55 protein-coding genes and 1 pseudogene (1 of these 56 running past the window's edge) are annotated in these 57293 nt (G+C 66.2%); 22 read left to right on the top strand and 34 right to left on the bottom strand.

Annotated elements, in window-relative coordinates; all coding sequences use genetic code 11:
• On the bottom strand, nt 1-530 hold the start of the coding sequence (locus tag BST40_RS07325; RefSeq protein WP_089025048.1) for an ATP-dependent DNA helicase UvrD2. It extends 1570 nt beyond the left edge of the window; 530 of the gene's 2100 nt are visible here — the first part of the coding sequence; it begins with the start codon at nt 528-530; its stop codon lies beyond the left edge, outside the window.
• Nucleotides 531-709: 179 nt separating this feature from the next.
• On the opposite strand from BST40_RS07325, the gene mrx1 reads away from it, so the two are divergent.
• Both mrx1 and BST40_RS07315 read left to right on the top strand, forming a co-directional pair.
• Nucleotides 710-964: a mycoredoxin Mrx1 gene (gene mrx1, locus BST40_RS07320; RefSeq protein ID WP_075548910.1), complete on the top strand. Its 255-nt coding sequence runs from the start codon at nt 710-712 to the stop codon at nt 962-964.
• A gap of 257 nt (nt 965-1221) precedes the next feature.
• Nucleotides 1222-1881 (top strand): sensor domain-containing protein, encoded by a 660-nt coding sequence (locus tag BST40_RS07315; protein WP_075548933.1) that lies wholly within the window; start codon nt 1222-1224, stop codon nt 1879-1881.
• Between the two features lie 15 nt (nt 1882-1896).
• On the opposite strand, the gene nudC is transcribed toward BST40_RS07315, so the two are convergent.
• The 6 genes from nudC to BST40_RS07285 all read right to left on the bottom strand — a co-directional run bounded on the left by nudC (nt 1897) and on the right by BST40_RS07285 (nt 11534).
• A complete protein-coding gene (gene nudC, locus BST40_RS07310; protein WP_075548911.1) occupies nt 1897-2829 on the bottom strand; it encodes an NAD(+) diphosphatase in 933 nt (310 codons plus the stop codon).
• A complete protein-coding gene (locus BST40_RS07305; protein WP_083153877.1) occupies nt 2829-3899 on the bottom strand; it encodes a potassium channel family protein in 1071 nt (356 codons plus the stop codon). Before BST40_RS07305 ends, nudC begins: the two co-directional genes overlap by 1 nt.
• Nucleotides 3900-3960: 61 nt before the next feature.
• Nucleotides 3961-7239 (bottom strand): ATP-dependent helicase, encoded by a 3279-nt coding sequence (locus BST40_RS07300; RefSeq protein ID WP_240316595.1) that lies wholly within the window; start codon nt 7237-7239, stop codon nt 3961-3963.
• Nucleotides 7236-10391, bottom strand: coding sequence for an ATP-dependent helicase (locus BST40_RS07295; RefSeq protein WP_089025042.1), 3156 nt, complete (start codon nt 10389-10391; stop codon nt 7236-7238). Before BST40_RS07295 ends, BST40_RS07300 begins: the two co-directional genes overlap by 4 nt.
• Nucleotides 10392-10525: 134 nt before the next feature.
• Entirely contained in the window at nt 10526-10843 is a 318-nt protein-coding gene (locus tag BST40_RS07290; protein ID WP_075548914.1) for a J domain-containing protein, read from the bottom strand.
• A gap of 268 nt (nt 10844-11111) precedes the next feature.
• A complete protein-coding gene (locus BST40_RS07285) occupies nt 11112-11534 on the bottom strand; it encodes an Hsp20/alpha crystallin family protein (protein WP_075548297.1) in 423 nt (140 codons plus the stop codon).
• Nucleotides 11535-11946: 412 nt separating this feature from the next.
• Here BST40_RS07285 and BST40_RS07280 point away from each other — a divergent pair, with 412 nt between their 5' ends.
• From BST40_RS07280 to BST40_RS07270, 3 genes are all read left to right on the top strand, one after another.
• Nucleotides 11947-12156 (top strand): hypothetical protein, encoded by a 210-nt coding sequence (locus BST40_RS07280; protein WP_075548298.1) that lies wholly within the window; start codon nt 11947-11949, stop codon nt 12154-12156.
• 71 nt (nt 12157-12227) lie between these two features.
• On the top strand, nt 12228-13028 hold the full coding sequence (locus BST40_RS07275; RefSeq protein ID WP_075548299.1) for an alpha/beta fold hydrolase: 801 nt from the start codon (nt 12228-12230) through the stop codon (nt 13026-13028).
• Nucleotides 13016-13333: an MGMT family protein gene (locus BST40_RS07270; protein ID WP_075548300.1), complete on the top strand. Its 318-nt coding sequence runs from the start codon at nt 13016-13018 to the stop codon at nt 13331-13333. The genes BST40_RS07275 and BST40_RS07270 overlap by 13 nt, the downstream gene beginning before the upstream one ends.
• On the opposite strand, the gene BST40_RS07265 is transcribed toward BST40_RS07270, so the two are convergent.
• The 3 genes from BST40_RS07265 to BST40_RS07255 form a co-directional block, all read right to left on the bottom strand.
• Nucleotides 13322-14176, bottom strand: coding sequence for a TIGR02569 family protein (locus BST40_RS07265; protein ID WP_023371734.1), 855 nt, complete (start codon nt 14174-14176; stop codon nt 13322-13324). The two genes, BST40_RS07270 and BST40_RS07265, sit on opposite strands and share 12 nt — an antisense overlap.
• A 103-nt stretch (nt 14177-14279) precedes the next feature.
• Nucleotides 14280-15458: an adenylyltransferase/sulfurtransferase MoeZ gene (gene moeZ / locus BST40_RS07260; RefSeq protein ID WP_075548301.1), complete on the bottom strand. Its 1179-nt coding sequence runs from the start codon at nt 15456-15458 to the stop codon at nt 14280-14282.
• 130 nt (nt 15459-15588) lie between these two features.
• Nucleotides 15589-16623 carry a DUF3152 domain-containing protein gene (locus BST40_RS07255; protein ID WP_083153873.1) on the bottom strand — a complete coding sequence of 345 codons (1035 nt, stop codon included), beginning with the start codon at nt 16621-16623 and terminating at the stop codon, nt 15589-15591.
• 194 nt (nt 16624-16817) lie between these two features.
• Between BST40_RS07255 and fasR the strand changes: the two genes are divergently transcribed.
• On the top strand, nt 16818-17501 hold the full coding sequence (gene fasR, locus BST40_RS07250) for an HTH-type transcriptional activator FasR (RefSeq protein ID WP_075548303.1): 684 nt from the start codon (nt 16818-16820) through the stop codon (nt 17499-17501).
• Here the strand turns inward: fasR and BST40_RS07245 are convergent.
• Nucleotides 17498-17743, bottom strand: a complete 246-nt coding sequence (locus BST40_RS07245; protein ID WP_075548304.1) for a DUF3107 domain-containing protein — start codon at nt 17741-17743, stop codon at nt 17498-17500. The genes fasR and BST40_RS07245 overlap by 4 nt on opposite strands.
• A 389-nt stretch (nt 17744-18132) precedes the next feature.
• On the opposite strand from BST40_RS07245, the gene BST40_RS07240 reads away from it, so the two are divergent.
• A complete protein-coding gene (locus BST40_RS07240) occupies nt 18133-18711 on the top strand; it encodes a threonine AND proline RICH protein (RefSeq protein ID WP_089025047.1) in 579 nt (192 codons plus the stop codon).
• 6 nt (nt 18712-18717) lie between these two features.
• On the opposite strand, the gene BST40_RS07235 is transcribed toward BST40_RS07240, so the two are convergent.
• Nucleotides 18718-19413: a ferritin-like fold-containing protein gene (locus BST40_RS07235; RefSeq protein WP_075511060.1), complete on the bottom strand. Its 696-nt coding sequence runs from the start codon at nt 19411-19413 to the stop codon at nt 18718-18720.
• 261 nt (nt 19414-19674) lie between these two features.
• Between BST40_RS07235 and BST40_RS07230 the strand changes: the two genes are divergently transcribed.
• Together BST40_RS07230 and BST40_RS07225 are read left to right on the top strand one after the other, a co-directional pair.
• Nucleotides 19675-21186: a DEAD/DEAH box helicase gene (locus tag BST40_RS07230; protein ID WP_075548306.1), complete on the top strand. Its 1512-nt coding sequence runs from the start codon at nt 19675-19677 to the stop codon at nt 21184-21186.
• Nucleotides 21187-21201: 15 nt separating this feature from the next.
• Entirely contained in the window at nt 21202-22425 is a 1224-nt protein-coding gene (locus BST40_RS07225) for an Rv3212 family protein (RefSeq protein WP_083153871.1), read from the top strand.
• A 91-nt stretch (nt 22426-22516) separates the two neighbouring features.
• Here BST40_RS07225 and BST40_RS07220 read toward each other — a convergent pair whose 3' ends face one another.
• On the bottom strand, nt 22517-23317 hold the full coding sequence (locus BST40_RS07220) for a ParA family protein (protein ID WP_023371712.1): 801 nt from the start codon (nt 23315-23317) through the stop codon (nt 22517-22519).
• A 76-nt stretch (nt 23318-23393) separates the two neighbouring features.
• On the opposite strand from BST40_RS07220, the gene BST40_RS07215 reads away from it, so the two are divergent.
• The 3 genes and pseudogenes from BST40_RS07215 to BST40_RS07205 all read left to right on the top strand — a co-directional run bounded on the left by BST40_RS07215 (nt 23394) and on the right by BST40_RS07205 (nt 25578).
• Entirely contained in the window at nt 23394-23993 is a 600-nt protein-coding gene (locus BST40_RS07215; RefSeq protein ID WP_075548308.1) for an acid phosphatase, read from the top strand.
• Complete coding sequence (locus tag BST40_RS07210) at nt 23990-25090, top strand: isochorismate synthase (RefSeq protein ID WP_083153869.1); 1101 nt, start codon at nt 23990-23992, stop codon at nt 25088-25090. The genes BST40_RS07215 and BST40_RS07210 overlap by 4 nt, the downstream gene beginning before the upstream one ends.
• Nucleotides 25087-25578: pseudogene (locus tag BST40_RS07205) on the top strand (GNAT family N-acetyltransferase). Before BST40_RS07210 ends, BST40_RS07205 begins: the two are co-directional and overlap by 4 nt.
• Here the strand turns inward: BST40_RS07205 and BST40_RS07200 are convergent.
• Nucleotides 25530-25910, bottom strand: coding sequence for a hypothetical protein (locus tag BST40_RS07200; RefSeq protein ID WP_083153889.1), 381 nt, complete (start codon nt 25908-25910; stop codon nt 25530-25532). The pseudogene BST40_RS07205 and the gene BST40_RS07200 sit on opposite strands and share 49 nt — an antisense overlap.
• A 437-nt stretch (nt 25911-26347) precedes the next feature.
• On the opposite strand from BST40_RS07200, the gene BST40_RS07195 reads away from it, so the two are divergent.
• Nucleotides 26348-27334 (top strand): diacylglycerol/lipid kinase family protein, encoded by a 987-nt coding sequence (locus BST40_RS07195; protein ID WP_083153868.1) that lies wholly within the window; start codon nt 26348-26350, stop codon nt 27332-27334.
• Between the two features lie 254 nt (nt 27335-27588).
• The gene (gene whiB1, locus BST40_RS07190; RefSeq protein ID WP_023371700.1) at nt 27589-27843 is read left to right on the top strand and encodes a transcriptional regulator WhiB1; all 255 of its coding nucleotides are present in this window, start codon (nt 27589-27591) and stop codon (nt 27841-27843) included.
• A gap of 58 nt (nt 27844-27901) precedes the next feature.
• Here the strand turns inward: whiB1 and BST40_RS07185 are convergent, their stop codons facing one another.
• Both BST40_RS07185 and BST40_RS07180 read right to left on the bottom strand, forming a co-directional pair.
• Nucleotides 27902-29404 carry a sensor histidine kinase gene (locus BST40_RS07185; protein ID WP_075548311.1) on the bottom strand — a complete coding sequence of 501 codons (1503 nt, stop codon included), beginning with the start codon at nt 29402-29404 and terminating at the stop codon, nt 27902-27904.
• Between the two features lie 46 nt (nt 29405-29450).
• The gene (locus BST40_RS07180) at nt 29451-29666 is read right to left on the bottom strand and encodes a biotin/lipoyl-binding carrier protein (protein ID WP_075548336.1); all 216 of its coding nucleotides are present in this window, start codon (nt 29664-29666) and stop codon (nt 29451-29453) included.
• 199 nt (nt 29667-29865) lie between these two features.
• Here BST40_RS07180 and BST40_RS33150 point away from each other — a divergent pair, with 199 nt between their 5' ends.
• Complete coding sequence (locus BST40_RS33150; RefSeq protein ID WP_089025046.1) at nt 29866-29940, top strand: 50S ribosomal protein bL37; 75 nt, start codon at nt 29866-29868, stop codon at nt 29938-29940.
• Between the two features lie 240 nt (nt 29941-30180).
• Here the strand turns inward: BST40_RS33150 and rsrA are convergent, their stop codons facing one another.
• Together rsrA and BST40_RS07165 are read right to left on the bottom strand one after the other, a co-directional pair.
• Nucleotides 30181-30486 (bottom strand): mycothiol system anti-sigma-R factor, encoded by a 306-nt coding sequence (rsrA, locus tag BST40_RS07170; RefSeq protein WP_075548312.1) that lies wholly within the window; start codon nt 30484-30486, stop codon nt 30181-30183.
• Nucleotides 30483-31133: a sigma-70 family RNA polymerase sigma factor gene (locus BST40_RS07165; protein ID WP_162877407.1), complete on the bottom strand. Its 651-nt coding sequence runs from the start codon at nt 31131-31133 to the stop codon at nt 30483-30485. Before BST40_RS07165 ends, rsrA begins: the two co-directional genes overlap by 4 nt.
• Nucleotides 31134-31480: 347 nt before the next feature.
• On the opposite strand from BST40_RS07165, the gene BST40_RS07160 reads away from it, so the two are divergent.
• Nucleotides 31481-32329, top strand: a complete 849-nt coding sequence (locus tag BST40_RS07160; RefSeq protein ID WP_075548314.1) for an SDR family oxidoreductase — start codon at nt 31481-31483, stop codon at nt 32327-32329.
• Nucleotides 32330-32378: 49 nt separating this feature from the next.
• Here the strand turns inward: BST40_RS07160 and BST40_RS07155 are convergent, their stop codons facing one another.
• From BST40_RS07155 to BST40_RS07145, 3 genes are read right to left on the bottom strand one after another with little or no spacing between them, the layout of a single operon-like run.
• Nucleotides 32379-33191, bottom strand: a complete 813-nt coding sequence (locus tag BST40_RS07155; RefSeq protein WP_075548315.1) for an alpha/beta fold hydrolase — start codon at nt 33189-33191, stop codon at nt 32379-32381.
• 3 nt (nt 33192-33194) lie between these two features.
• Nucleotides 33195-34895 carry a PHA/PHB synthase family protein gene (locus BST40_RS07150; protein ID WP_075548316.1) on the bottom strand — a complete coding sequence of 567 codons (1701 nt, stop codon included), beginning with the start codon at nt 34893-34895 and terminating at the stop codon, nt 33195-33197.
• Between the two features lie 2 nt (nt 34896-34897).
• A complete protein-coding gene (locus BST40_RS07145) occupies nt 34898-36409 on the bottom strand; it encodes a long-chain-fatty-acid--CoA ligase (RefSeq protein WP_083153865.1) in 1512 nt (503 codons plus the stop codon).
• A gap of 143 nt (nt 36410-36552) precedes the next feature.
• On the opposite strand from BST40_RS07145, the gene BST40_RS07140 reads away from it, so the two are divergent.
• Complete coding sequence (locus tag BST40_RS07140) at nt 36553-37776, top strand: PucR family transcriptional regulator (RefSeq protein ID WP_082275536.1); 1224 nt, start codon at nt 36553-36555, stop codon at nt 37774-37776.
• A 302-nt stretch (nt 37777-38078) separates the two neighbouring features.
• On the opposite strand, the gene BST40_RS07135 is transcribed toward BST40_RS07140, so the two are convergent.
• Nucleotides 38079-39359 (bottom strand): PucR family transcriptional regulator, encoded by a 1281-nt coding sequence (locus tag BST40_RS07135; RefSeq protein WP_425270693.1) that lies wholly within the window; start codon nt 39357-39359, stop codon nt 38079-38081.
• A 135-nt stretch (nt 39360-39494) separates the two neighbouring features.
• Between BST40_RS07135 and BST40_RS07130 the strand changes: the two genes are divergently transcribed.
• Together BST40_RS07130 and BST40_RS07125 are read left to right on the top strand one after the other, a co-directional pair.
• The gene (locus BST40_RS07130; protein WP_083153863.1) at nt 39495-41282 is read left to right on the top strand and encodes a DUF3556 domain-containing protein; all 1788 of its coding nucleotides are present in this window, start codon (nt 39495-39497) and stop codon (nt 41280-41282) included.
• Nucleotides 41279-42700 carry a phytoene desaturase family protein gene (locus tag BST40_RS07125; RefSeq protein ID WP_083153862.1) on the top strand — a complete coding sequence of 474 codons (1422 nt, stop codon included), beginning with the start codon at nt 41279-41281 and terminating at the stop codon, nt 42698-42700. The genes BST40_RS07130 and BST40_RS07125 overlap by 4 nt, the downstream gene beginning before the upstream one ends.
• A 170-nt stretch (nt 42701-42870) precedes the next feature.
• Here the strand turns inward: BST40_RS07125 and BST40_RS07120 are convergent, their stop codons facing one another.
• Entirely contained in the window at nt 42871-43740 is an 870-nt protein-coding gene (locus BST40_RS07120) for a 3-hydroxyacyl-CoA dehydrogenase family protein (RefSeq protein WP_083153860.1), read from the bottom strand.
• A gap of 144 nt (nt 43741-43884) precedes the next feature.
• On the bottom strand, nt 43885-44649 hold the full coding sequence (locus BST40_RS07115) for an SOS response-associated peptidase (RefSeq protein ID WP_075548321.1): 765 nt from the start codon (nt 44647-44649) through the stop codon (nt 43885-43887).
• Between the two features lie 72 nt (nt 44650-44721).
• Between BST40_RS07115 and aroA the strand changes: the two genes are divergently transcribed.
• Complete coding sequence (aroA, locus tag BST40_RS07110) at nt 44722-46008, top strand: 3-phosphoshikimate 1-carboxyvinyltransferase (protein ID WP_089025045.1); 1287 nt, start codon at nt 44722-44724, stop codon at nt 46006-46008.
• Nucleotides 46005-46997 (top strand): ribosome small subunit-dependent GTPase A, encoded by a 993-nt coding sequence (gene rsgA / locus BST40_RS07105; protein ID WP_083153886.1) that lies wholly within the window; start codon nt 46005-46007, stop codon nt 46995-46997. The genes aroA and rsgA overlap by 4 nt, the downstream gene beginning before the upstream one ends.
• Nucleotides 46998-47182: 185 nt before the next feature.
• Here rsgA and BST40_RS07100 read toward each other — a convergent pair whose 3' ends face one another.
• The 8 genes from BST40_RS07100 to BST40_RS07065 form a co-directional block, all read right to left on the bottom strand.
• Nucleotides 47183-48463, bottom strand: a complete 1281-nt coding sequence (locus BST40_RS07100) for a fatty acid desaturase family protein (protein ID WP_083153857.1) — start codon at nt 48461-48463, stop codon at nt 47183-47185.
• 90 nt (nt 48464-48553) lie between these two features.
• Nucleotides 48554-49699, bottom strand: a complete 1146-nt coding sequence (locus tag BST40_RS07095) for a ferredoxin reductase (protein ID WP_083153856.1) — start codon at nt 49697-49699, stop codon at nt 48554-48556.
• A gap of 186 nt (nt 49700-49885) precedes the next feature.
• Nucleotides 49886-50248 (bottom strand): thiocyanate hydrolase, encoded by a 363-nt coding sequence (locus BST40_RS07090; protein WP_075548325.1) that lies wholly within the window; start codon nt 50246-50248, stop codon nt 49886-49888.
• 19 nt (nt 50249-50267) lie between these two features.
• The gene (gene scnC, locus BST40_RS07085) at nt 50268-50969 is read right to left on the bottom strand and encodes a thiocyanate hydrolase subunit gamma (protein ID WP_075548326.1); all 702 of its coding nucleotides are present in this window, start codon (nt 50967-50969) and stop codon (nt 50268-50270) included.
• A gap of 10 nt (nt 50970-50979) precedes the next feature.
• Entirely contained in the window at nt 50980-51822 is an 843-nt protein-coding gene (locus tag BST40_RS07080) for a nitrile hydratase subunit beta (RefSeq protein WP_075548327.1), read from the bottom strand.
• Nucleotides 51823-51926: 104 nt separating this feature from the next.
• Nucleotides 51927-52439 carry a DUF6912 family protein gene (locus BST40_RS07075; RefSeq protein ID WP_075548328.1) on the bottom strand — a complete coding sequence of 171 codons (513 nt, stop codon included), beginning with the start codon at nt 52437-52439 and terminating at the stop codon, nt 51927-51929.
• A gap of 33 nt (nt 52440-52472) precedes the next feature.
• Nucleotides 52473-53345, bottom strand: a complete 873-nt coding sequence (gene ppk2 / locus BST40_RS07070) for a polyphosphate kinase 2 (protein ID WP_075548329.1) — start codon at nt 53343-53345, stop codon at nt 52473-52475.
• A 42-nt stretch (nt 53346-53387) separates the two neighbouring features.
• Nucleotides 53388-54797, bottom strand: coding sequence for a WS/DGAT/MGAT family O-acyltransferase (locus BST40_RS07065; RefSeq protein WP_075548330.1), 1410 nt, complete (start codon nt 54795-54797; stop codon nt 53388-53390).
• A 218-nt stretch (nt 54798-55015) separates the two neighbouring features.
• On the opposite strand from BST40_RS07065, the gene BST40_RS07060 reads away from it, so the two are divergent.
• Nucleotides 55016-55540, top strand: coding sequence for an Rv3235 family protein (locus tag BST40_RS07060; RefSeq protein ID WP_075548331.1), 525 nt, complete (start codon nt 55016-55018; stop codon nt 55538-55540).
• 11 nt (nt 55541-55551) lie between these two features.
• On the opposite strand, the gene BST40_RS07055 is transcribed toward BST40_RS07060, so the two are convergent.
• Both BST40_RS07055 and BST40_RS07050 read right to left on the bottom strand, forming a co-directional pair.
• Nucleotides 55552-56697, bottom strand: coding sequence for a cation:proton antiporter (locus tag BST40_RS07055; RefSeq protein WP_075548332.1), 1146 nt, complete (start codon nt 56695-56697; stop codon nt 55552-55554).
• A gap of 4 nt (nt 56698-56701) precedes the next feature.
• A complete protein-coding gene (locus BST40_RS07050; RefSeq protein ID WP_075548333.1) occupies nt 56702-57184 on the bottom strand; it encodes a cation:proton antiporter regulatory subunit in 483 nt (160 codons plus the stop codon).
• Nucleotides 57185-57293: the final 109 nt, after the last annotated feature.

Here is a 57293-nt window from a genome sequence, read left to right as displayed (position 1 = left end):
AACGGGGTGTCCCGGCGCACGGCCGCCACCGCGCTCGGGTAATCCTCGGGGCCGATCAGCGAGGCTTTGGCCCACTCGATCTCGCCGGCGAGATCCCGGACGTCATCGGTGCTGGCCTGAAGCCTGGTGCGGCTGGCCGCGCGGGCCACGACGGCGAACTTGGTGTCCAGCAACTGCCAGCCGATGTCACCGACCACGCGTGGCCAGAAGTACCGCAGCTGGCGATGCGCCGCCGCGTGAAAGGTCAGCGTCTGCACCGCGCCGACGCCCGAACCGACCTGCGCGGCGGCGCCCAGTGTGCGCAACCGGGCGCGCATCTCCCCCGCCGCACGCTGGGTGAACGTCACGGCCAGTACCTGACCGGCAGCCACATGACCACTGCTGACCAGCCGGGCGATCCGGTGCGTGATGGTGCGCGTCTTCCCGGTTCCGGCTCCGGCGAGCACGCAGACCGGTCCGCGTGGAGCCAATACGGCTTGGCGCTGCTGGTCGTCCAGTGCGGCGGTCAGTGCGTCGGCGACCATCGGCATAGCGTCCATCTTGGCAGCGGCGGCCGACAAGCCGGGCGTTTCGACGCGCCGCGGCCTGCGTCGTCGCCGGTGCCGCCTGCCCCCCAAGGCTGCCCGGGTAAACCGGCGATGCCCTCGCTTCTGCCCATCCCACGGCCCCCTCCATGACCCGGATGGCCGCCGGGCTACGTTTACCAGCTATGACCAACGCTGCGCTCACCATCTACACGACGTCATGGTGTGGCTACTGTTTCCGGCTCAAGACGGCGCTCAAGACAGAGGGGATCACGTACGACGAGGTCGACATCGAGCACGACGGCGCGGCCGCGGAGTTTGTCGCCTCGGTCAACGGCGGCAACAGGACGGTCCCGACGGTCAGGTTTGCCGACGGCTCAACGCTGACCAACCCGAGCGCACACGTGGTCAAAGCCAAGCTGGCAGAAGTCGGCGGCTGAGGCGGCCCGGTGTCGGCCGTTCACCCAGGGCCAAGACACGGCCCGTCGCCTGGGCAAAGGTGCCCAACAAGAGGTCCGGTCGCCCGTACGATAAAAGTTACGGCGTCGACCTCCGGGCACAACTCGCCGGCACCATAAGCGCCACCCAACGGCGGACGGCGGTCCGCAGAAAACGGCTATCAACGATGAGGCCAACCGGCTCAACCCGCTCGAGCGTGACATATCTGGCGCTGCGGCTGACGCGGCACGCGGCAGATATTCGCGCCGCCCTTGCCGGCACGGGCAAGTCACTGTTCATCATCTGCACTGCGCTACTCGTGATCACGGCATGCTCGCACAAGGGCACATCAGCGAAGCCGAGCACCGCCACCGCCGCCACGCCGCAATCGGGTGCCGATGCGTTGATCATCAGCATCGAAGAGGTACGGCGTATCGCCAATTACGAGGAACTGACCGCACATTCACACGCGGACTTGCGGCATCCGCCACCAGGCGACCTGAACGCGCCGGGCCCCTGCCGGGCGGCCGGGACCAGTGATCTCACCTTCGCCAGCGGCTGGATAGAGTTCCGGAGTGCCGGCTACAGCGGCGTCACCGACGAAATTCGCCCCGGCGGCATGGCTTTGGTGGATTCGGTCAGTCAAGCCGTTGCCATCTACCCGGACGCGCATGCAGCGCGCGCAGCGCTCGACCAGCTGGAAGCTTCGCTGAACGCGTGCATGGCATTACATGACCCCAAGTACACGTTCAACGTGGACAAGCCGGACCCTGCCACGTTGCGGATCACCGACCAAGGCTGGAGCCATCTGTATCGCGTCAAGAATGCGGTGTTGATGTCTGTCGGCGTATTGGGCATCGAACCGGCTGAACGGATCGCCAATACCGTGCTTGACGCGATCTGCGATCGCGTCACGTAGTTCGATCGCGGCAGTTCAATCGCGCGCCGCCGCCCAGGATTCGATGATGATCCGGGCGATCGAGACGGACCCCGGTAGCCGCAATGCCGACTCCGATGCGGCGGTTGTCCAGTCGCCCGCGTCCAGCGCCGCACGCACTTCGTCGCGGGTGAACCAGCCGGCCTCGGCGATCTCGCCGTCGTGGAATGAGAAATCTTGATCCGGGTCAGCTACGGCATGGAAGCCCACCATCAGCGAGCGCGGGAACGGCCAGGGTTGGCTGCCCAGGTAGCGCACATCACGGACGGTCAGACCGATTTCCTCACGAATCTCGCGGGCCACGCATACCTCGAACGATTCACCCGCCTCGACGAAGCCCGCCAGCAGAGAGAACATCCGCGGCGGCCATGCCGCTTGGCGGGCCAATACCGCGCGATCACCGCCGTCGTGAACCAGGCAGATCACCGCCGCGTCGATACGGGGAAACTCCTCGCGACCGGTGATCAGGCTGACCCGTGACCATCCGGCCCTGGCGGGTTTGGTCGGGGTGCCGTCGACGGGGCTGAATCGCGCGGTGTCATGCCAGTTCAATAACGCCAACGCCGACGACACCAATTGGCTGCTGGTGTCATCGAAGATCTTGCCGAGCCTGCGAAGGTCCACTACATCGACCTCCACCCCCTCGGGGGGCTCCAGTTCGCCCCTGATCGCCCAGACGTGGCGATCGCCCTCGATGCGACCCAGGAACACCGCCTCCGGCGGTGGCTTGTCGCCCAGCGCGGCCGCCGAACCCAGCACCGCTCGGCCATCGGCAACCAGGACCTGGTTGCGCGAATCCACCCGCAGTAGCGCCGCATCGGCCCAGCCGGCAGCCGCGGCGTCGACATCGGTCCGCAAGTGGTCGGCTCGGTCCGCGCCGATACGCGACAGGAATGGAACGTCCCGCAGCCGGAAGTCGACGATCGCCACTAGTGCCCCGTGTTGCGGACGTAGACGAGACGGTCGTCGGCCTCGATGGCGTCCACCTCGGGCATTCCGATACGCAATAGGTGTCCGTTGCGGACGACGCCTAGCACTATGTCTCCCAGATGCCGCGGAGAACCGCCGACTTCGCTCGCCTCCACCTCGCGTTCGGCAATCGCCAGCCCGGTATCCGGCGTCAACAGATCCTCGATCATCTGCACAACGCTGGGAGTGGTGGTGGCAAGGCCAAGCAATCGGCCCGCCGTCTCCGAGGAAACCACCACCGAGTCCGCCCCCGATTGCTCGAGCAGATGCTGGTTTTCGGCCTCCCGGATGGAAGCCACGATCTTGGCCTTGGGCGAGATCTCGCGGGCGGTCAAAGTCACCAGCGCCGCCGTGTCGTCACGGCTCGCGGCAACGATGATCGAGGCCGCATGCTGAGCACCGGCCAACCGCAGCACGTCGGATTTGGTGGCGTCGCCATATACGGTGACCAACCCCGCCGCCGCCGCGCGGTCCAGGGCCGCCCGGTCGGTGTCGACGACGACAATCTCACCTGGGACCACCTCGTCACCGAGCATCGCGGTAATCGCCGTTTTGCCTTTGGTCCCATAGCCGATGACGACGGTGTGGTTGCGCACTCTGTTCCTCCAACGCTGGATCTTCAGTGCTTGCCGGGACGTCTCCGTGACCACCTCGAGCGTCGTCCCGACCAACAGGATCAGGAACGCGATGCGCAGCGGCGTGATGATCAAGACGTTGGTCGCGCGCGCGAATTCGGAAATGGGCGTGATGTCGCCATAACCGGTCGTCGACAACGTCACCGCCGAGTAATACAGGCAATCCAGGAACGTCAGTTCGTCGCCCTGTGAGTCGTGGTATCCGTCCCGATCGACGTAGACGGTAATGGCGCCGACCAACAACGCCGCCAGGGCAATCGCCACTCGGCGGGTAATGATGCGCGCGGGACTGGCCCGACCCGAAGGAATGCGCAACACGCCGACGAGTGCGTAACTCGGCTGGACCGTCAACCTCTCGTCGAGACGCCTCAGCCGCCGCCAACTACCTTTTGCCACGGGAATCCGTCATCGGCTGATCCCAAAGCACGACACAGGCACGAGACACATGTAACCACGATCAGGTGTCGCAAGGGTGAGCGGAGTCAGCCAGCAGCGCAGCCAACGCCGCACCGTCGGGCAACTCATCGGGAACAACGGTGATGCCACTGCGGACGTAGTAGAACGCGGTGCGTACCGATGACTCCGAGCAGCCGAGCAGCGCTGCCCATGCCAGCCGGTAGACGGCCAACTGGACGGCGGCCTGCCGCCTGGCTTCCGGCCCGCGTGGCGGCTCACCGGTCTTCCAGTCAACCACGGTGACGCCGCCGTCGGGGTCGGCGAACACCGCATCAATGCGGCCGCGAACCACGGTGTTGCCGATCGGCATCTCGAACGGCACTTCTACCGCGATCGGGGTGCGAGCAGCCCAGGGCGATGCGGTGAACGCCGCTCGCAGTTTGGCCAACTCCTCGGCGTTGCTTGCGTCGGAGTCGGCGGCACCCGGAAGGTCACCGAGATCGAACAGCAATTCGACTCCGTAGAACTGCTGGACCCAGGAGTGAAAGGCGTTGCCCAGCAATGCCTGCGGATCCGGACGCGACGGCAGACGGTGGGCTAGCCGCTGCCGTGCCTTGGCAGGATCGCGGCCCAGCTCCACCAGACCGCTGACCGACAATTGGCCCGGCAGCTCGCGGGCCGGCGGTTGCACCGTGCGCGCACGTTCGGCCAGTAGCGCATCGACGTCATGGGTCCACCCCTCGGCGTCAGCGTCCCCGGCGCCGACCACTTCGGCCGCTGTCGCCTCAGCCACCAGCCGGGCCCCGCGTTCCACGTCAGAGCGCCGCGCGCCCAGCGGCTCGGCTGGCCAGACTGCTTGGATAACATTGTCCCGCAACGGGTTAGGCTCACCTTCAGCCGGTGCGGGAGCCCACTGGTCGATAGTCCCGCACGGCTCGCCGGCCGTAATCGAGTGATCGATGATGTCTTTGACTTCGCAGAGGAATTCCGACGGCCCGCACGGCTTGACCCCGGTAGCGCCCCAGTGGTGACCCGATATCAGCAGGGTGTCCTCGGCACGAGTGACTCCCACATATAGCAACCGGCGCTCCTCATCGACACGTCGCTGATCGAGCTGATGACGGTGCTCGGAGATCTTGTCCGCCAGCTGTTTTCGATTGGTCACCGCCGAGGTGTCGAGGACCGGGATACCGAGCACCCCGGTCGAGGCGCGGTCGCCGCGCAGCAGTGGCGGTAGCTCACCGGGGTCGGTTAACCAGGTGCTTCGCGACGCGGTTGACGGGAAAACGCCACCCGACAGGTGGGCAACCGCCACGACCTGCCACTCCAAGCCCTTTGCGGCATGCACGGTCAGCACCTGCACCCTGTCGCGGGCAACCGCGGGCTGCGCGGGGGGCAGGCCGTTTTCCACTTCTGCGGCCACGTCCAAGTAGGCCAGCAGACCAGCCACCGACGCGTGTGCCGGCACTTCCGTGGTCGACGGGGTAGCCCGCTCGGCGTATTTCGCTACCACGTCGGCGAAGGCGTCGAGATGCTCGGTGCCGGACCACTGTGCGGCAGCGCCGGATTTGGCGCGGGCTTCGCAATCGACGCCCAGCACGCGGCGCACCTCGGCAACCAGATCCGGTAGGCAATGGCCGAGTTGCGCACGCAGCAGGTTCAGTTCGCCGGCCAGCGCCACGATGCGCCGGTAGCCTGCCACCGAGTAGCAGTCGGCCGGACCCGGGTCGCTGATCGCGTCGGCCAGACAGGGGGTGTCGCTGTCAGGGCCGGCTGCCGCCGCAATCGACTCGGGCGAAGATTCGTTGGGGCCGCCCGCCAGGGCCAGTGCGCGCCGCCACAACGCTGCCAGGTCCCGGCCACCGAGCCGCCAGCGGGGACCGGTCAGCACCTGCATCGCCGCGGCTCCAGCCGTCGGCTCGGCCACCACGCGCAGCATGGCCACCACGTCGGCGACCTCTGGAATGGACAACAGGCCGGCCAGCCCAACCACTTCGACCGGGATCCCGCGAGCACGCAGTGCATCGGCGATGGGTGCCGCGTCAGCGTTGCGGCGCACCAGAACGGCTGAGGTAGGCGGGCCGACCCCATCGACCCGAGCCCGCAAGTAGTGCCGCTGAAGATGGTCGGCAATCCAGTCACGTTCGGCCTGCACATCGGGGAGCAGTGCGCAGCGAACGGTCCCGGGCGGGGCGTCCGGACGTGCCCGCAATGCCCGCACCGCGACCGATCTCCGGCGCGCCTCTGCAGATATGGCGTTTGCCAGGTGCAGCGCTCGCGGCGGGTTACGCCAACTGGTCCGCAGCTCCAGAATCGGCGCTGGTGTGCCGTCGGAGAGGGGGAAGTCGGTGGTGAAGCGTGGCAGGTTCGTCGCCGAGGCACCGCGCCAGCCGTAGATCGACTGGATCGGGTCCCCGACCGCCGTGAGCGCCAGCCCGTCGTCGACTCCGCCGCCGAACAACGACGACAAGGCGACCCGCTGGGAATGGCCGGTGTCTTGGTACTCGTCGAGCAACACCACCCGGAATTGGTTCCGCAGTTCGCGACCGACCTGCGGGAACGACGCCGCCAGCCGCGCGGCAGACGCCATCTGCAACCCGAAGTCCATCACCTTCCCGGCCCGCATGCGTTCGAGCAACGCATCCAGCAATGGCACCAACTCGGCGCGCTCATTCTGGGTGGCCAGCATCCGCAGCAACCACTGGCTGGGGCCGCGGTCGCGCTGATAGGGACCCGCCGGCAGGGTGTGCACCAGTCGTTCCAGCTCAACGTGGGTGTAGCGGAGTTGCCCGGTGTCCACCAGGTGCTCAGCGAGCTGGCTCCATAACCGCAGCACCATCGCCGTGACCGCCGCCGGGGTCTTCTGGGTATGCAACTCACCGCGATATCCGTTGACCACCTCGAACGCCAGCTGCCACAGCTCTGACTCGGTAACCAACCTGGTGTCGGGCTCGACGGGCAGCAGCAATCCGTAGTCACGCAGCAACGACCCGGCGAACGCGTGGTACGTGCTGACCACCGGAGTGGCCGCGGATTCGCACGCCGCCGCGCCGGGTTCCAGCCCGGCCAACCGCGCCAGTCGAGACCGGACGCGGCGCAGCAGTTGGCCGGCGGCCTTACGCGTGAACGTCAGGCCCAACACCTGGCCGGGTTCGGCGTAGCCGTTGGCGATCAACCACACCACCCGCGCCGCCATCGTCTCGGTCTTGCCGGCTCCGGCCCCGGCGATGACCACCAGTGGGCCCGGCGGCGCGGCGATCACGGCCGCCTGCTCCTCCGTGGGCGGGAAAAGCCCCAGCGCACAAGCTAATTCGGCGGGGCTGTAGCGGGCATTTTTCACAGCGGTGACCTGTCGGTGTGTGCCGGGCAAAACGGCCGGATCGGGCAGTTCGTGCAACCGTCGTTGCGTCGGGCGATGAACTGCGGCCCGGCCATCGCCTCGGCGGCCTGCCGCACCAGAGCGCGCCATCGATCACGAATGGCCGGCGTCAACGGATCCTGCTCGCGTTCGGCAGCGCCGGTCGTCCCGCACTTCCCGGGATAGACCAGACGCGCACCACCGGGCTCGTCGCCTGCGGGCACCATCCCTTCGGCGACCGCCAGCTGATACATCGCCAGCTGCGCATGCTGTTGGCCATCGTCCTTGCTCACCGGCGTCTTGCCGGTTTTGACGTCGACGATCACCAGCCGACCCGCACCGTCGCGTTCGAGCCGATCGACGCGGCCGCGCAGCCGGATCTTTCCGCCGTCGTCGCGGCGGGTCCGCAGGACGCCGTCCACCTCGACCTCGACGCCGACCTCGGTCAACTCACCACGGGTACGCGCCCGCCACTCGACAAACGACTGGATCATCGCGCGGTGCCGGGCAAGCTCATTGGACGAATACCAGCTCGCGTCGAAGGGCAACCGCTGCCACACCCGGTCCAACTCGGCCAGTAGTTGAGCTTCACTGCGGCCCGGACCGGCGATCAGCGCGTGCAGCACCGAACCAACGGTGGAGCGCAGCTCACGCGGCTTGGCTCCGCCGTGGCGTTCGGTCAGCCACCGTAACGGGCACTCGCTCAGCGTCTGCAGGCTCGACGGGGTCAACGAGACGACATCCCCACTGCCGTACAGCGGTTCACTGGTGCTCACCGGGATCAGCCCGTGCCACCCTTCCGGGTCGGCCCCTGCCACACCGGCCTTGGCCAACCGCGCCAATTGCGTTGCCGCACATGCCCGTGCAGCGTCATCGACCGTGCCGTCTGGTGCACACACGACAGCCCGTAACCGACCCACCACCGCCGCGGCCGACAGGACACGCGGTGCCGGCTCCGGCTGCGCCGCCGCTGGTTCGCCGCCACAATCAGCCAACCGGGCGATCTCGAAAAAGAATGCCGACGGTAGCGCCGGTTCCCGGCCGCCTCCGTCGGCGTCGTTGTCGACGGCTGTCACCAGCAACCGGCGCCGGGCCCGACCCATGGCGGCCACCAAGAGCCGGCGTTCCTCGGCCAGCAGCGGCGCCCGGGCAGAGGCGTTTTGGGTGACGCCGTCGAGCTCATCAAGCAACCGCTGGGTAGCCAACACGCCACCACGCGGAATTGTGTTGGGCCACAGCCCTTCCTGCAGTCCCGCGATGATAACGAGATCCCATTCGTGCCCCAGGGCGGCGTGCGCGCTGAGCAGCGTCACCTGTTCTGCCTGCGATACCGGCTCGGCGGTGACGGGCGGCAGCTGCAGAGCCGTGACATGCTCGATGAGTCCGCGCAGCGACGCACCCGAGGTTCGGGCGACGTACTGGTCGGTGATGTCGAATAAGGCGGTCACCGCTTCCAGATCCCGCGTGGCCTGGACACCCGCCGAGCCGCCGCGCTCGCTGGCTGCCAGCCAGCGACTTTGAAGACCTGAGCGGTCCCACGCCGCCCACAGCGTGTATCGCGGATCTTGACCCTGACGGTGACACCGTTCGGCCGCGGCGAGCACGGCACGCACTCGCCGCAGTGGGCCGGCCTGCGGACCTGAGAACTGCGGGCGCGATTCGGCTTCGGGGGAAAGTATTTGTGCCAGTACGTCACCGAAATCACCCGATGAATCGCCGGACCGGCCGCGCTGCAGCGTCCGCCGCAGCTGGCGAAGCGAAACCGGGTCGACGCGGCCGATGGGCCCGGTGAGCAGCGCCAATGCCCGCTCTCCGGTGAGCCCGTCGGCGGTCGCGGCCAAAACCGTGAGCAGCGCAGCCGAGGCGGGCTCCGCCGACAACGACCCGCCGATCGCCGGCATGGCCACCGGAACTCCGGCCGCTGCCAGCGCCCGGGGCAGCCGCGCGGCGGCCCGCGGCACCGACCTGACGATCACCGCCATCTGCGACCACGGCACCCCGTCGATCGCATGGGCTCGTCGCAGCGTATCGGCAATCATCGCGGCTTCGGCATGCGCCGAGGCGGCCAGCCGCACGGCAACCGAACCGCCCTGTTCCCCGATGCCGTCGATCTGCTTTCCGGCGCTGCCACCGGGCAACCGTCGGGTGATGCCACTGACGGCACGCGCCACCGCGGGCGCACAGCGATGCGACACCGTCAAGGTCACTAAGCGTCCGTCTTCGACAGCCCCGCCCAATAACCCGGCGGGCTCGCCGCCGCGGAAACCGAATACCGCCTGGTTCGGGTCACCCGCCACCACGGCACGTTCGGTGCCCGCGGCCAGCGCCCGGACCAGCCGGGCTGCCTGCGGATCGAGTTGCTGAGCATCGTCGACCAGCAGCAGCCGGACCCGGGCGCGCTCGGCTGCCAGTAGTCCCGGATCGACCGCGAAGGCTTCCAATGCCGCCCCGACGAGTTCGGCGGCCGCCAATGCCCGTGCCGTCGCTTGTGGCACCGCCATCCCGGCCGCCGAGCGCAGCAACATCACCTGCTCGTATTGGCGGGCGAACCGGCCGGCGGCAATCCATTCCGGGCGGCCGCAGCGCTGGCCGAGCCGCTCCAGCTCCGAGGGGTCTACGCCGCGTTCGAAACAGCGTGCCAACAGATTTCGCAATTCGTTGGCGAATCCCGCGGTGCTCAGCGCCGGCCACAGATGCTGCGGCCAGGCGGATTGGGAGGCCGCTGCGTCCTCGAGGTCGCCGGCTAGCAGCTCGCGGATGATCGCATCCTGTTCGGCACTGGTGAGCAGGCGCGGCGGCCCGTCTCCGGTACGCTCCGCGTTGCGTCGCAATAGCGCATAGGCGTAGCCGTGGACGGTACGCACCAGCGGCTCGCGGACCGCGGACCGGCCGGATCCAATCCTGCTCGACCGCAGCAACGCCGACGTCAACGCGCTACGTGCGCGCATCCCCAGCCGCCCTGAGCCGGTAAGCAGCAGAACCGATTCCGGATCGGCACCCGCGGCGATATGCGCAACCGCGGCCTCGACCAGCAGGCTGCTCTTACCGGTCCCCGGGCCGCCCAGCACGCGCATCGGCCCGCGCATTCCCGGCACCAGCAGCTCGCGCGCCTCGGCACCCCAGCTCAATGACATAGCCGACATAGCCGCATGCAACCACGAGGGTCTGACAATCTCCGGCGGCCAGAGCCGGCGAAGCCCCTCGGGGGGTTCGATCTCAACTGCTCGAGCGGCCCCAACGGCGATCGAACGCGGCCTGCAGCCGGCCGTCACCGATGCCAGCGCACTGGCCCCGCCCACAACGCCGCACCGACGTGGGCAGAGTCATTGCGCCTGACCGCGATTCGAGCCGTCGGCCGGTGTTTGCGGACGCGAGCGACCGCGCGGTCGTAGTCGTTGCGCAGCTGCGGATCGCGCAACACGCGGTAAGCCGACAGGACTTGCCGCAGCCGTTCGTCGGCGCCCGAGTCCGGTTCGCCGGACCGCAAGTCCGGGTGGCACCAGCGCAATAGGCGCCGGTAGGCATGGGTTATCTCGGCCTGCGTCGCCGTGGGCGAAACGCCGAGGACTGCGTACGGGTCAATCATCGAGTAGCACCGCGCCTTTCGTACGTGTGGGGGGGTGGCGGGGGGATGGGGGCGGGCCGGCGGGGGCGCGCCCACTTCTACCGGCACCCTCCGCGCAGCCTCACCTCAACCACGTTGGGTGGCAATGCGCTGCGGTTACGGACTCAGTCGCGCGTCGATTGTGGCGACAGACGGCACGGAGGGCCGCAAGCGTCAAACAGATTTCAATCCGGCGTCATCACCTCCTCGTCGAGATCCGTTGCAACCAAAAGTGGGAAACCGAGCACCGTCAGGCATTGATCGGTGTGCGCTCCCCGTTGTGGCTGATCTCGATGCGGCGTGGCTTGGCCTGTTCCGCGATCGGAATGGTCAGGCGCAACACGCCGTCGTGGTAGCTGGCCCCGATTCTGTCGGTGTCGAGGGTGTCGCCCAGGAACAGCTGCCGGCTGAAGACGCCGCGTGGCCGTTCGGCCGCGACCACATCTCGCTCGCGGTCAAGACCGGGGCGCTCTGCGCGCACCGTGAGCACATTGCGTTCGACGTCGAGGTCGAGCGAGTCAGGGTCCACGCCCGGCAGGTCGAATTCGACGATGAACTGGTCTTCTTCTCGCCAGGCATCCATCGGCATAACGGCCGGGCGCGCCGGAGTGCCCAGCACTTGCTCGGTCCAGCGGTCGAATGCACGGAATGGATCTGAACGCATCAACATCATATTTCGCCTCCTAGCCGCAACGATTATCTATGTTGATGGTCATAGGTTCTATCTACCACCTCGACCGGCCGCGCGCAAGCATCCCAACGGAAATTTTTCCGATTCAGTAGCCGCAGCCGTTATCGATCCTCCTGGCGTACACCGTATTTCAGCGACGCCGCACTCCAATGCGGCGAGCCGCCACCGAGTGGCCCCGCGACAACGACGGGCCCGAAGCGATAGGGCATCACAGCCAACCGATGAGCAGATGGCACAATGCAGGTAACTGGTCGGCACTGTTCCTAATGGTTGATCGGGAAGCTCTGGAAGACTCAGCGAGAAGCCGCCAACACGCAGTGGCCGTGCGACAAACCCGGACTGCGGGCCAACGAGGCCGGCCAGCAGCCGGAGAGCTATAGCAGGAGTATCGATTATGGGCAATGCCGACGGGGTAGGTCCGCAGGATCAGATTCCCGAAGCGGACGCGGCGGAGCAGCACCGCACCGTCGATTTCGACGACGAAGCGGGGTTGGACACCGCCTACCTCAGCGATGCCGCGGATCGCGAAGCCAACGAAGCCGACGTGATCGATCAGGCCTACATCGTTCCGGTATCGGACGACGACGCGGACCTCGACCGCTAGCGCGCAGCCGATCTAGCCGCCCACGAGCCCCTTCGACGGCCCGCGGCGACCTGACCTGGCACCATCGACACGTGACTGCCGACCTCCACGTCCACCGCTACGGGCCGTCCGGCCCTGTCCAGGTACTGACGATTCACGGAGTCACCGAACATGGGCAGTGCTGGGAACTATTGGCCAACCATTTGCCCGAGGCCGCCATCGCCGCGCCTGATCTGTTGGGTCACGGCAGGTCATCGTGGGCGGCCCCGTGGACCATCGATGCCAATGTGTCGGCGCTGGCAGCACTGCTCGATGAACAGGGCGCCGGACCGGTTGTGGTGGTCGGACACTCGTTCGGCGGTGCTGTCGCGTTGTGGCTGTCGGTGGTCCGTCCGGATCTGGTAGCAGCGCTTGTGTTGCTCGATCCGGCCGTCGGTCTGGATGGATCGCGGGTACGCGAGGTGGTCGATGGGATGGTGGCGTTCCCCGATTACCCCCACCCGGCCGCGGCGCGCGCGGAGAAGGCGACCGGAGCCTGGGCCGATGTGGACCCCGCCGTGCTCGACGCCGAACTCGCGGAGCACCTCGTCGCCTTACCGAGCGGACGGTATGGCTGGCGGATGAGTCTGCCGGCAATGGTGTGTTATTGGAGCGAGCTCGCTCGGGACATCGTGCTGCCTGCAGCCGGAATCCCGACAACGCTGGTGCGTGCGGGGCGAGCTGATCCGCGCTATGTCAGCGACGAGCTCGTCGCCGCCCTCCGTCAACGGCTGGGAACCGATCTGGTGCTGCATGAATTCGACTGTGGACACATGGTGCCTCAAGCCAAGCCCGCTGAGGTTGCCGCGCTGATCCGCCAACGCCTGGCAACACCCTCGTCATGGCACCGGTGACCGACGAGCAAATCGAGCGGGTGCGCGCCCTGGTTGCCGCCATACCGCCCGGTAGGGTCGCGACCTACGGTGACATCGCCTCGGTGGCTGGACTTTCCAGTCCGCGCATCGTCGGCTGGATCATGCGGACCGACTCCGCGGATTTGCCCTGGCACCGGGTGATCACCGCCTCCGGACGCCCGGCGCGGCACCTGACCACGCGGCAATTGGAGCTGTTGCGTGCCGAAGGTGTGCTCAGCACCGACGGCAGAGTCCCGCTGGGTCAGGTGCGTTACGAGTTCCCACCTGGGCTGTCAGAGCATTAGCCGGACCAGCGCCGCAGTGCGGGCCAGACCGGGAAACGCCTCCGCCGTGGAACGCGGGTGCAGCGCATGCACCGCTAGCCGAAACATCAACGCGCGCAATAACATCTGTGGCCATTCCGGCAGCGCGCTCCACCGCTCGATGAGTCCGTCATCGGCCTCTCCCCACGACAGCGCATCGACGACGACCACCCCGGCCGCCCACGACGCGGGCCGCCAGTACGGCGTGATATCGGTGATCCCGGGTGCCGCTGCTCCCACGAAAAGCACTGTGCCGTACAGATCCCCGTGCACCACCTGGTTGGGGCTCCTGGTGGGTTTGCGCAGTGTGGCAAGTTGATTGATCAGATCGATCGATCGCTCGGCATCCGCTGTCGGCGAGGACGACCGGGCACCGGGCGGAATGGACTGCAGCGGCCGCTCCTCCCATGCCGCGCGGTCGGCGGCGATGAAGACGTCTACTTCCGCCCACGGCGTCGTGGGCCCCTGGGTCAGGAAGCGCGGCCGTTCCAACTTGCTGGTGGCCTCGTGCAGGCGTACCGCCGCCGAGACGACTTCATCGTGTCGGGCCTCAGGAGTGCCGGCGACGAAAGTGTCTGCCCGCCAGCCGGAAACCACGTACCGGCCGTCGGTCGAGCGAACCGGCCGGGCCAACCGGACCCCGTCGACAAACAACGTTTCGCGCACCCGCGCGGACCAAGCCGCGCGGGCATGGTCGGCCACCATGGACAACACCACTTCGCCACACCGCCAGCCACCTTCCCAGCTGGAACCCAACGAGGCGGGCTGCACACCGGTCAAACCAAACGCCGCCAGTACGTGCTCGGGCGGTGGCTCGACACTCACACGGGTCAGCCTAGTCGGGCGACCCAGCGGGTCGACACGACCCGCTGAGAGCCCGACAAATGGGGTTCACTACCGGCCGTCTGGCCCAGCGGTAGGATCCGGCTCAGTACATCACCATGTCGGGCTGCATTTGCCGGGCCCACGCCACGATTCCGCCCTGCAGGTGGACCGCATCGGAGAAACCCGCCTTCTTCAGCGCGGCCAATGCCTCGGCCGAACGCACACCCGTCTTGCAGTAGAGCACCGGCATCCGGTCCTGGGGCAGCCTGGCCAGACCCTCACCCGATTTGATGGATGACTGCGGGATCAGTGTCGCTCCGTCGATGTGCACGATGTCCCACTCCACACGCTCGCGGACATCGATCAGCGCCAGCTTCTTGCCGGAATCCATCAGCGCACGCAATTCCCGCGGAGTGATCGTCGATCCGCTGGCCGCGTGCGCGGCATCGTCGGAAACCACGCCGCAGAATTGTTCGTAGTCGACCAGCTCGGTGATCTTGGGCGTCGACGGGTCTTTGCGGATCCTGATCGTGCGGTAGGTCATCTCCAGCGCGTCGTAGATCATCAGCCGGCCCAACAGTGTCTCCCCAAGCCCGGTGATCAGCTTGACCGCTTCTGTCCCCATCACCGACGCAATCGAGGCGCAGATGATGCCCAACACGCCGCCTTCTGCACAGGAGGGCACCATGCCGGGCGGCGGCGGCTCCGGGTAAAGGTCACGGTAGTTGAGCCCCAGCCCGTTGGGCGCATCCTCCCAGAACACCGACACCTGGCCCTCGAAGCGGTAGATGGAACCCCAGACGTACGGTTTGCCGGCCAGGATCGCGGCGTCGTTGACCAGATACCGAGTGGCAAAGTTGTCGGTGCCGTCGAGAATCAGGTCGTACTGCCCGAACAGCTCGACGGCGTTGCCGGGCTCGAGCCGGTACTCGTGCAGTTGCACGTCGATCAACGGGTTAATCGCGACGATCGAGTCACGTGCCGACTGGGCCTTGGACCGTCCGATGTCGGCGACGCTATGAATGATCTGGCGCTGCAGGTTGGACTCGTCGACGACGTCAAAGTCGATGATGCCGATGGTGCCGACGCCCGCGGCAGCCAGATAAAGCAGCGCCGGTGAGCCGAGGCCGCCGGCCCCGATTACCAGCACCCGTGCGTTCTTGAGTCTCTTCTGCCCGTCGACACCCAGGTCGGGAATGATGAGATGGCGACTGTAACGGGCCACCTCTTCACGGCTCAGCGCCGGTGCGGGCTCAACTAGGGGCGGCAGCGATGTCGACACCGAACCTCTCCTCTGTGCAGGTTGTCAGGGCACTGTCAGGGCATCGTCTAGGACCCATCACAGCAGCTATCCGAACCGACGGCAATGAGATCAACACCCAGACGGGCGGTGTTGTTTCCCGGGCCCGTGGTCAGGCGATCGGGTATGGCCAGGGATTGAATCGGCAAGTCTTGCCGTCCGCCTTCACCCATTCGGGGTCGAACTTGGCTGCATCGTCGTCGGATGTGGAGAACGTCTGCTGCATCATCACCGGCGCCAGGCCGCCCTGCTTGTCACACGGCTCGTGACGCAGGTACCCGATGGCGTGGCCGACCTCGTGGTTGATCACGTACTGCCGGTAGGACCCGACATCGCCTTCGAACGGGACGGCTCCGCGGACCCAGCGAGCCTCGTTGATGAAAACACGTGCTTGCCGGTCCGCTCCGAAAGACGGGTTGTAACAGGAGGTCTCGAGCCGGAACTCGTAACCGCACCCTTCACGCACCGTCAGCGGTGACACCAGCGAAATGCGGAAGTCGGGCTTTGCCTTGTCGGTTCCATCGATCCGGACGAACGCAAATTGCGGATCGTGGGTCCAGCCTTTGGGATTGGCTAGCGTCTGGTCGATCATCTGGGCGAACGCGTTATCGCCGCCGTACATCGTCGGGTCCAGCCCGTTCTCGATCTCGACGGTGTACTTGAAGACCCTTGCCGTACCCTGCCCAACTTGCGGCCTGGTTCCCGGAACCACCCGCCATGACTTTTCGCCCCCTTCGGTGAACGGGCCACCATCGGGCAGTGTTCCGGCCGGCAGGTTGGCGTCGAATGCGGCCAGACCGCGCGGCGGCGTATCGATGATCGCCGTCCCCACCGACCCGATGGAGGGCGGGTCATGAATGGTGGCCGCCACCGCCGACTTGGGTGATGTCGTCCCCGTCACCGTCTGATAGACCACCACCGCGGTGAGGGCCATCAGGATCGGCAGCGCATACGCCCGCCAGCCGTAGGTCGACACGAACCGCCCGAGCCAGGTTTGTTTGCGCCATTGGCGCGGCCTGTCGCGGTCAACGCGCGGCCGTCCGGCGGCCTGCCCGAGCGGGTCACGCTGGGCCCGCAGCGGTTCACGCCACGGCTCGCGCAGCACCGGCACCCGAGCGGTGCTGCCCGGCGGGCGGGTGGACGTCATTTCCCCAGGATGGCACAGTCGGCCGTGACTGCCACCCCTGGCGCGCCCGAATACGCCCGCTCGACCCCTTCAACCAGCGTCGACGATGTCTGTTCGGATCGGAGGGCGCCTCGGGTAGTAATGTCTTGCGATAAACCGTGCGGGCGCGGGGATGGCAAGTTGCCCGCGAATCAGCACGATCAGATTGAGGACCGATGAGCGATCTCGCCAAAGCTGCACAACGGCGTGCCGTCAGATCGGCCGACCGGATGCGGCCGGTGGAGGTTCCGGCCCAGAACCGCAAAGGCAATCGGCTGCCCCGCGATGAGCGCCGTGGCCAGTTGCTTGTCGTGGCCAGCGACGTCTTTGTCGACCGCGGCTACCATGCCGCCGGCATGGACGAGATCGCCGACCGCGCTGGTGTCAGCAAGCCTGTTCTGTATCAGCACTTTTCGAGCAAGCTGGAACTGTATTTGGCGGTACTCAAGCGGCATGTGGACAATTTGGTGTGCGGCGTCCAGCAGGCGCTGCGCACCACCACCGACAACCGCGGGCGACTGCACGCGGCAGTGCAGGCATTCTTCGACTTCATCGATCACGACGGCCAGGGGTACCGGCTGATCTTCGAGAACGACTATGTCACTGAGCCCGAGGTCGCCGCTCAGGTGCGAGTAGCCACCGAATCATGCATCGACGCGGTGTTCGCCCTGATCAGTGAGGACTCGGGACTGGACCCACACCGCGCCCGGATGATCGCGGTGGGCTTGGTCGGCTTGAGCGTCGACTGTGCCCGGTACTGGCTGGATTCCGACCGGCCGATCTCAAAATCGGACGCCGTCGAAGGCACCGTGCAGTTCGCCTGGGGCGGTCTGTCGCACGTGCCGCTTGCCCGCTCCTAGTGCCGCGCGGCGTCTGCGCCGATTCCGAACCCAACCCGGCGGGCGTCGGCGACGCCGATTTCGACATAGGCGATCTTGGCGGCATCAATCAGGAACCGACGGCCCCGGTCGTCGCTGAGGCTCAGCAGACCCGAATCCTCACGCAGCGCTGCGGCGACGAGTTCTTCGACCTCATCGGGGGTCTGTGCACTGGCGAAGACCAGCTCGCGCGGACTGTCCGTGATACCGATCTTGACCTCCACGGGGGCCCCTTCCGTTGGTATTGAAGTCGCAGGCGTTTCAGCAGCAGGCTAGTAGACGCTGCCGGCGCCGCCCGTACCCCCAGCCCCTAGCGCCATCATCACGATTGGGTCTAACACGGCCCGACACGCCAACCGGCACCGACCGGTCATCGCGGGGCATCGATAACATCAGCCCCATCAGCAACATGTATCACACCCTGTACCAGGATTCTCGAGAGTCGCGAGACTCCCGCGACGCCCGGGGCTACCCGGACGAGGTAAACCATGCCGCCGAGGCCGACGATGACTACGGCTACGACGAGGACGGCTACGAGGACGGCGACTACGGCGAACTGGTCTGGTCGACCGAGAGCCGGTGGCGCCCCGTCGCCGCCATCCTCGGCGTGGTGGTGGCGCTCGGCGCCGTCGCGACCGCAGTCATCATCAACAGCGGCGACAGCGCCACGACAAAAGCGACGGTGGGAGCGCCGGTGGGAGCGCCAACGCCCAGGACGGTGGTCTCCACCACGCCGCGGTCGACGGCCCCGCCCGGCACGTCATCGAGTCCCCCGCCGAGTACCAGCGCACGGCCCGGTACGTCGGGGCCGCAACTTGCCCCCGAGACCGTCACCACGGTGACGATTCCCAGCGCTGCGCCGACGCGAATCCCGACCGCCGCGCCGCCGCAGCCGGGCACACCGCCGTCGGCCGCGCTGAGTCCCCGCGCCGTCTTCTACAGCGTCACCGGGACCAAGCAACTCCTCGACATCGTCAACGTCGTCTACACCGACGAGCGGGGCTTTCCCGTCACCGAGTTCAATGTGGCGCTGCCGTGGACCAAGATGGTGGTGTTGAACCCCGGCGTGCAGACCGAGTCCGTGGTGGCGACCAGCATCTACAGCCGCCTCAACTGTGTGATCGTCAACGCCCAGGGTCAGCCGGTCGTGGCGTCGACCACCAACTCGATCCTGGCGACGTGCACTCGCTGACAGCGGTCAGGCCAGACCGAGTTCGCGCATCCGTTGGTCGTGTGTCTGCTGCAGACGCTCGAAGAAGGCGCTGAGTTGGCCCAGGCCACCGGAGCCAGCTACCACCAAGTCGACCAGCTCGTCGTGATCGGCCAGCAACAACTGAGCTTGCGTGATGGCCTCGCCCAGCAGGCGGCGTGACCACAGCGCGAGCCGGCTGCGCTGTTTGCCGCTGGCGGTGACCGCCGCACGTACCTCGGCGACCACAAACTGGGAGTGCCCGGTCTCGGCCAACGCCGCGCGCACCACATCGGCAACCTCATCCGGCAGTCCGTCGGCGATCTGCAGGTACAAGTCCGCGGCCAGCGCGTCACCGACGTAGGTCTTCACCAACGCTTCCAGCCACGTACTCGGCATCGTCAGCCGGTGGTAGTTCTCCAATGCCGACACGTACTTCGACATCGCCGGCACCACGTCGACACCGCGGCGTTCCAGCGCGTCGCGCAATAGCTCGTAGTGCGCCATTTCGGCGGCCGCGATGCTGGCCATCGAGATCCGCCCCTGCAGATTCGGCGCCATCCGCGCCTCGTCGGTCAGCCGGTAAAAGGCCGCCACCTCGCCATAGGCCAGCAGCGCGAACAACTCGTTGACGCCGGGATGGTCCGCCGGTAACCGTGGCCGGGTCGAATCGGCCACCTGATCGGCGGATGTGGGCGAAGTCATGGCAACACTCTAGTCGCCGGAACCACTCGCACACCGGTGGCAGTTGGCCAACCAGCTATCATGGGATTCGGTAGTGGCTGGATCTGGGTGCTGCTACTACCGGGAAATGTGCGTGCACGTAGCTGCGCCCGCCCAGATCGAGCAGCGGGCCGGCCTCTCGGCGACATATCGGAGTCGGAACTCGTGCGCGCGACGAAACCGCGACAAAGAAGTACCGACACCAGACCGATACTCGTCACCGAAAGGCTCTTCACCCCCCTAATGACCGCACTCAAAAGCACAACCGAACATAGCTTTGCCCAACTCGGAGTCCGCGACGAAATTGTGCGCGCACTACGGCAAAAGGGCATTGAGCATCCCTTTGCTATCCAAGAACTCACCCTGCCCCTGGCGCTGGCCGGAGAAGACGTGATCGGCCAAGCCCGAACGGGCATGGGCAAGACTTTCGCGTTCGGCGTGCCGCTGCTGCAGCGCATAACCTCCGAAACCGCCGTGCGGCCCCTCACCGGCACCCCCCGGGCCTTGGTGGTGGTGCCCACCCGCGAATTGTGCCTGCAGGTCACCGACGACCTGGCCACTGCGGCCAAGTACCTCACCGCCGAGGAAACGCGTCGCTTGGCGGTGGTCTCCATTTACGGAGGGCGGGCCTACGAGCCGCAGGTCGAGGCGCTGCGCGCCGGCGCCGACGTCGTCGTGGGCACCCCGGGCCGGCTGCTGGATCTGTCCCAGCAGGGCCATCTGCAGCTGGGCGGGCTATCGGTGCTGGTGCTCGACGAGGCCGACGAGATGCTGGACCTGGGCTTTCTACCCGACATCGAGCGCATCCTGCGGCAGATCCCGGCCGAGCGGCAATCGATGCTGTTCTCGGCGACCATGCCGGACCCGATCATCACCCTGGCCCGCACCTTCATGGTGCAGCCGACACATATCCGAGCCGAGGCACCGCACTCCCTGGCCGTGCATGACACCACCGAGCAGTTCGTCTATCGAGCCCACGCCCTGGACAAGGTGGAACTAGTCAGCCGGATTCTGCAGGCCCGGGACCGGGGCGCGACGATGGTCTTCACCCGCACCAAGCGCACCGCCCAGAAGGTTGCCGACGAGTTGAACGAACGCGGTTTTGCGGTGGGCGCCGTGCACGGTGATCTCGGGCAGGTGGCGCGCGAGAAGGCGCTCAAGTCGTTCCGCGCCGGCGAGATCGACGTCCTGGTCGCCACCGACGTGGCCGCGCGCGGCATCGATATCGACGATGTCACCCACGTCATCAACTACCAGTGCCCCGAAGACGAGAAGATGTATGTCCACCGCATCGGGCGCACCGGCCGGGCCGGACGCACCGGCGTCGCGGTCACCCTGGTGGACTGGGATGAGCTGGACCGCTGGACGATGATCGACAAGGCACTGGGCCTGGGCTCCCCCGACCCCGCCGAAACCTACTCCAGCTCACCGCACCTGTATGCCGAGCTGTCCATCCCCGCCGAGGCCGCGGCCACCATCGGTCCCCCGCGCGGATCGCAGCCCAAGCGCCGTGCCAGCGATCAGGAAGGCCAGCCATCGGTAACCGCGCGCTCCAGCGCGAGGCGTCGACAGCGCACCCGCGGCGGCAAACCGGTCACCGGGCATCCCGCCACCAGCCCGGCGAATGAGGCTGCCGCAGAGACGGGGTCCGGTTCCGGGTCCGCGTCCCCCTCGGCCAACGGGAACACCCGGCGCCGGCGTCGACGCCCAAAGCCCGCCTGCGTCCCGGACAACGCGACCGCCTCGGCCAACTGAGGCCCACGCTCGAGCATGGTCAAACCGGAGCGGCGCACCAGGGGCGATGTGCTGGCCGCCGCGGCCATCGTTGTGGTCATCGCCGTGGTTGCGGCACTGATCTGGTGGACCAGCGACGCCCGGGCCACCATCAGCCGTCCGGCCGCGACTCCGGTGCCCAACCCGACGCCGGCCCGGGAGGTCCCGGGCACACTGAAGCAGCTCTGGAGCGCGCCCAGCCCCGCCAGCCGCGTGCCCGTCGCGGTCGGCGGGACCGTCGTCACCGGCGACGGACGCCACGTGGACGGGCGAGATCCGGCCACCGGTGAGACGCTGTGGAGCTACGCCCGCGACACCGACCTGTGCGGGGTGACCTGGGTCTACCGCTACGCCGTCGCCGTCTACCGCGACGACCGCGGGTGCGGTCAGGTCAGCACTATCGATGGGTCGACCGGACGCCGCGGACCCGCCCGTAGCAGCTACGCCGACCCGCGGGTACGCCTATCCTCCGACGGCACGACGGTGTTGTCGGCCGGCAGAACCCGCCTGGAGCTGTGGCGATCCGACATGGTCCGGATGCTGTCCTATGGCGAGACCGACGCCCGGGTGAAACCGTCGAATCGGGGTCTGCACTCGGGGTGCACGCTGGAATCGGCCGCGGCCAGTTCGTCATCGGTGGCAGTTCTCGAGGCTTGCGCCAACCAGGCCGATATGCGGCTGGTCCTGCTACGGCCCGGCAAGGAAGAGGACGAGCCGGAACAGCGGATCGTGCCTGAACCCGGGATTCGGCCGGGGTCGGGCGCTCGGGTACTGATCGTCTCGCAGAACAACACCGCGGTGTACCTGCCCGGTGAATCCGGCGCGCAGCCACGAGTCGACGTGATCGACGAGACGGGGACCACCGTGGCGAGCACACTGCTGCCCAAGCCGCCGTCACCCGAGGCCACGGTGTCGCAGAGCGGCAACCTGGTGACGTGGTGGACCGGCGATGCACTGCTGGTTTTCGACAGCGGCAAACTGACCCAGCGCTACACCATCGCCGCCGGCGAGACGGCGGCGCCGGTAGGACCCGGGGTGATGATGGCAGGTCAGCTGATCGTGCCGGTCACCGGCGCGATCGGTGTCTACGATCCGGTCAGCGGCGCCAACACCCGTTACATTCCGGTGGACCGTCAGCCGAGCGGCTCGGCGGTGATCCCGGTCGTGGTGGGATCCAGGGTGATCGAGCAGCGTGGCGACTCGGTGGTGGCATTGGGCTGAATCCGGCGCCCGCCGCCAGGGGCGAGCAGACGCACAATCGCACAGCGCCGGGTGTTTGGATGCGATTCGGTGTCTGTTCGCGCGGCCAAATCTAAAGCTCGACAGCGAATGTGGGCAGCGGCTTGCCCGACTTCCAGTGCTTCAGTAGCGCCTGGGCCAGGTCGCGATAGGCCACCGCGCCCTTGTTCTTGCGCCCGGCCATGACCGACGAGCCCGATGCGCTGGCCTCGGCGAAACGCACCGTGCGCGGAATCGGCGGGGCCAGCACTGGCAGGCCGTAGCGATCGGCGACATCGAGCAGCACGTCGCGGGTATGGGTGGTTCGGGAGTCATAGAGGGTAGGTAGTGCCCCCAGCAACCGCAGATTCGGGTTGGTGATCTGCTGAACGTCAGCGACGGTGCGCAGGAGCTGTCCAACACCGCGGTGGGCCAGCGTCTCGCACTGCAACGGAACAATGACTTCGTCGGCGGCCGTGAGTCCGTTGAGCGTGAGCACCCCCAACGACGGCGGACAGTCGACGATGACCACGTCGAACTGGTCGGAGAGTTTGGCCAGCGCCCGTTTGAGCGCATATTCCCGGCCGGCACGCATCAACAACATGGCCTCGGCGCCGGCCAAGTCGATGTTGGCCGGCAGCAGCGCCATTCCTTCCATGGTGGTCACCAGCGCGGTGTTCGGTTCCACCTCCCCGAGCAGCACCTCGTGCACGGACACCGGTAGCTTGTCGGGGTCCTGGCCAAGCGAGAATGTCAAACAACCCTGCGGATCCAGGTCGACGAGTAGCACCCGCCGACCCTTATCCACCATCGCCGCGCCGAGCGAGGCGACCGTCGTCGTCTTGGCCACCCCGCCCTTCTGGTTGGCCACCGCCAGTACCCGGGTCTCTGTCACAGTGCCATCCTGGCACGTACCCGCCAGTCTGGTAGGGGCGACGGGTCCGGCATGTCGTCCGGCACAATCGGTCGGCATGGGCATACACGAACACCGGCTGCTGCTGGTCCGCCACGGCGACACGGAGTGGTCGAATTCGGGCCAGCACACCGGCCGAACCGATATCGAGCTGACCGAAACCGGCCGGATACAGGCTGAGCTGGCCGGAAAGGCTCTGGGCGAACTCGATCTCGACGACCCACTGGTGATCAGTAGCCCACGTAAACGGGCGCTGACCACCGCCGAGTTGGCCGGGCTGACGGTCGATGAGATATCTCCGCTGATCGCCGAATGGGACTATGGCGCCTACGAGGGGCTGACGACCGCACAGATCCACGAGGTCGAACCAGATTGGCTGGTATGGACGCACGGATGCCCCGACGGTGAGAGTGTCGCGCAGGTCAGCGAGCGCGCTGACCGGGCTGTCGCGCTGGCACTGGAACACCTGGCGTCACGCGACGTCGTGTTCGTCGGCCACAGCCACTTTTCGCGGGCGGTGATCACCCGCTGGATCGAGCTACCGCTCGTCGAGGGTACCCGCTTTTACATGCACACCGCTTCGGTCAGCATCTGCGGGTTCGAACACGGGATACGCCAGCTCTGCGCGCTCGGAGTGAAGGGGTATCCCGGCAAGTGAGCCCCATTGAGCCGCCCTTCGCGCTGTGCGGCCCCCGACGAACTCTGGTCGCCGACGGGGTGCGATCACATTACCGCGACATACGGGCGGCGCAAGCGGCGCTGCGCTCCGGTTCTGTGCCGATGATATTGGGCGCGTTGCCGTTCGACGTGAGCGAACCGGCCGCGTTGATGGAGCCGACGAGCGTGCAGCGCCTCGATGCGCTGCCCGGCTGGCCAACCGGCCCGCTGTCGGCGGTTCACGTCAGCGCCGCCGTTCCGCCGCTCGCCGAGCATCGCGCCCGAATCAGCTATGCGCGGGATCAGCTTGCCGCACTTGATAATCCACTGCGCAAAGTGGTGCTGGCCCGGGCATTGCGGCTTACCGCCGACGCTCCGCTGGACGCCCGCGTCATCCTGCGCCGGTTGGTCGCGGCCGACCCGGCGTCCTACGGCTATCTGGTCGACCTGAGCGCCGCCGGCGACGATTATCTGGGAGTGGCGCTGGTGGGAGCCAGTCCGGAACTGCTGGTCGCGCGATCCGGCAACCGGGTCACCTGCCAGCCGTTCGCCGGGTCGGCCCCCCGCGCTGCCGACCCCGAAATCGATGCCGCCAATGCGGCTGCACTGGCCGGCTCGGCCAAGAACCGGCACGAGCATCAGCTGGTTATCGACACCATGTGCGCGGCCCTGGAACCCCTCTGCGAAGACCTGGAAATGGCATCCGAGCCCCAACTGACCCGCACCGCGGCGGTCTGGCACCTATGCACTCCGATCACCGGTCACCTGCGCGACACAGCAACTACCGCAATCGATTTAGCGCTTGCCCTGCATCCCACGCCCGCCGTCGGCGGAGTGCCGACAGGCGCCGCCGGCGAGCTCATCGCTGCACTGGAAGGCGACCGCGGCTTCTACGCGGGCGCCGTAGGTTGGTGCGATGCGCACGGTGACGGCCGCTGGGTGGTGTCCATCCGCTGCGCTCAGCTATCAGCCGACCGTCGAACCGCGATCGCCCACGCCGGCGGCGGTATCGTCGCCGAATCCGATCCTGATGACGAAGTTGAGGAGACCACAACGAAATTCGCGACGATGCTGACCGCATTGAGAGTACTGCAATGACCGAGAAAATCCGCGGCGCCATACTGGAAGACATCGTCGATATCGTGGCCATGGTTCACCATCTCGCGGGATTCGAGCGCGTCGCCGATCAATGCATGCTCACCGAAACACAAATGTATACAGGCTTTTCGGCCCGTCTCCGACGGTTCGAGGACACGTCGTCGACAGCGACGGTCAGGTTGCCGCGAATTCGGTTGTGGTTTCCGAGCTTCTCCACCTGGGACGGTGTCGCCGGCGACTTTCTAGAAGATCTCTATGTGCGGCTGAGCTTTCGCCGCCGTGGCCTCGGCCGCAGGCTGCTGGCCACACTGGCCGGCGAATGCCTCGACAACGGCTACACACGGCTGCCCTGAGCCGTGCTGAACTGGAATTCCGATGCCTCCGATGCCGTAGCCCCCTACGACGGGATCGGTGGATAGCCGCGGCGCGAGTGGACCACCTATCGGCTGTCCGGGCCGGGCTTGGTTGCGTTGGCCGGACCGCGGTGATCGCTGCCGGCCACCCAGCGCAGCGCCGGAGGGCTGAAGAGCAGTACCAGAACCGCCAGCGCCACGATCGCTACCGGGATCCCGAACGCCGGCTGCCGAGAGCCGACGCTCAGATACCACGCCACCGGCAGCAGCAATAGCTGGGTGAACACGGCCACGCCACGGCCCCAGCGTTTGCCGATCACCAGAGCGCTGCCGCCGGCCAACACCCCGCCGCCAATCAGCACGAACCAGACCGCGGTTCCGAGCCCATTGACCACGTGTTGATCGGCCCCGGCAAGGCCGCGCACCACCAACACCGCAGCCGTCACCAAGGCCGCTGTGCCCTGCATTGCGACGATCAGTCCGGCGCCGCGCACGGTGGTCGGAGCAGTCACAGCATCAGCGTAGCCAGTGCGGCGTTGCGGCACCGTCGCCGCGCTTCAGTTGGAACGCACTAGCCAATCCTGTCGCTTTGATCGCAATTGTCACGTGAGCCTCTGCCGTGGGAGGTCCCCAATTTTCCCAGCTCCGAGCGACAACTCGCCATCACCTGACACTCGTCACAGCGTGACGCCGGTGCGGCTGTCGCGGAAAGCCGGGCAAAACGGATGCCGACCACCGTGCGTTCAATCAGGCAATGTGGCGGATATGAGCCCCTGCGGTCGCTGGCCCACCCGCTGCTCAACGGGCCCCACCGGCCCGCATCGTCACACGGCACAGCCCCATTGCCGCGCTCCTCAACGGGCCCCACCGGCCCGCATCGTCACACGGCTTAGGCTCATGCCTCATGCGCGCCGTGCTGATCGTCAACCCCACCGCCACTTCCATCACACCGGCCGCCCGCGACCTGGTAGCCCACGCGCTCAAGAGCCGGCTGCAACTCACCGTCGAGCACACCAACCACCCCGGTCACGGGGCCGAACTCGGTCAAGCGGCGGTTGCCGCCGGGGTGGACGTGGTTGTGGTGCACGGCGGCGACGGCACGGTAAGCGCAGTGGTCAACGGCATGCTGGGCCGCCCCGGATCGACCCCGTCGGGTCCCATACCGGCGGTCGCAGTGGTGCCTGGCGGCTCGGCGAACGTCCTGGCCAGAGCGCTGGGGATGTCACGCGACCCGATTGCTGCCACCAACCAGCTCATCCAGCTGTTCGACGACTACGGCCGGCGTCCACAGTGGCGCCGCATCGGCCTGATCGATTGCGGTGACCGATGGGCCGTGTTCAACACCGGAATGGGCGTTGACGCCGAGGTTGTAGCGGCCGTCGAGGCCGAACGCAGCAAGGGTGGCAAAGTCACGGCCTGGCGCTACATCCGTGCCGCGGTTCCCGCCGTGCTGCGCTACCGGAATCGCGAACCCGTCCTTAGGCTGGAACTTCCGGGCGGTGAGCCGATTCCCGGGGTGAGCTTCGTCTTCGTGTCCAACTCGAGTCCGTGGACCTACGCAAACGACCGGCCGGTGTGGACCAACCCTGGCTGCACCTTCGAGTCCGGCCTGGGCGTGTTCGCCCTCACGACCGTGAAGACGATCCCGACGCTGCGCATCGTCCGGCAGATGTTCGCCAAGAGGCCGAAGTTCGAGTTCAAACATCTCATCACCGACGATGACGTGGCCTGCGTACGGGTCACCAGCACCGCGGCTCCAGTTGCCTGTCAGTTCGACGGGGATTACCTCGGCGAGCGCCAAACCATGACCTTCCGGGCGGTTCCCGACGCGTTGGCGGTGGTCGCCCCTCCCCCCAAAAATTGTTCTGACCTGCGGCGATCCAAGCTGTAACAACCTTGGGACGCAAATGCGGAGCGCAATTGGGAGGCAGTGTAGTACAAATGAGTAAGGGCTTTGGTAAGAGAACGTCAAAGTGAGATAGCCCACGCGCTCAGGTAACACTATTGACATCTGTTGAGCCTGTGAAACGATCAAAAGGTTGCATGCAGAGACATGTAGGGGTACGGATACCTTTCTTGTGCACGCGTTAAGCCAGGAAATACGCCCGTGCGCCTTGCTGCGCATTTAGTGAGGAGTAGTGACTAATGGATTGGCGCCACAAGGCGGTCTGCCGTGACGAAGATCCGGAACTGTTCTTCCCGGTAGGGAACAGCGGCCCGGCGCTCGCGCAGATCGCTGACGCGAAACTGGTCTGTAATCGATGCCCGGTAACCACGGAATGCCTCAGCTGGGCCCTGAACACCGGCCAGGACTCGGGCGTCTGGGGCGGCATGAGCGAAGACGAGCGGCGCGCGCTGAAGCGCCGCAACGCCCGGACCAAGGCCCGTAGCGGAGTCTGACGACTCGGTAGCACAGCTGTGCGGCCCCGGCGAATGTCGGGGCCGTATTGTTGCGCGCTCATTGCACCATCAACCGGCCACGCCGGCCGATCGGCACCCGCAACACCACATCGGTTCCGCGTTCAGGAGCCTCACGCATACCCAAGGAACCGTCCAACTCCGCTGAGACTAGCGTCCGCACGATCTGCAAACCGAGACTGTCGGACTTCTCCAGGTTGAACCCTTCGGGCAAACCCCGTCCGTCGTCGTGAACCACGACATCGAGCCAACGCGCCGAGCGCTCGGCACGAATCGTCACAGACCCACCTTGAGCGGCGGGGTCGAACGCGTGCTCGATCGCATTCTGCACCAATTCGGTGATCACCATGATCAGGGCTGTCGCGCGGTCGGAGTCCAGCACACCGAGGTCACCTACCCGGTTGATGCGGATCGGCCGGTCCACCGACGCCACGTCGTTCATGATCGGCAGAATCCGGTCGATGACCTCGTCGAGATTCACCTGCTCGTCCACCGACATCGACAGCGCGTCGTGGACCAAAGCGATCGACGACACCCTACGCACCGACTCGATGAGGGCTTCCCGACCTTCGGCATTGGCGGTCCGCCGGGCCTGCAGCCGTAGCAGCGCCGCCACGGTCTGCAGGTTGTTCTTCACTCGGTGGTGGATTTCCCGGATCGTCGCGTCCTTGGATATCAGGGCCCGGTCTCGCCGTTTCACCTCGGTGACGTCGCGGATCAGGATGGCGGCACCCGCGCTGGCGCCGTGGACCATCAGCGGCAACGTCCGCAGCAGCACCGTGGCACCGCCGGCGTCGACCTCCATCCGCATACTGGGCCCGCCGGTGAGCAGGTCGCGCACATGCTCGGCGACCTCTTCGGCCTCGAACGGATCCGAAATCAGCGGCCTGGTGACCTCGACCAGGTTGTGTCCCTCCAATTCCGTGGTCAGGCCCATCCGATGATAGGCCGACAGCGCGTTGGGGCTGGCGTACGCGACGACACCGTCGACGTTCAACCGAATGAAGCCGTCGCCTGCCCGCGGGGTCGAACGCGACATAGCCACGTCCCCGACGTCGGGAAATGTGCCTTCGGACAGCATGTGCAGCAGGTCGATCGCGCACTCCCGGTAGGCCGTCTCCAGGTGGCCGGACGCTCGTTGTGCCGCCACCGCCGTTTGGTGCTGCGTCAGCACCGCCACCACCTGGCCGCCATACCGCACCGGGGAGGCCGCAACGTTGGGCCCTGGCAGGTCACCCGAATGGCACTCGGCATCGCCTTGCCATTTGGCGGCGCCTGACGTGAAAGTCTCGGCAACCAGCGGCAGCTTGTCGCCGGCGACGGCGGTGCCCACCGCGTCGGTCTGCAGCACCGTGGGCGCGGTGTTGGGTCGACATTGCGCCACGCATACCAGCACGCCGTCGTCGCGACGAACCCACATCAAGTAGTCGGCGAACGACAAGTCGGCAAGGAGCTGCCACTCCCCCACCACCGCATGCAGGTGGTCGACGGCATTGCCCGGCAGGACAGTGTGTTCGGCCAGTAGATCACCGAGAGTGGACATCAAGAACTCCCGAGACGCTCCCGGTTGGCAGGTATAGGTCCAACGGCTAACTGATCACCGCGATGAGATCGCCGGCCTGAATGACATCGCCTACGGCCACGCTCACCTTGCTGACGGTGCCGTCCACCTCGGCCAGGACGGGAATCTCCATCTTCATCGACTCCAACAGCACCACGACGTCACCCTTACCGATTTGGTCACCTTCGCTAACCACGACTTCGAGCACGCTGGCCACGATCTCGGCGCGAACATCCTCGGACATCTTCACCCCACTCGTTCCGGCCATTTCCATGCTGACTGCTGGTCTATCGGGCTGCGATCAGCTCATGTATATCGAACCATAAGGCCTGCGACGGTTGCGGCGCGCGGGCTACCGCAGCCGCGTCAGTGACCGCGTGAGACACTGGACCCCAACCGCGGGGCCGAGTTGCCCGCTGCTGACTCGATACGGAGGTTCGGTGATGGCCAAGCGTGGCCGAAAGAAGCGCGACCGCAAATACAGCAAAGCCAACCACGGCAAGCGCCCGAACGCCTAGCCCGGCGACGATGCGGACCGCGTAGCGGTCTGAGGAGGAGCCGGGCAATCAGGCCTAGCCCGGCGACGATGCGGACCGCGTAGCGGTCTGAGGAGGAGCCGGGCAATCAGGCCTAGCCCGGCGACGATGCGGACCGCGTAGCGGTCTGAGGAGGAGCCGGGCAATCAGGCCTAGCCCGGCGACGATGCGGACCGCGTAGCGGTCTGAGGAGGAGCCGGGCAATCTAGGCCCGGCAATCCCTTACTCGCTATGACGGATGATGGTTGTCCGGCGTATCTCCAGCCGCACTCGCTCGTGCAGGCTTGCGGGTGCCTTCTCGCCTTTGCACTTGGTTGCTATCAGTAGCTTGATCCGCTCCTCCAGCCCGTAGTGCTTCAGGCAGCCGGGGCAGTCTTCGAGGTGTTGGCGTAGCTTCTGGCGTGTCTCGGCTGTGCACTCACCATCGAGCAGCGTCCATACCTCGGCAATCACCTCGGCACAGCCGACGTAACCATGGGAGTCTTCGCGGTCCGGGCTCGAGTCGCTTGAGCTGACTAAGTCGCTCATGACGACACCTCCTCGTGGGGCTGATCACCGCGGACAAAGCCCCGCTCTTTGGCAACGTCAGCCAAGAGAGCCCGCAGCTGGCGGCGACCGCGGTGCAGCCGCGACATCACCGTCCCGATCGGGGTATCCATGATCTCGGCGATCTCCTTGTAGGGAAAACCCTCGACGTCGGCGTAGTAGACCGCCATCCGAAATTCCTCCGGCAAGGCTTGCAGCGCCTCTTTGATTTCGGAGTCCGGTAACGCCTCGAGCGCCTCGACCTCAGCCGAACGCAGCCCGCTCGAGGAGTGCTCGGCGTTGGCGGCCAGTTGCCAGTCGGTGATCGCCTCGGTCGGATACTCCGCAGGTTGACGCTGCTTCTTGCGGTAGCTGTTGATGTAGGTGTTGGTTAGGATCCGGTACAGCCAAGCCTTGAGGTTGGTGCCTTCCCGAAAGGAGCGGAATCCCGCGTAGGCCTTCACCATGGTCTCTTGCAGCAAGTCCTCGGCATCGGCCGGATTGCGTGTCATGCGCAGCGCGCCACCATATAACTGGTCGAGCAGTGGAATCGCGTCGCGCTCGAAGCGCGCGGTCAGTTGCTCGTCCGTCTCCGCATTCGGCTGGGGACCGGGAACCTCCGACCGGGTCTCGCCATCGATGTCGGCCATCTTGATTAACACGGTCCCTTCGGTTGCGGTGTCACCGGACAGCTTCACAGGCCGTGCCGGATTCGCACGGAAGCGATCCAACTGCTCCTCACATAGCAGGCTCGTCGCAGTTGACACCGGGCTCCCTTCCCCCAATGTAGAGGTCGCGACCGACGGCATTTGCCTCGGTCCGTTGATTCTTCTTATCGCCGGACGGCCGCAAGGACCGCATCAATCAACGGCGCGAGCAGGCACACTATTTCCGAGCCGCAGCTCCGGCGGGGCCGCTGGACGCTCACCCGAGCCAGCGAGGCGCGCGGGGACGTCCCGCAATCCGGATGGGTCGCCGGTCACGTTAGTGTGACGCCATGTCCCTTAACGGCAAGACCATGTTCATCTCTGGCGCCAGTCGTGGCATCGGCCTGGCGATCGCCAAACGCGCCGCACAAGACGGCGCCAACATCGCCTTGATCGCCAAGACCGCCGAACCCCACCCGAAACTGCCGGGCACGGTGTACACCGCCGCCAAAGAGTTGGAGGAAGCCGGCGGTCAGGCCCTGCCGATCGTGGGGGATGTCCGAGACCCGGACTCGGTCGAGTCCGCGGTCGCCCAGACCGTCGAACGGTTCGGCGGCATCGACATCTGCGTCAACAATGCCTCGGCGATCAACCTCGGCTCCATCACCGAAGTCCCGATGAAGCGCTTCGACCTGATGAACGGCATCCAGGTGCGCGGTACCTACGCCGTGTCGCAAGCGTGCATCCCACACATGAAGGGTCGGGAAAACCCGCACATTCTGACGCTGTCGCCACCGGTGTTGCTGGACAAGAAGTGGCTGAAGCCGACGGCCTACATGATGGCCAAATTCGGCATGACACTGTGCGCGCTGGGGATCGCCGAGGAGATGCGCGACGAGGGGATCGCGTCGAACACGTTGTGGCCACGCACCTTGGTGGCCACGGCCGCGGTGCAGAACCTGCTCGGCGGCGACGAGGCGATGGCGCGGGCCCGTAAGCCCGACGTCTATGCCGATGCGGCCTACGTCATCCTCAACAAGCCTTCCCGCGAATACACGGGCAACTCGGTGCTGTGCGAGGACGTGCTGGTGGAATCCGGCGTCACCGATTTGTCGGTATACGACTGCATGCCGGGGGGCAAGCTCGGCGTCGACCTGTGGGTGGAAGAGGTCAACCCGCCGGGCTACGTTCAGCCTTGATCCCGCTGGCCGAACCGGCAACACCGGGCATCGCGGCCTGTGCCTGGGCTCAGCCCAGGAACTGTTCGATGACGGGAGCGAGCTCGACCGCGTTGTGCACGAGGTCGATGTGGCCCCCGGAATGCAGGTGCAGCCGCGAGTGCGGTAGCAAGGTGTTCATGATGTGAGCGTTGGCAACCGGAATGATCGGATCATCGGTGCCCGCCACGATCAACGTCTCCTGGCGCACCGCCGGTAGCGCGAACAGGCTCGTCCACACCGAACCGGCGAGCAGCTGGTGAAGGTAGCCGACCTTGGATCCGGCACGCAATTGCCGCACGAACAGTTGCGCCACGTCGTCGCCGTGGGCACGGACGGTACCACCGTAGAGTTCAGCGGCGATGGATGCCGCATAGTTGGGATTCGAAAAGCGGCGCGGGGTAAGCATTTTCGTTAGAACCCGGGGGTGGCCGGGAACCATGACCACCCCTGTGCCCGTGGCGACCAATACCAGGCGACGGCATCGGCGCGGATTCTGGAAGGCGAACTGCTGCGCCAAGGCGCCTCCCCAGGACAGGCCGAGCACATCCACCACCCCGAGATCGAGCTTGCGCAGGATCCTGCCCAACACCCAGGCGAGATAGGGAAACCCATAGGGCAGAACGGATGTGGGTGATCCGCCGGTTCCGGGAACATCGAATCTGATGACCGTGGAGTCCAGTTCCTGCACCAGCGGATCGAGCACTTCCAGGCTCGCCCCGATGCCGTTGCACAGCACCAACGGCACGCCGGTTCCTTGGCGTACGTTGACTCGGATCCGCTGTCCGCCGGCGAAGACATGGCGCTCTTCGCCGTGTGCGCTCGTGCGGTGGCTACCGGGCATCGCTCATTTCTCCCTCACATAGGTACCCGGTGCCGGGCCGAGCGGTGGCAGACCCGGGCCGCCAAGCGCCGTCGGCGCGTCGATCTCCGGACCGCTGCGCTCGGCGAGCCAGCTCACGTAGTCGGGCCACCACGAGCCCGCGAACTGCTGAGCAGCGTCAAGCCACTGTTGAGGATCCTCGGCGTCGACCGGACTCGTCCGGAACGACGCCTTCGGGTTGCCGGGCGGGTTGACCAGAGCGGCGATGTGACCGCTGGTCGACAAGACATAACGATTGTCCTTGCTGCCCAGCAGCCGCGCGCTGCGATAGGTCGCCTGCCACGGGGAGATGTGGTCGGCGACGCCGCCGATCACATATGCGTCGGAGGTGACGTTGCCCAGGTCGACCGGGCTGCCCAACATGGTGACTTCGCCGGGGGTCACCAGCGCGTTCCGCAGCCCCATGAGCACCATGTCGCGGTGCAGTGCCGCGGCCATCCGGGTGGTGTCGGCGTTCCAGAACAACACGTCGAAAGCCGCCGGCTTGCGGCCCTGCACGTAGTTGTTCACCCAGTACCGCCACACCAGGTCGGTGGGTCGTAGCCAGGCGAACATCTCGGCCATGTCGCGCCCGTCCAGGTAGCCCTTCCTGGCCGAAACCCGAATGGCGGTTTGCGCGGCGCGATCGCTCATGGCCGCGACGGCAAGACCGGCACGGGTCTCATCCAGCACGGTGACTGCCAAGGTAAGCCCAGCCACCCGATCGCCCTCACCGATATGGGCGAGGTGGGCTGCCGTCATCGCCGCGATGATGCCACCCGAGCAGCTTGCCAGCAGGTGCACGCTGTCGGTCCCGGCGACATTCTGGACCGCGTCCATCGCCTCCACGATCGCCCCACCGTAGGCGTCGAAACCCCAATCTCGATGGCGCGCCTGGGGATTACGCCACGAAATCGCGAAGACCTGCTGGCCCTGCTGCAGGAAGTACTCGATCATGCTGCGTCCCGGTGCGATGTCCATGATGTAGAACTTGTTGATCACCGGCGGCACCATGAGCAACGGAATCGTCCGTACCTTGGCCGTTTGCGGGGTGTACTGGATCAGTTCGAACATCGAGGTTTGCAGCACCACCGCCCCTTTGGTGATGGCGACGCTCTCGCCCAGCACAAAGGCGTCGGGCTCGACCATCGATGGTACCCGCGGCTTTGAAAGCATGTCGCGGACAAAGGCTTTCACACCTCGCAGGGCACTCAGGCCACCGGTGTCGATCAGCGCTTTCCAACCGAGCGGACTGATCAGCGGGTTGTTGCTGGGCGCCAGGCCCTCCACCAGATTGTCGACGACAAACTGCATCTTCTCCTGGTCGCGCCAATCCAGCTCGGCGTCGGCAAGCAACCCTTCTGCAGTCTCGGCACCGGCCAGATAGGCCTGCATGACCCGGTGCAGCAGCGGATTCTGTTGCCAGGCAACGTCATTGAAGCGCTTGTCGGCCCGCGCCGGGGCACGGTGCGACTTCCCCGCCGCGATAGCGCCAAGCTCACGGGTAAGCGTGGCGGCGCGGCCGGTCACGGCGCCGGGGCGCTGGGCGAGATTGGCGCCGAGCCGGGCCCAGGTGGCGTCGGGCGTCATCCGGCTGGCAAACGGCCGGGTGGCGCTGGTGAGCAACAGGTCCAGCGGTGCGGCCAACTCGTCGGGCGCAGTGGTTGGTTTCGGAGACTCGGCCATGGTTATCGTGCGCTTTCACTTGTCGGAACGATGATTTCGCGTTTGAGGACCTTGCCGGTGGGTCCTTTGGGCAGCGCATCAATGAGCCAGACCCGGCGCGGGTACTTGTAAGCGGCGATCCGGTCCTTGACGTAGTCACGCAGCTCGTCGGGACTGACCTCCACACCCTTCTTCAGCGCGACCGCGGCGCCGACCTCCTCACCGAGGGAGTCGTGCGGGATGCCGATGACGGCGGCCTCGGCCACCGCCGGATGCTCGTAGAGCACTTCCTCGATCTCGCGGGGATAGACGTTGTAGCCGCCGCGGATGATGAGGTCTTTGGTGCGGTCGACGATGTAGAAATAGCCGTCGTCGTCGACGCGTCCGACGTCCCCGGTGGCCAGCCACCCGTCGGGCGTGATCGCGGCCTTGGTCGCCTCGGGCAGGTTCCAGTAGCCCTGCATCACGTTGTGGCCGCGGATCTGGATCTCACCGGTTTCACCGGCCGGGACCTCGGCTCCACCGGGGTCGACGACCCGCATCTGCACACCTTCGATCGGCGTGCCGATCGACCCGGCCTTGCGCGGCCGGTGCGGATGATTGAACGCGGCCACCGGAGAACTCTCGGAGAGTCCGTAACCCTCGAGAACGGCTGAGCCGAATACCTTTTCGAAATCCGCGAGAACTTGGACGGGCAACGCCGCGCCACCGGACACGCGGACCCGCAGGGTCTGCGTCGCCTCCGGTTTGACCGTGTCGGCCACGCTGAGCAATGCCGAGTACATCGTCGGCACCCCCTGGAAGACGGTGCCCGCGTCCCGCTCGATCACCTCGAGCGCCTTGCGGGGGTCGAACCGCGGAATGAGCGTCAGCGTGGCACCCGCGACGACGGCCGAGTTGAGGCCGCAGGTGAGACCGAAGACGTGGAACAGCGGCAGGCATCCCATCACCACGTCGTCCGGCCCGGTCTCGATCAGGGTGCGAACGCTGACCTCGGCGTTGCGGCTCAGGTTTGCGTGAGTGAGCGTGGCCCCCTTGGGTTTTCCCGTTGTTCCGGAGGTGTGCAGGATGATCGCGACGTCGTCGTCGTCACGATGCACGGGGTTGTCCTGGGCGGGTAGGTCTGCGATCAGCGCGGCCAGCCCGGGGTCGTCGACGAGCCAGCATTGCGCGCCGGCCTCGACGGCGCCGGCGCTGGCCTCGTCGGCGAAGGCAGGTGTCGCGAACAGCGCTTTGGCGCCGCTGTTGGACAGGTAAAACGACACCTCGCGGGCTTTCAACAACGGGTTCATCGGGACCGCGACGGCACCGCGGTACATGATCCCGTAGAACGCGATGGCGAATGCCGGGGTATTGGGCAACATCACGCCCACCCGATCACCCGGCTCGACACCGGCCCGCTCCAGCAGTGTCGCCACCCGGGCCGCGGCGGCGTCGAGTTCGCCGAAGGTGACCTGCAGATCGTCACATCGCAACGCAATACGTTGGGGGTGGCGATCTTTCGATGCGACGAGGTTGGCGCTCAGCGTTACCATCAGGTGCCTCCGAAGGTGCTTAGGGTGGTTGTTTCCATGGTCACTCCGGGGACTTCGGGTCACAATGTCCGCTCGCACAACAGTCGGGGCAGTTCGCTGTGACGGCGCACATCCGCAACCGGTTGGGGCATAAAGTTCACAGGATGAGCGCGGCGACACATCCAGCCGGCGTCAGACATGGCGCCACACCCGATCCGCACATCATCGAACTCGGCAAGCTCATGCTGACGCGCGCGCCGCAGCTGGGCGAGGCGATGGCGGATCTGCTGTGCCGCGAGATCGACGCATATCGTGACGGCACCGTGGTCAGCAAGGACGAAGTACGCCAAAGCTGCGTGGCCAACCTCACGTTCATCTTCGACTCACTCGCCGGCGACGCCGATGCGGACGTCTCACCCGCGGAGCGCACCGGCACCATCCGCGCTCTGGCCGGGGTGCCGCTGCCTGCGGTGATGACCGCCTATCGAATCGGTTTCCGATTCATGTGGGAGCAGACCCTGGCCGCCGGGCGAGCCGCGGGCATGCCAACCGAGTCGATCCTGGATGCCACCGCGCGGGTGTTCCTCGCGCAGGACACCTTCACGCAAGCGATGGCCAGCGCTTACCGCCAACAGCTGACCACCCAGATCCTCGAGCTGGAGGAAGAGCGCTCGGCGCTGGTTGAAGCGCTGCTGTCGCGGCGGATCACCGACGGTCATAGCCTCTGGGAGGCGGCCGACCTGCTGCGGTTGCCCACTTCGGGGCCGTACGTGGTCGTGGCGGCGGAGCTGCCGGCGATCGGCAAGTTGGGGTTGCCCGCCATCGAAAACAAGCTCTCGGCCCGCGACATCCGCTCGGCGTGGCGGCTGTTGCCGGAATTACAGGTCGGCATCGTCCATCTGCGGGGCCGGGATTCGGTCGAGACCCTCGGTGTACTTGTCGAGGTGCTGCGGCAGTCCGCCACCGCGCGCGTCGGGATCAGCCAGCCGTATCACGAACTCGCCGAAACCAGCGACGCGTTGCGCTGCGCCCGGCTGGCGGTCACCGGAAAGCCGTCGGGCGACTCGCTCGTTGCCGTCTTCGACGACGCCCCGCTCGCGGTCGCGGCGGTCAGCGCCCCGGAAGTCATGTCGAAGGTCAGGTCGTCGGTGCTCGGCCGGCTGGATGCACTGCCGGCCGAGGAGCGCTCGGTGCTGCTCGACACTTTGCAGGCTTGGCTACACGCGGGCGGCTCTGCCAACCAGGCCGCCGCGACGATCTTCTGCCATCCCAACACCGTGCGGCACCGGCTGCGCCGCATCGAGGAGCTGACCGACCGGTTACTTTCGCGCCCAACGGATCTCGCCGAGTTGTGTCTGGCCCTCGAGGTCCAGCGACGACTGCCCTGACAGCGCACCCTCCGCACTGGCCTTGTTGCCGGAAGACAAAACCGGCTGGCAACTTCGTCGGTTGACGACATTCATCCGCCCGGGCGCAGTCAGTATGTTTTCGGGTCAGCGCTCGCTGATCCCAGTTGCGCAGTGACACAACGTCGTTCACCTTCACTACAGAAAGAAATGTGATCCGATCATGCAGTACTTAACCATCGCCGGAATGCTTGTTCTCATCCTGTTCCCGCTGCTCCTCCCGGCAATCATCACCGCTGTGCACGCCTTCACGAGCCCGGCCGCCGAGTAAGCCCGCGGCTGGGCTATTTCGGCTGCACCACCGCGGCGCCATACCAGTGACAGGCGAGCAATGCGAGTTCTACGTCGAGCCGGTCGCTGCCGATGTCCCGGCCCCGCCGGGCAATGGCGCGGCCGACTCGATACTTCACCGTGTTGAAGTGCATGTTGAGTTCCGCGGCGGCGGCCTTGTAGCTGGCGCCGCAACCCAGGAACACCCGCAGCGTCTCCCGCAGGCGCTCGTCGTTCTCGTCGTCCCTCGCCAGGTCTTTGAGCACCCGGGCTACCCAGTCGCGGGTGCCAGCCACATCGCCACCGAGACGCGCCACGACGGACAGCCCCGGGTCGCCGGCAGCTACCACCGTCGCCGCGCGGCGATCGCCGGCGATCGCGACGCCGTGGGCCTCGCTCGCTTCCCGGTGGGTGCGGCGGAAGCCCTCGACGCCGCCGGACATGTTTCCTATGGCCACATTTGGTGAATTCGGCCAAGACAGCGCGAACTGCCTGACCTGCGAAACCGCATCCGCGACGGCGGCCCGAAAAGGCAGCCAGGCCCATCCGCAACTACGGTCGGCGGCCACGAAGAGGGGGCTGGCGTCCGCGCCGACGGACTCACCCAGCCCGCGAAGAAACCGTTGCAGCCGGGGAAGTTCATCGACATCGAAACCTTGGTCCCCGGACCACATAATCAGCCCGACGTGGTGCCACCGCAACGGATAGCGAATCGCGGCGGTTGCCGCGTCGACATCGAAGCTCTTGGTCGCGCCCAGCAGTTCGCGCACCCGCACGCCCCGCAGGGCGTTCTGGTTTTCCAGCCATCGTTCGCGCTCGTCTTCGTAAACCGCGACGACTTGCTGCGACATCCAGTCGATGTATGCGAAGATCGCGGCGTTCATCGCCTCGATCACCGCAACCCGCATCGAGTCCGGGATCTCGGTGGCGCGAATTTCGGCGAAAATCAGCTCGTTCATCCTGCGCTGACCTAACCGATAGGCGCGTACCAACGCGTGGACGGGCACCCCGTGTTGCGCCAGCCGGCGAGCGTATTCCAGCGCCGCGGTGGGCGCCTCGACCCGCTCGACCGCGATGTCGTACTGCAACGCGTGCAGCATCGTGTCCACGTTGCCCTCGATGCTGGCCCCGAGCAGCTCCATGATCCGCGCGTCGCGGCGCAGATCCGGGATCTGCCCCTCGAGGGCACCATGGATCTCCGACGTCACGTCGGCCAACCGACGCTGCAGTCGGCCGGCGACCTCGGCCACGTAGCGGCTCACCTCGACGTCGCTGCCGGGACCCATCTCCTCCACCTGGTTGACGTTAGCCGCCGCAGTTGTTTTCTGGCGATAAGGCCGGTACCCGGTTTTGTCGATTCGCGACGGTGTCAGGTCTCAAGGCGATTCCTAACGTTGTCGAAATTCATCGCAACCCAAGGAGCGAACACAATGGGATTCACAAGACCGGCTCTCCCCGCACTCGATCCGGATGCGTTCCTGCGCAAACCGTTGATGGAGCGAATGCGGATCCTCGCCGCCGATTGGGCCGAAAACGGTTTCGGCGCACCGCGGATGGTGCACCTTATCTACGTTGCGAAGCTGGTGGTGTTCTTCGCGATCGGTGGCATCACGGTGGCCACGGCGACGTCGGGACTGCCGGCCTTCTGGCACGTCACCGAATGGTGGAACCAGCCCATCGTCTACCAGAAGGTCATCCTGTGGACCGTGCTGCTGGAGGCCATTGGTGTGGCCGGCTCGTGGGGTCCGCTGGCCGGCAAGATCAAGCCGATGACCGGCGGCATCCTGTTCTGGGCCCGACCGGGCACCATCCGGCTGCGGCCGTGGAAGTGGGTGCCGTTCACCACCGGTGACCGACGCACCTGGTTCGACGTCGGGCTCTACCTGGCACTGTTGGTCAGCTTGGCCATCGCATTGCTATCACCGGGCGTGCACAGCGACTCGCTCTCAAAGACTGTGCCGCACAATACTTCCGGGCTGGTCAGCCCTGGGCTGCTGGCCGGGCCGATCGTGCTGCTGGTGCTGATCGGTCTGCGGGACAAGACCATCTTCCTGGCGGCCCGCGGTGAGCAGTACTTCCCGGCGCTGGTCTTCTTCAGTGTTTTTCCGTTCTCGAGTTTCACCGACATGATCATCGCGCTGAAGATGCTGATCGTGGTGGTCTGGGTGGGCGCCGGCTTCTCGAAGTTTGGCAAGCACTTCTCCAACGTCATTCCGCCGATGGTCAGCAACAGCCCCTTCATCCCGTTCAAGCGGCTCAAGCGGGCGCACTACCGTGACTTCCCTCGCGATCTGCTGCCGTCGCGGGTGGCTCATTTCATGGCGCACGTCAACGGCACCTTCGTCGAGATCGTCGCCCCACTGGTCCTGTTCTTCTCCACGAACAAGTGGCTGACCCTGGTCGCGGCGCTGTTCATGGTGGGGTTCCACGTGTTCATCATCTCGACCTTCCCGCTGGCCGTTCCGCTGGAGTGGAACGTCGTATTCGCTTACGCGACAGTGTTTTTGTTCCTGGGATTCCCGGCCTGGAACAGCTATTACGTCACCGACATGTCATCGCCATGGCTCGCGGTCGTGCTGGTCGCGGGTCTGCTGTTCTTCCCGGTGCTGGGAAACCTGCGGCCGGACAAGGTCTCCTTCCTGCCGTCGCTGCGGCAGTATGCCGGCAACTGGGCCGCTGCGGTGTGGGCGTTCGCGCCGGGCACCGAGGCGAAGCTGGACCGGATCACCCGGTCGGCGCGCAACCAGGTCGACCAGTTCGTCGCGTTCGGCTACGAACCGCAGTGGGCGGAAGTCACCGCGCAGAAGACGATCGCGTGGCGCGCCATGCACAGTCAGGGCCGCGGCCTGTTCTCGCTGCTGTTGAAGCACCTGCCGGACGTCGACGCGCGCACCGTCCGGGAAGGCGAGTTCTTGTGCAACTCCTTAACCGGGTTCAACTTCGGCGACGGTCACCTGCACAATGAAGACTTGATCCGGGCCGTACAGCGTCAAGCCGAATTCGAGCCGGGCAAGTGCGTCATCGCCTGGGTGGAGTCGGAGGCATTCGGCAGCGGGGTTCAGCACTACAAGCTGATCGACGCCGCACTCGGGGTCATCGAGCGCGGCACCTGGAAGGTGGCCGACGCGGTCTCCGAGCAGCCCTGGCTGCCGAACGGCCCCATCCCGACTCAGGTGAGCTGGTCATCGCACGGCAACCAGCTCAGCGCAGCGGCATGAGCACCGCGCTGGTGGTGGGCGGCGGGCCCAACGGACTCGCCGCGGCCATCGCTTTGGCCACCGCGGGCGTGCAGGTCACCGTGCTCGAGGCTGCCGATGAAGTCGGTGGTGGTGCGCGCAGCAGCGAAGCGATAGTCCCCGGGCTGCTGCACGACCACTGCTCGGCCATCCACCCGATGGCCGTCGGCTCGGAGTTCCTGAGCCGCGTCGATCTGCAACGCTACGGCCTATCGTGGCGCTGGCCGGAGATTGATTGTGTGCACCCGCTCGACGGCGGTAGCGCCGGCGTGTTGTACCGCTCGGTGGAGCAGACCGCGGCGGGGCTGGGTCGCGACGGATCGCGGTGGCGGCTCACCTTCGGCTACCCGGCCGCCCGGTTCGACGCCCTGAGTGAGGACATCATGCGGCCATTGCTGCGGTTCCCGCGCCATCCACTGATGCTGGCCCGGTTCGGCGCACCCACCGTGCTTCCCGGGTCCGCATTGGCCCGCGTGTTTCGCACCGAGGAGGGGCGGGCGTTGTTCGGAGGCGTTGCGGCCCATGCCTTTCGGCCGCTGCACTACCCGATGACCTCCGCGATCGGGATGGGCATCATCGCGGCCGGCCACCGGCACGGCTGGGCGGTGGCCGAGGGTGGATCGCAATCGATCACCAACGCAATGGTGGCGCTGCTGGGCGACCTGGGCGGCAAGATCGAGACCGGTGTCCGGGTCGCGACGGCGTCGCAGCTGCCACCGACGGACGTCACGATGTTCGATCTGGCGCCGAGCGTGGTCGCCGCGATCCTGGGTGACCGTCTTCCGCGCCGAGTTTGCCGCGCCTTCACCAGGTTTCGGCGTGGTCCGGGCGCGTTCAAGGTCGATTTCGCGGTCGAGGGCGGGGTGCCCTGGGCGAGCCCGGATGCCCACCGGGCCGGCACGGTGCACCTGGCCGGCAGCTACTCCGAACTTGCCGCGACCGAGCGAGACATCCATGCCGGACGTATGCCCCAGCGGCCGTTCGTGCTGGTTGGTCAGCAGTACCTGGCCGATCCGCAACGTTCGGTGGGTAACGTCCACCCGGTGTGGAGCTACGCGCATGTCCCGAACGGCTACACCGGCGACGCGACCGAGGCGATCATCGCCCAGATCGAGCGGTTCGCCCCCGGGTTCCGGGAACGCATTGTCGGACTTGCCGCCCGCACCACAGTGCAAATGTCTTCCTACAACGCCAACTATGTCGGCGGTGACATCATGACCGGCGCCAAGGACATCCGCCAGCTGGTATTCGGGCCGCGAACCACGCTGTCGCCCTACACCATTGGTGTACCCGGGATGTACATTTGCTCGGCGGCCACCCCGCCGGGACCCGGTGCGCATGGAATGTGCGGCGCCAACGCTGCCACGCTTGCGCTCGCCCAGCTGGCTCGGCGAGCGTAACGCCACTGCTGGGAGCGCTGCCGGGCGAGCAGACAGAGAATCGCCCAAGTCCCCATGGAATGGTGCGATTCTGCGCCTGCTCGCGGGCAGGTGCGGAGCCCCCTTCGTCGGCGTCCGCGTGGGCGATGGACCCCGTACCCCGGCACATCGATCGCCATGCCAACAACGCGCTAGGTGTACTTGTAGAAGCCCTGGCCCGATTTGACGCCGAGCTTGCCGGCATCGACGTATTCCCGCAACAAGTCCCGAGCCTGCTTGGGCAAGTACGGAAACTCTTCGACGTAGTGGTTTTCGATGTCGAGGACCACGTCGAGGCCAACCAGGTCCATCATGTGGAACGGCCCGGCCGGTACCCGCCAGTTGACCTTGAACATCCCGTCGACATCCTCCGGGCGGGCCACGCCTTCGGCGACGACGGCCAGTGACTCGCGTTTGATTGCGGCCCAGACGCGATTGAAGATGAAGCCGGTGCATTCGCGCCGTGCCTCGAAAGGATGGACACCGAACTCGGGCAGGACGATCAGCAGGGTGTCGAGCAGGCCGCGGTCGGTCTCCCCGTCCGACATCAGGTCGAGTGCGTTGAACTGTGGTGGCATGTAAAAATGCGTGTTGCACAAACGTGTTTTGTCTCTGATATTTTCGGCCATCAGCCGTGACGGGAACGACGAAGAGTTGGTCGCGAAGATGGTGTCCGGCAGTGCCGCTTGGTCGATCTGGCCCCACAGCGGAATCTTGATCTCCAACCTCTCGGGGACGGACTCGACGGCTAACCAGGCGCCGTCCAGCGCCTCTTCGAGCGAACTCGTGCCCACCGCCACGCCGATTTCACCAAAACCTCTGTCCTGCAACAGCTTCGGCAGTGTTTCCGCCACGTACTGCGTCGCTTCGGCGTGCTGTTCGGCGCGCCTGGCGTACATTCGTACCGTGCCGCCGCGGCTGGCGAACATCAATGCGATGCGGCGACCCAGGGTGCCGGACCCGATCACCGCGACCGGACGGTTCCGGATGTCGTCGAATGTGTAGGTGTACGAACCAGTCACACATGCATGCTAGGCTCGCGGTCGGCTGCCCAGTTCCGTCGTCATCCGACAAAAATGAGCCGAACGTTGTCTTCGGCAGACAACATTGACCTCAGGTTTGAGCTCCGCCAGACTCCCCGCGCGACGCGGGGTTCATAACTGGCACTACAGCAGCTTCATCTGCTCCGACTGCCGCTCGACGGACTCCAGCAGTTCCGGCCCGTTGTTGCGCACACTGTTGACCAAGGTCGACACCTGGCGCAGCTCGATGTCATGCACGTCCGGCGGACGGGCCAGTAACTCCGGATCCAGCGGTGCGTCCGGATTCAGCCAGGCATCCCAGTCGGCTTCGGCCAACATCAGCGGCATCCGGTCATGGATCTCGGCCATCTGCCCCACGGCGTCGGTGGTGATGATGGCGCAACTCAGCAGCGGCGCAGCAGCGTTGCCCGGCTTCCATACCGACCAGAGCCCCGCCATGCACACCAGGTCACCGTCGCGGCGGTGCGCAAAGAACGGTGTCTTGGCGGTCTTACGCCCCGGCGCGGCATCGGGATTGGCGCGCCATTCGTACCATCCGTCCATAGGCACCAGGCAGCGTTTGCGCTGCGCCGAATTCCGGAACGCGGGGGACGTGGCGACCTTGTCGGCACGGGCGTTGATCAGCAACGGACCCTTGGAGTCGGGCGCGCCGTCCGGCGCGGGCTTGGCCCACGGCGGGATCAGGCCCCAGCGCATGAGCCGTACCCGGCGCGATGGCTGGTCGTCCGGCGCACTGTGGCGCGACACCACCGTCACGATGGTGTTGGTCGGCGCCACGTTGTAGTTGGGCGCCTCGGCCGTGGACCCGGTGCCGGTGGCTTCGTCGATCGCCTTGATTTTCTCGGCCAGCCGGGCGGGATCGGTGGTGACCGCGAATCGTCCGCACATGAGTCCCATGGTGCCTGGTACCCACGACAACCGCCGACACGGCAGGATGTAGCCGTGAGCAGCACCAAGCCCCTGAAGGCGTGGCGTGCCCCGTCCGCGCCGACACCGGTGCACGCGACGGTGATCGTTCCGGGCTCGAAATCCCAGACCAACCGGACCCTGGTGCTGGCCGCGCTGGCGGCCGCGCAAGACCACGGCCCCTCGACCATCAGCGGCGCGCTGCGCAGCCGGGATACCGATCTGATGATCGCCGCGCTGCGAACTCTGGGCCTGCGCGTCGACGGGACGGGCTCCGAACTGACGGTCAGCGGCCGGCTGGACCCCGGTCCCGACGCCCGAGTGGATTGCGGCCTGGCCGGCACGGTGTTGCGTTTCGTGCCGCCGCTGGCGGCGCTGAGCGCAGCCGTGGTCACGTTCGACGGCGACGAGCAGGCGCGGGCCCGGCCCATCGCACCGCTGCTGGATGCGCTGCGCGGTCTGGGCGTCCAGGTCGACGGTGCGGGTCTGCCGTTCCGCGTCCAGGGCACCGGATCGGTCGCCGGCGGCACGGTGGCCATCGACGCATCGGCGTCGTCGCAATTCGTGTCGGGCCTGCTGCTGTCCGCGGCGTCGTTCACCGAGGGACTGACCGTGCAGCACACCGGTGCGGCGCTGCCGTCGGCGCCGCACATCGCGATGACGGTGGCGATGCTGCGCCAGGCCGGCGTCGACGTCGACGACTCAGTTCCGAATCGTTGGCGGGTCGCGCCCGGCGCGGTCAAAGCGCGCCGGTGGGATGTCGAACCTGATCTCACCAACGCGGTCGCGTTCCTGGCGGCGGCCGTGGTCAGCGGCGGCACGGTGGGTGTCACCGGCTGGCCGGCCGACAGCGTCCAGCCCGCCGACCACATCCTGCGTATCCTGCGACAACTGAATGCCGTTGTCTCACATACAGATTCAATGTTACAAGTGCGAGGGCCGGCCGCGTACCACGGGTTCGACGTCGACCTGCGCGATGTCGGTGAGCTCACGCCCTCGGTAGCCGCACTGGCGGCGCTTGCCACCCCGGGATCGGTGTCGCGGCTGACCGGCATCGCCCACCTGCGCGGCCACGAGACCGACCGGCTGGCCGCGCTGAGCACCGAGATCAACCGCCTGGGCGGTGACTGCCGGGAAACATCGGACGGCCTGGTGATCACCGCGACCCCGTTGCGGCGCGGCCTGTGGCGCGCGTATGCGGATCATCGGATGGCGATGGCCGGCGCGATCATCGGACTGCGGGTCGCCGGAGTCGAGGTGGACGACATCGGCGCTACCACCAAGACGCTGCCGGAGTTTCCGCGGCTATGGGCCGAGATGGTCGCGGAGCCCGGCGCTTGAGACCCGGCGACTACGACGAATCCCACGTCAAGGTCCGCTCCGGCCGCGGTTCGCGGCCGCGGACCAAAACCCGCCCCGAACACGCCGACGCCGAGGCCGCCATGGTGGTCAGCGTCGACCGCGGTCGGTGGGGTTGTGTGCTGGGCGGGGACCCGGATCGTCGCATCACCGCAATGCGGGCACGCGAGCTGGGCCGCACGCCCATCGTCGTCGGAGACGACGTCGATGTGGTGGGCGACCTGTCCGGCCGGCCGGACACGCTGGCCCGCATCGTCCGCCGGTGTCCGCGACGAACGGTGTTGCGCCGCACCGCCGATGACACCGACCCCACCGAACGAGTGGTGGTCGCCAACGCCGATCAACTGCTGATCGTGGTCGCGCTGGCCGATCCCCCGCCGCGCACCGGGCTGGTGGGCCGGGCACTGATCGCCGCGTACGCGGGCGGGCTGACGCCCATACTGTGCCTGACCAAGACCGACCTGGCCCCACCCGAACCGTTCGCCGAACAGTTCGCCGACCTGGACCTCACCGTGGTCGTCGCGGGCCGCGACGATCCCCTGCTCGCGGTGGCCGGCCTGCTCGACGGCAAGATCACCGTGCTGCTCGGACATTCCGGCGTCGGCAAGTCAACGCTGGTCAATCGCCTTGTGCCGGAAGCTGATCGGGCAGTCGGGGCGGTCACCGACATCGGCAAAGGGCGGCACACCTCGACACAGTCGGTGGCATTGCCGCTGCAAACCGGCAGCGAAGGTGCCGGCTGGGTGATCGACACTCCGGGGATCCGTTCGTTCGGGTTGGCCCACATCCGGTCCGACGATGTACTGTTGGCGTTCGCCGACCTGGCCGAGGCGATTCACGACTGCCCGCGCGGCTGTGGGCATATGGGGCCACCCGCCGATCCCGAATGCGCACTGGACAGCTTGTCCGGGCCCGCCGCGCGGCGGGTCGCCGCCGCCCGCCGACTGCTCGCGGTACTCAGGGAGACCTGACCAGCCGGATACCAAGCCGGTCAACGCGCTGCACCAGCGCGGCGGGCGCTACGGGCTGCAGACTGCCAGGGCGGCGGCATGGCCAACGCGACGATCATCGAGCGGTGGTGGCAGGCGCCGAGCGTGTTCTCGCTGCGAAAAGAAGGCCAAAATCTCGCAGTGATTTCACGCTGGGCGACGGACCTTTAAGCCGCCAGATCGTCTGTGGCCGGACCCATCTCGGTACGCCTGCCGCGCCGCCAACCACGTACCGCGGCAATCGCGGTCCGCAAGCCGCGGCGGCGTCCGGTCGCCGGATCAATGCCGGCGAAGCCCGGTTGCAGTTCGGCGAACATCCGCTCGCTGCGCGTTTCCGGCGCGTCGTCGGCATTGTCGCGCAGGTACTTGTTCGGCAGCGACAGCTTGGCCAGCGTGCGCCACGTCTTGGCGTACTGCACCAGGAACGGGCCTGTGGTGTAAGGCAAGTCGTACTTGTCGCACACCTCGCGCACCCGCACCGACATCTCGGCGAGGCGGTTGCTCGGCAGGTCGGGATATAAGTGGTGCTCGATCTGGTGGCATAGGTTGCCGCTCATGAACCGCAATGCGGGCCCGGCCTCGAAGTTGGCACTGCCCAGCATCTGGCGCAGGTACCACTGGCCCTTCGTCTCGCCGATCATGTCCGTCTTGGTGAACTTCTCAGCGCCGTCGGGAAAATGCCCGCAGAAGATCACGGCGTTGGACCACACGTTGCGGATCACGTTGGCCACTGCGTTGGCGGTCAAGGTGGACCTGTAGGTCGCGCCGGGTGACAACGAGGTCAGCGCCGGGAACGCGACGTAGTCCTTGAACAGCTGGCGGCCGGCCTTGCCGGTGAACTCGCGCAGCCGGATCTTGGCGGCGTCGCGATCCGCCCGGCCCTTGAAGATCTTGCCGATCTCCAAGTGCTGCAACGCAACTCCCCACTCGAAGCCAATCGCCAGGATGGTGTTCCACACCAGGTTGAAGATGTTGTACTTCTTCCACCGCTGATCCCGGGTGACGCGCAGCATGCCGTAGCCGACGTCGTCGTCCATGCCCAGGATGTTGGTGTACTTGTGGTGCACGAAGTTGTGGGTGTAACGCCAGTGCTTGGACGACCCGCTCATGTCCCACTCCCAGGTCGAGGAGTGAATCTCCGGGTCATTCATCCAGTCCCACTGGCCGTGCATCACGTTGTGGCCGATCTCCATGTTCTCGATGATCTTGGCCATGCCCAGGGTCGCCGCCCCGGCCCACCATGCGCTGCGCCGCGAGCCGGCAGCCAGCATCACCCGGCCACTGACCTCCAACGCACGCTGGGCGGCAATGGTGCGGCGGATGTAGCGGGCATCGCGCTCGCCACGAGAATCTTCGATGTCCTGGCGGATGGCATCGAGCTCAACCGCAAGGTTTTCAATGTCGGCGTCCGTGAGATGCGCGAATACGTCGACGTCGGTTATCGCCATTGTCTTCTCCCTACGTCGTACGTTTCCTTGAATCGATTACGTACCTACGCCATCGTAGGCTACGTATCCGTAAGTTACCAGCGGGTAGCTTTAGATGTCGACCACACAGTCACCCGAGGCGGCCGACACACAGGTCTGGATCCGGGTGCCGGGGTCATGTTCCTGACCGGTCCGCAGGTCACGCACGTGGCCCGCTACCAGGTCGACCACACATGATTGACAGATGCCCATGCGGCAGCCGAAAGGCATCTGCACACCGGCACCCTCGCCCGCATCCATCACCGATGTCGCGGCATCCGCCGCCGCGGACTTGCCACTACGGGCGAACGTGACCGTGCCACCCGCGCCGGCGGGTGCCGCCTTGGACATCGCGAACCGCTCCAGGTGCAGCCGGTCGCTAATACCGGCTGCGGCCCAGATTTTCTCGGCCTGGTTGAGCATGGCGGAAGGACCGCAGGCCCAGGTGTGCCGGTCGCGCCAGTCGGGCACCTGCTCATCGAGCCGGGTGAGATCCAGTCTTCCCTCGGTGCGGGTCGTGCGCACCGTCAGCCGATAACCGGGATGATCATCGCTCAGCGCGGCCAGCTCGGCGGCAAACATCACGTCAGCTTCGGTGGGCGCCGAATGCAGATGCGCGATATCGGTGATCTGGTTGCGGCGCAACAATGTTCGCAGCATCGACATCACCGGGGTGATTCCGGACCCGGCGGTCAGAAACAGCATCGACGGCGGCGCCGGATCGGGCAGCACGAAGTTTCCCCGGGGGGCGGCCAGTCGCACGACGGTCCCCGGTTCGACACCGGCCACCAGGTGGGTGGACAGGAAGCCTTCGGGCATCGCCTTCACGGTGATGGTGATGGTGCGCGCGGATCCAGACGTCCCGATTGGGCTCGACGTCAGCGAATACGAACGCCAGCGCCAGCGCCCGTCGACCAAGAGGCCGATCCCGATGTACTGGCCCGGTTGGTAGTCGAAACTGAAGCCCCAGCCCGGCTTGATGACCAGGGTGGCCGAGTCTTCGGTCTCGCGGCGGACTTCGAGGATACGGCCCCGCAATTCGCGCGCCGACCACAGCGGATTGGCCAGCTGCAAGTAGTCGTCGGGCAACAGCGGTGTCGTGATCCGCTCCGCAATCTTGCGCAGCGCGTGCCAGCCCGGATGCCGCTCTGCGCCGGCGACGGTCGGCCGTCTGGTGTCGGCGACTTTGGCGTTGATCACCGCGTGTTTCTTACTCATGCGAAGCTCCTGATTGCGGCGCGGCCATTGGCTTCCGCCTGGGTAGCGGGCAAGCTCAGGCCCACGTCATAAGGCTACGGTACCGTAACTTACGGTTGCGTAGCTAGGCCGGAATGTGCAAGTTGCGTCACAGGACGGTCAGGATGCAAGCGGGACGGCCGGTGTTACCCGGTGACCGGGAGCCGGTCAGGCTTCCAGGCGCTTTCGGATGTCGGACAGCCGTTGTGCCAGCTCTGCTTGCCCGATGACCCCACGAGCAACCAGTGAATGGGCCAGTGACACCAGCTGGTTCTCCGGATAGGGCAGGCTGGAATACCGGCTCTCCGAGAGGATGTCTTCCTCATCGCGTCGCTGCTTGAAATCAGGGATGTCCGCGGTGCAGGAAGCGCGGTCGAGGGCGTCGCACAGGCCGTCCAGGCTGGACTTCCACGGCGGCACGGGATTGCTCACACCGTACTTTTCGGCCATCCGCGACCAGACCTGGTTGCGCTCCACGATCTGCTGCAACGGCGCGATGGTGCGCTGCTGGATCGGATCCTGTGGCCTCATCTTCTGTATCTTCTGCCCGTCACTCGGCTGGATGTATCGCGGCCCTGGTGGCGGTGATGACGTTGCTCGTGACACCTGGCTTGGGCAGTGCCACACCGATCACACAGTCGCGGGTGACGATCTCGGCCAGCTGATCCTCGTCCCAGCCCTCGGTTCCCTCCGGGCGCATGGGCATGACCATGAAGCGGTGCTTCTGGTTGGAGTCCTCTACCCGGATAGCGACGTCGTCGGGCAGATAGAGCCCGAATTCCGCTAGCACCTGACGTGGCCAGCGGACCATCCGCCGGCGATAGTTCGGGGTGCGGTACCACTCCGGAGAGTTCCCGAGAATCGGCCGCGGATAACACGAGCACAATGCGCAGACGATCACGTGATGCAGCGTCGGTGTGTCCTCGAGAATCTGGAACGCGGTGAAGTCGCTCGGCGTACCGAAGCCGGTGGGTTCCAGCCAGTCGACGCCGACCTCCTTGCTGGCGGCCATGGCATCGGTGAGTGCGAGTTGCTTGAACTCGGGATCGAGCCACGCGCGTGCCACCAGGTGCGAGGCCGGTGTGGGGTTGATCTGTTCGGCGAACTCGGTGAAGTGTCGATGCTCTTCGGCGGTGAAAATGCCCTTCTCGATGCACAATTCGCGCAACGCGATCTCGAGAACCTCGAAGTCGGTGATCTCGTCGACCGTGGGGGCAAGCGCTCGCTCGTGGTCGTGATCATGATCGGTCATCTCGTAACTCCTACCCTCGGGCCGCCGTCAGCCACCGCTCGGGAAGCTCCGTCTGCAGGGTGTCGGTGGCGGTCCCGGTGTATCCGTGCCATAGCTCGGAGAGGTTGAACCGCACGATGTAGAACCACTCCGGCCGCGCATCGGGCCGGTCCCACGTCTCGTCCTCGGGGGCCGGGCTTTCGTAGGCGACCGATGCGATTTCGCCCGTGGCGCCCCGTACATATTCCGGGGTGCGGGTGTACAGCAACGCGGGCAGTTCACGTACCACCACCGGGTCGCCGACGCGGAACCTGGGCTGCCCGGCCTGACCGGCGTACACCTGCGGATCGCCTTTGCCGACTGCGTGGGTGTGGTGCGCATTGCGGATAACGCTGGTGCCGTCACCTTCTGAATTCGGTTGTGCTGCAAGCTTCTTCCCGTCGAGGCCGCCGGCATAGCGGGCCTTGACCGCTGCCATTCGTTCACTGAGCTCGCCCAGGCTGATGTGATGCTTTTCCACCAGCACCCGCGCCACCGCCCAGAGCCAGCGACCGTAGTAGGGGAAGCCCAGATAGACCGCGCGTCCCACGTCGACGTTGCCGATCCGCCGGCGCTCCTCCGACAGCCAAATGCCGCGCCACGCAAGCACTTCGCAGAGCACATACGTCATGTGCTCCCAGTACTCGTACTGCTTGTTCTCGTACGTCATGGGCGCGTCCGGCTCACCGCCGACGTCGTGGTTGGTCTTCATGTACGCCCAGAAGCGATCGTGGTCGAGCAGGTCGGGAGTGGGCGCGTCAGGAAGCTCGGGATAGGCCGACTTCAGCCGGGCAACCAGATCGAGCTGACGGGCACGGTCAGCGGCGGTACTCATGACCACTCCTCTGGCATCGGAGCGTGGGACGGTGCAGGTGATGCTACTACCCGACAGCACAATCAATCTGAGACCGAGGCCGGTTGACACCTGGCAATGCGCTGTCAAAGCAAGTCGAGCAGGAACGGCAACTCCTGGTTGGCATACCACGCCAGATCGTGGTCCTGGGCGTCACCGACAACCAGGTCGGCGTCCTCGTCGCCGAGATCGGCGGCGTCGATCACGGCTATCGCCGCAGTGACGGCCGGTTCGGCGGCGGGGTTGTCGACATAGGCGGCAACCACCCGATCCATCGCAACCGGCGACGTCAGTCTGACGACGGCGTCGTCGAGATCGGGGCGCAACGTGACATCGTCCGCTTCATCGTCCACTTCGGCGGCGATCACCACCCGGCGCGGCGGCAGACCCTCGCCTCCGTCGTCGGCCAGTAGCCGCAGCGACGCCAGCGCGGCCTCCTGCAGCGCCACCTCCGCAAGCTCGTCGTCGTCGCCCTCGGCATATGACTCCCGCAATTTCGGCGTCACCGCGAACGCCGTGCCGTTGACCGGCCACAGTGAACCGTCGGCGACAAGTTGCCGCAGCATGGCCAGGGTGGCCGGGACGTAGACCTGCATCATGGGCCGAGCCGCCGAGTCCGCGTGATCGCCGCGCTAACCATCGATCAACGTCGCCGCATAGTCTTCGACATAGTTGGACAATTCACGCGGCGGGCGCTGGTAGTTGCCGCTCACCAACGGATGTTTGGGCAACTTGACCTTCGGCTTCTCCACGTCGCGGTAGTCGATGGTGGACAGCAGGTGAGCCATCATGTTCAGCCGCGCATGCTTTTTGATATCGGATTCCACCACATACCACGGGCTGGTCGGGATGTCGGTGTGCACCATCATCTGGTCCTTGGCGCGGGAGTAATCCTCCCACCGGTACAGCGATTCCAGGTCCATCGGGCTGAGCTTCCATTGCCGGACGGGGTCGCTGCGGCGGGCCTTGAAGCGCCGCAACTGCTCCTCGTCGGACACCGAAAACCAGTACTTGCGCAGCAAGATCCCGTCGTCGATCAACATGTGCTCGAAGATCGGCGTTTGCCGTAAGAACAGCGCATGCTCTTGCGGCGTACAGAATCCCATGACTTTTTCGACGCCGGCGCGGTTGTACCACGACCGGTCGAAGAGCACGATTTCGCCCTTGGCGGGCAAGTGTGCGATATAGCGCTGGTAATACCACTGTCCGCGTTCCCTGTCGGTCGGCGAGGGCAACGCCGCGATACGGGCCACGCGCGGATTGAGGTATTCGGTGATTCTCTTGATGGTCCCACCTTTGCCGGCACCGTCGCGGCCCTCGAAGACGACCACCAGCCGCGCTCCGGAATGCCGTACCCACTCTTGTAGCTTCACGAATTCCGTTTGTAGCCGGAACAATTCGGCATGGTAGACGGTGGCCGGAATCTTGCGCTTGGCCGGCGGGTTTGACTTCTTCTTCGGCTTCGCCGCCTTGGCCGGCGCGCCGTTGGTTATCGCAGTGCTCACAACAACGGATGGTATCTCCACTAGCCATTTCGACTCGGATAATTACCGAGACGCTTCCAGCAACTCCTCGAGCGATTGGCCGAGCAGGCCCGGCAATAGGTCGACGTCGCTCATCGCGTCGCGGTCGGCATTGATCCCGAAATACAGCATGCCGTTGTAGGACGTCACGCTGATGGCCAGCGCCTGGTTGTGCAACAGCGGCGGCACCGCGTAAGCCTCCAGCAACTTGGTGCCCGCGACGTACATCTGCGATTGCGCCCCAGGGGCATTGGTGATCAGCAGGTTGAACAACCTCGCCGAATAGCTGGTCGCGACCCGGACACCCATCGCGTGCAGGGTGGGCGGCGCAAAGCCGGAAAGCGTGACGATGGTCCGAGCGTCTACCAGGCTCGCTGCCGTCGGGTTCGATTCGGTGGCGTGCGCGACCTGGGACAGCCGCACCACGGGGTTGCCCTCCCCTACCGGCAGATCTATCAAGAAGGGAGTCACCTGGCTCATGGCCTGGCCGGGACCAGTCGAATCGAGTTGGTCATCGACGTACGCCGCCAGCGGAGCCATCGCGCGCACCGTGGCCGTCGGCGCCACCGTCTCACCGCGTGACATCAGCCAGTTGCCCAGCGCGCCGGCGATCACGGCCAGAACCACGTCGTGGATGTCGCAGTCATAGCGGGCGCGTACCGTCCGATAGTCCTCGAGCCGCCCGCGCGCCACCGTGAATCGTCGATTGCGCGAAACGGTGGCATTGAGCGGACTATTGGGTGCGGTGCCGCGCGCCACGGTGCGCGCAACATCGAGAACCCGGCGACCGGCGTCGACGAGTTGGCCGTAGTTGGTGACCGCGCCAGCGACCGCGGAACCGACGGCCTGCAGCTGCGCTCCCGGCCCGATAAGCCAGTCACCGATGGCGCCCAGCACCAACCGGGTGTGGCCGGGGTCGCGCTCCGGTATCCAGATGTCTTCGGGGAACGGCGGTGGATGGCGCGTCCGATCGGCGATGACGTGGCCGATGGCCAGTGACGTCACCCCGTTGATCAGGGCCTGGTGCGACTTGGTGTAGAGGGCAATGCGATTCTTCTCCAGGCCCTCGACGAGATACATCTCCCATAGCGGCCGCGACTTGTCCAGCGGCCGGGCGGCCAGCCGCGCGATCAGCTCGTGCAGTTGCTCGTCGCTGCCCGGCGACGGCAACGCCGAGCGCCTGACGTGATAGGTGATGTCGAACTCGGGATCGTCCATCCACACGGGGCGGGCCATGCCGATCTTCACCTCGCGTACCTTCTGCCGGTAGCGCGGTATCTGCGGCAGCCGCTGCTCGACGGTGGCCAACAGCGTCTCGTAGCTCAGTCCGGCCCGCGGCCGGCGCAGGATCATCAGCGACCCGACGTACATGGGGGTGGCGGTGTTCTCCAGCCGATAGAAAGACGCGTCCGTCGTGGACAACCGGGTCACCATTTACGGCCCTGTCCTCCTTGTCAATTCGTCCCCAATCTGGCGGTTGGATCGATGTGGCTCACGGTTCCCACTCGACGGGGGCCACATTACGGGGCGGGTACACGCCGGCGTGATGTGTGCAATGATGACCGGCAGTTTGTCTGCCACTCTCCAGCAGGCGCGCGGTCCGCATCCTCTCATTGCCATCGTTTGACCTGTGTTGATCTGGAGAGAGCCCGTTGAGCATCAGTCCTATTGTCGAACCGCCTCATCGTCCGACTTTCGCCGTTGTCCCGGTAGTCGAGTACGAACCGCCCACGGGAACCATCCCCCGGTGCCGACAATCAACGCACCCACCCCTACGCCCGCGCAGTCTACGGGCGCCTCGCCGGGCCCGCGGCGAGCATCCGACCAACGAGGGCATGCCGGCACCCATGCGCCAGGCGGCCGTGTTCACCGACGCGGCACTGCGTCGGGTGCTCGAAGTCATCGACCGCCGCCGTCCCGCCGCACAGCTGGGTTCACTGCTGGCGCCCAACCTGGTCCACGCGGTGCTGTCGGTCAGCGACGCGGTGGCCGGTCAGCACGGGACCGCGGTGTTGCGCCGGGTTCGACTGCAACCGGTCGGGTCCGCGGAAACCGCGGCAGAGGTGTTCGGCAGCTACAGCCGCGGAGACCGGATCCATGCGATCGCCTGTCGTGTGGAACGGGTGAGCGCCGGCGGCGGCCCGCGCTGGCTGGTCGTCGCCTTGCACATCGGCTGACGGCCTTCGTCTCAGGCGGCGCTCGGCAGCGGCCCGCCGGTGTAACGCGCCACGACCGGGCCCACGATCGCCATGATGAAGACGTAGGAGGTTGCCAACGCCGCCACCGTGGGGATCGATGCGCCGACCAATCCGATGATGATCAGTGAGAACTCGCCTCGAGCGATCAGCGCGGTGCCCGCGCGCAACTGGCCGCGCCGTGCCACTCCGTCACGGCGGGCGGCGTACATCCCGGTCAGCACCTTGGTTGCGGCGGTCACCGCGGCCAGGACGACGGCCACCGGAAGCATCGGAAGCAGCTCCTTGGGGCTCACCGATAATCCGATCGCCAGGAAGAAGATCGCGGCGAACAGGTCCCGCAGCGGACCCAGGACCCTGCGCGCCCGGTCGGCCGTTTCCCCGGTCAGGGTAAGGCCCACCAGGAACGCGCCGACCGCGGCGGATGCGTGCAACGACTCGGCCAGCGCCGCGACCAGCAAGGTGATGCCCAAGATCCGCAGCAGCAGTTGCTCGGAGTCGGGGTGCGCCACCAGGCGGCCGACGTGATGACCCCAGTAGTAGGACGCGGCGAACGCCGCAACAAGGGCGCCGATCGCGGCCAGCGTCCCGCCGAGCGCGTCCAGCCAGCTGCCGCGCAATGCCAGCACCGTGAACATCGGCAGGTAGCCGGCCATCGCGAAGTCTTCGAGCACCAGCACCGACAGCACCGCCGGGGTCTCGCGGTTGCCCAGGCGGCGCAGGTCTTCGAGTAATCTCGCGATGACACCCGACGACGAGATGTAGGTAACGCCGGCCAGCGCCAGGATGGCAACGCCGTCCAACCCGAGCAGCCAGCCGGTCACCGCACCGGGCGTGGCGTTGAGGACGATGTCGACAGCCGCCGACGGCAAATGATGGCGCAGGCTGCTGGCGAATTCGGTCACGGAGAACTCCAGACCCAAGGTCAGCAGCAGCAACACAATGCCGATGGGTGCGCCGGTGCTAACGAAGTCAGCGGCGGCGGCCACCGGCAGAAGGCCGCCCTTACCCAGCGCCAGGCCAGCCAACAGATAAACCGGGATCGGCGACAATGCGAACCTACGGGCAAGGGCGCCGAGCAGGGCAAGCATCACCAAGAGGGCGCCGAGCTCGAATAGCAGCGCCTCCGAAACATCCACCGGCTCAGCCTTTGTTGACGATCTGCCGGACTCCGATGATGCCCTCTTCGGTGCCGATCACAATCAGGACGTCGCGCGCCCGCAGCGTTTCCGCGGGGTCGGGCGAAGCGACCACATCGTCGCCGCGGACGATCGCAACGATCGAGGCGCCGGTGCGGGTGCGGGCGCGGGTGTCGCCCAACGGCCGGCCGACGAATGGACTCTCGGGCTCGACCGAGATGTGACCTGCCTCGAGCCCGGGCACCTCGCGGGTCAGCTCGGTGAACCGCTCGGCGATTCTCGGTGCACCGAGAATAGCGGCCACGGTGTCGGCCTCTTCGCCGTTGAGGCGGAAGACCGGCCGGCATGCGTCAGGGTCCTCGGCGGTATACAGGACGATGTCGAAATCGCCGGTGCGCCGGGCGATGATGCCGATCCGCTCACCTTGATGGCTGGTGAACTCGTACCGCAGACCGACTCCCGGCAGCAGCACTTCCTTGACATCCATGCCGCCAATACTCGACGAAATGGCATCGAGAGAGAAGTGCCACCGGCCAATTTCATAGCCGATGGCGTCCTTGAGTCTCGGCCTTCGAGGTAGTCCCGCGTCAGAAGGG

This window comes from Mycobacterium persicum, from assembly GCF_002086675.1.
Classification (GTDB): Bacteria; Actinomycetota; Actinomycetes; order Mycobacteriales; family Mycobacteriaceae; genus Mycobacterium; species Mycobacterium persicum.
The sequence above is the reverse complement of the archived record's forward strand: the minus strand, read 5'-3'. Positions and strand labels throughout refer to the sequence as shown.

Coding starts and splice junctions, on each gene's coding strand:
- mrx1 (WP_075548910.1), top strand. CDS start 710: ATGACCAACGCTGCGCTCACCATCTACACGACGTCATGGTGTGGCTAC.
- rsrA (WP_075548312.1), bottom strand. CDS start 30,486: ATGAGCGACTTAGTCAGCTCAAGCGACTCGAGCCCGGACCGCGAAGAC.
- BST40_RS07115 (WP_075548321.1), bottom strand. CDS start 44,649: ATGTGCGGACGATTCGCGGTCACCACCGATCCCGCCCGGCTGGCCGAG.
- BST40_RS07150 (WP_075548316.1), bottom strand. CDS start 34,895: ATGGCCGAGTCTCCGAAACCAACCACTGCGCCCGACGAGTTGGCCGCA.
- BST40_RS07280 (WP_075548298.1), top strand. CDS start 11,947: ATGGGCAATGCCGACGGGGTAGGTCCGCAGGATCAGATTCCCGAAGCG.
- BST40_RS07145 (WP_083153865.1), bottom strand. CDS start 36,409: ATGGTAACGCTGAGCGCCAACCTCGTCGCATCGAAAGATCGCCACCCC.
- BST40_RS07075 (WP_075548328.1), bottom strand. CDS start 52,439: ATGATGCAGGTCTACGTCCCGGCCACCCTGGCCATGCTGCGGCAACTT.
- BST40_RS07100 (WP_083153857.1), bottom strand. CDS start 48,463: ATGGCGATAACCGACGTCGACGTATTCGCGCATCTCACGGACGCCGAC.
- scnC (WP_075548326.1), bottom strand. CDS start 50,969: ATGACCGATCATGATCACGACCACGAGCGAGCGCTTGCCCCCACGGTC.
- BST40_RS07230 (WP_075548306.1), top strand. CDS start 19,675: ATGACCGCACTCAAAAGCACAACCGAACATAGCTTTGCCCAACTCGGA.
- BST40_RS07180 (WP_075548336.1), bottom strand. CDS start 29,666: ATGTCCGAGGATGTTCGCGCCGAGATCGTGGCCAGCGTGCTCGAAGTC.
- BST40_RS07225 (WP_083153871.1), top strand. CDS start 21,202: ATGGTCAAACCGGAGCGGCGCACCAGGGGCGATGTGCTGGCCGCCGCG.
- BST40_RS07090 (WP_075548325.1), bottom strand. CDS start 50,248: ATGAGGCCACAGGATCCGATCCAGCAGCGCACCATCGCGCCGTTGCAG.
- BST40_RS07155 (WP_075548315.1), bottom strand. CDS start 33,191: ATGCCCGGTAGCCACCGCACGAGCGCACACGGCGAAGAGCGCCATGTC.
- BST40_RS07065 (WP_075548330.1), bottom strand. CDS start 54,797: ATGGTGACCCGGTTGTCCACGACGGACGCGTCTTTCTATCGGCTGGAG.
- BST40_RS07160 (WP_075548314.1), top strand. CDS start 31,481: ATGTCCCTTAACGGCAAGACCATGTTCATCTCTGGCGCCAGTCGTGGC.
- BST40_RS07125 (WP_083153862.1), top strand. CDS start 41,279: ATGAGCACCGCGCTGGTGGTGGGCGGCGGGCCCAACGGACTCGCCGCG.
- BST40_RS07270 (WP_075548300.1), top strand. CDS start 13,016: ATGGCACCGGTGACCGACGAGCAAATCGAGCGGGTGCGCGCCCTGGTT.
- BST40_RS07255 (WP_083153873.1), bottom strand. CDS start 16,623: ATGACGTCCACCCGCCCGCCGGGCAGCACCGCTCGGGTGCCGGTGCTG.
- BST40_RS07285 (WP_075548297.1), bottom strand. CDS start 11,534: ATGATGTTGATGCGTTCAGATCCATTCCGTGCATTCGACCGCTGGACC.
- fasR (WP_075548303.1), top strand. CDS start 16,818: ATGAGCGATCTCGCCAAAGCTGCACAACGGCGTGCCGTCAGATCGGCC.
- BST40_RS07165 (WP_162877407.1), bottom strand. CDS start 31,133: ATGGCCGACATCGATGGCGAGACCCGGTCGGAGGTTCCCGGTCCCCAG.
- BST40_RS07050 (WP_075548333.1), bottom strand. CDS start 57,184: ATGGATGTCAAGGAAGTGCTGCTGCCGGGAGTCGGTCTGCGGTACGAG.
- BST40_RS07130 (WP_083153863.1), top strand. CDS start 39,495: ATGGGATTCACAAGACCGGCTCTCCCCGCACTCGATCCGGATGCGTTC.
- BST40_RS07290 (WP_075548914.1), bottom strand. CDS start 10,843: ATGATTGACCCGTACGCAGTCCTCGGCGTTTCGCCCACGGCGACGCAG.
- BST40_RS07215 (WP_075548308.1), top strand. CDS start 23,394: ATGGGCATACACGAACACCGGCTGCTGCTGGTCCGCCACGGCGACACG.
- BST40_RS07235 (WP_075511060.1), bottom strand. CDS start 19,413: ATGACTTCGCCCACATCCGCCGATCAGGTGGCCGATTCGACCCGGCCA.
- BST40_RS07080 (WP_075548327.1), bottom strand. CDS start 51,822: ATGAGTACCGCCGCTGACCGTGCCCGTCAGCTCGATCTGGTTGCCCGG.
- BST40_RS07185 (WP_075548311.1), bottom strand. CDS start 29,404: ATGTCCACTCTCGGTGATCTACTGGCCGAACACACTGTCCTGCCGGGC.
- whiB1 (WP_023371700.1), top strand. CDS start 27,589: ATGGATTGGCGCCACAAGGCGGTCTGCCGTGACGAAGATCCGGAACTG.
- BST40_RS07200 (WP_083153889.1), bottom strand. CDS start 25,910: ATGCAGGGCACAGCGGCCTTGGTGACGGCTGCGGTGTTGGTGGTGCGC.
- BST40_RS07095 (WP_083153856.1), bottom strand. CDS start 49,699: ATGAGTAAGAAACACGCGGTGATCAACGCCAAAGTCGCCGACACCAGA.
- BST40_RS07295 (WP_089025042.1), bottom strand. CDS start 10,391: ATGTCATTGAGCTGGGGTGCCGAGGCGCGCGAGCTGCTGGTGCCGGGA.
- BST40_RS07195 (WP_083153868.1), top strand. CDS start 26,348: ATGCGCGCCGTGCTGATCGTCAACCCCACCGCCACTTCCATCACACCG.
- BST40_RS07140 (WP_082275536.1), top strand. CDS start 36,553: ATGAGCGCGGCGACACATCCAGCCGGCGTCAGACATGGCGCCACACCC.